The organism is Shinella sp. M31 (assembly GCF_049199205.1).
Taxonomy (GTDB): domain Bacteria; phylum Pseudomonadota; class Alphaproteobacteria; order Rhizobiales; family Rhizobiaceae; genus Shinella.
This window is the reverse complement of the sequence record NZ_JBLZPH010000029.1, coordinates 27962-79533: the sequence shown is the minus strand read 5'-3', so window position 1 is coordinate 79533 and position 51572 is coordinate 27962. Positions and strand designations below refer to the sequence as shown.

Here is a 51572-nt window from a genome sequence, read left to right as displayed (position 1 = left end):
CCTCTTCTGCTTTAAGGGATGGAGTGGCGGCGCTATTCCTGCCCCGCCGCATCCTCGGTCTTGTTGTCGCCGGTCGCGGCCTTCTTTTCCGCTGCCGCCGCGCGTTCGCTTTCGCGCACCACATGCAGGAACTCGGCGGCGATCGGCGGAGACATCTCCACCGTCTTCTTCTGCTTGTCGTAGATGCAGACATAGGTGATCTGGCTCTTGGCCTCCGGCGAAAGCCCTTCCACGGCGGCGATGCCGAAGGACTGGGTGCCGGTCGGCTCGACGAAGACGGTCGGCGTTCCCAACGCCTCGGGCAGGCTTGCCAGGCAGCTCTTTTCCACGTCGGCGCGGAATTCCTCCCACGCTTCGGAGGAGGAGGCGTGCGCCAGCGGGGCGGCAAGCGAGAGGGTGAGAAGGGCAAGGGGAAGGGCGCGCATGAAAAGCTCCGGGTTGGCGGGGACGGACAAAATGTTTCGAATCGCAATTCGTTCCGCTTCGTCCTTGATCTCGCACGCAAAACAGCAAGGATTTTGTCCAAGGCCCGGAAAAATTGGAATGCTGGCGGTTGCCTCTTCCGGTTGCCGCTCCTATGTTCCGGTCACGGATTTCCTTCCAAAAATTCCGTCGCCGGAGCAGGTCCAGCAAAAGCGCAACGCTGTTGCATCCGGGGCCTGCGCCTAAACAATGAGGAGACACCAGATGGCTTTCGAACTTCCGCCGCTTCCCTATGATTACGATGCACTCGCGCCCTTCATGTCGCGCGAAACGCTCGAATATCACCACGACAAGCACCACAAGGCCTATGTCGACAACGGCAACAAGCTGGCGGAAGAAGCCGGTCTCGCCAACCTCTCGCTCGAAGAGATCGTCAAGAAGTCCTACGGCACCAACCAGGGCCTCTTCAACAATGCCGGCCAGCACTACAACCACGTCCATTTCTGGAAGTGGCTGAAGAAGGACGGCGGCGGCAAGAGCCTGCCGGGCGCCCTGCAGAAGGCCATCGACAGCGATCTCGGCGGCTACGACAAGTTCCGCACCGATTTCATCGCCGCCGGCACCACGCAGTTCGGCTCGGGCTGGGCCTGGCTCTCCGTCAAGGACGGCAAGCTCGCCATCTCCAAGACCCCGAACGGCGAAAACCCGCTGGTTCACGGCGCAGAGCCGATCCTCGGCGTCGACGTGTGGGAACACTCTTATTACATCGACTACCGCAACGCCCGCCCGAAATACCTCGAAGCCTTCGTCGACAGCCTGATCAACTGGGACTACGTCCTGGAGCGCTACGAAGCCGCCACGAAGTAATTTTCGCGCGCAGTGGAATTTCGGAAACCCCGGTCGGAAGCGGCCGGGGTTTTTGTTTGTCCTGTGCATCCCTGCGGTTTGTGTTAGTATGTACACATCTCAGCACGGGTGATCACAATGAGCAGCACAACGATGAGGATCCGCGTCAGCACGGATCTGAAGGAGCGGCTGGACAGACTGGCGGCGGATACAAGGCGCAGCCGGTCGTTTCTCGCGGCGGAAGCCGTCGAGGCCTATGTCGCGAGGGAGCTTGCCATCGTCGATGGGATCAATGAAGGGCTTGCCGATATCCGCAACGGGCGGACGGTCACGCATGATGATGCTATGGCCGAATTGAATGCCGCAATCGACGCCGCCGAGCGCGAAAGAGGGTGAAGCGGCTCGTCCGCTGGTCGCGTGCGGCGCTCGATGATCTCAAAGATCAGGTGCGCCACATCGCTCTTGATGACCCTGCTGCCGCCCGTGCCGTTACCCAGCGAATCGATACCGCCGTTCGTCTGCTCGGCGAGCGCGCCATCGGTCGACCCGGCCGTGTCGGTGGGACCTATGAGAAATCGGTGGCTGGCTTTCCCTATGTGATCGCCTATGGCCTGGAGGTGATGGACGGCCGCGAAACGCTGTTCGTCCTGCGCGTCATTCATACGGCGCGGGACTGGCCATCCGGCGAATGGCCGGATTAGGGTGGCGCCGCCCGGTTCTCCGCCCACCCGGCAATCCACAATTGCCTGAGCTTATCCCCTTCGCCGCGAAAATACGCCTCTGTCCTCTCGCAAGCCTCCACCCGGTCGGCGCGGAAGTTGCGGATGGCTTGGCGCAGTTCGCACCAGGCGACGATGTTGGCCGTTTCCGAATAGTAGATGAGGGCGATGGGGCGGACGGTGCGTTCGGTGGCGCGGGCATATTCGTCGCGGTAGTCGATCGAGAGCTTTTCCTCGTCGCGGATGGCGCGGCGTACCGTGGCAAGGTCGATGCCCTCGGGCTGGCGCGGCACGCTGCCCCAGGCATGCAGCGCGCGGGCCGAGAGCGTATGGCGCAGTGGCGGCGGCACGGCACCGGCAATCTTGTCGGCGACGCGGCCGGCGGCGGCCTTCAGTTCCGTGTCGCCGGTGCGCTCCAGCAGCGCCAGCGCCAGGACGATGGCCTCCGTCTCCTCGATGGAAAACATCAGCGGCGGCAGGTCGAAGCCCGGGCGCAGGATGTAGCCGATGCCGCGCTCACCCTCGACGGGCACGCGCATCGCCTGAAGGGCCGCGATGTCGCGATAGATCGAGCGCGCCGTCACCTCCAGCCGGGCGGCGATCTCGGCGGCGGTAACGGGCAAGCGGGCGAGCCGCAATATCTGGATGATCTCGAACAGCCGCGAGGCTTTGCGCATCGGTTTCTCCATCACAACTGACACATCCCTGTCAGTTGGCCTCCGTTATAGCACGCACCAAGCGCTTGAAACAAAAGGCAGCATAGGGCCGCCGCGCAAAAAACGGCAATGGACAACTGACATGACCTACAGCGAAAATCTCTGGCTCTTCTTCCTGCTCGTCTCGGGCATCATCGTCGTGCCGGGCATGGACATGGTCTTCGTCATGGCGAGCTCCCTGTCGGGCGGGCGCAAGGCCGGGCTCTCGGCGACCTTCGGCATCATGGCGGGCGGGTTGGTGCACACGCTCTATGCCGCGCTCGGCGTCGGCGTGCTCTTGCATTTCGCACCGCAGCTCTTCAATGCGCTGCTGGTCGCCGGCGCGCTCTATGTCGCCTGGATCGGCTGGCAGTTGTTTCGCAGCTCCATCGTCATCGATGCCGTCGACGGCATAGACCGGCGCGGCCTCGTCACGCGCTTCCGCCAGGGCGCGCTGACCAGCCTGATGAACCCGAAGGCCTATCTCTTCATGCTGGCCGTCTTTCCGCAGTTCCTGCGCCCGGAATTCGGCCCCGTCTGGCGGCAGGCGGCGATCATGCTGCTGGTCATCTGGGTGACGCAGCTTGCCGTCTATGGCGGGCTGGCGCTGGCGGCGGCCCGCAGCCGCGATGCGCTGACCGGCAACCCGGCGATCACGCGCTTCATCGGCCGCGCGGCCGGCGTGCTCCTGGTCGTCATCGCCGTCGTTACCCTGTGGCGGGGATGGGGCAGCGTCTGATCCGCCTAGAGCATTTCCAGCCGAAGCGAGTTCGCTTCGGCGTCGGACAATGCGGTAAAACAGAACACCAGAGCATTTCCGGTGAACCGGAGTTCACCGGAAATGCTCTGGATTTCGGCCGTCAAAAAGATTTTACTTTCATCGAGTTCCTAAAATGCAATCATGGCGACGCATCGTCAAACCGGCGGAGCGGACACAACCGCCCGCCAGAATCGGGAGCAATCGATGAAGTTCAAAACCTTGGCGGCCGCGGCCGCGCTTGCCCTCATCGGCGCGGGCGCCGTCGTGGCGGCGGATGAACCCCAGGTCGTCCGCCAGGAAATGATGAAGAAGGTCGGCGGCGCCATGGGCGCGCTCGCCGGCATCGCCAAAGGCGAAAAGCCCTATGACGCCGAGATCGTCAAGGCATCGCTGACCACGATGAGCGAAGTCGCCAAGGCTTTCCCGGAACAGTTCCCGGCCGGCTCCGAAACGGGCCACGAGACGGAAGCGAGCCCGAAGATCTGGGAGCAGATGGACGACTTCAAGGCCCATGCCGCCAAGTTCGGCGCCGATGCCGATGCGGTGCTGGCAAGCCTGCCGGCCGACCAGGCGGGCGTGGCCGCCGCGCTCGGCACGATCGGCAAGAATTGCGGCGGCTGTCATGAGGTCTACCGCGTCAAGAAATAAGCGGTAGACCGGACCATCCCTCCCAAAATGCTCACTGTCCCGGCGCCGGCCGCCGGGGCGGTGTCTTTCCGTTCCGGCGCTGCCGGAGCCGGATTTCGGATCAGCAAGAGGAAACGGCGCATGGCTCTCGGGAAACTCATCGGCGGCATCGTCGTGCTGGGCGCGGTCGGCGTCGGCGCGTTCCTGTTCATCACCGCGCCCGAGCGCCTTCCCGCTGAAACCTGGCTTGCTGCCGGCGAACCGGATCTGGCGAATGGCGAGCGCATCTTCCATGCCGGCGGCTGTTCGAGCTGTCACGCAGCACCGGGTGCTGCCGACGACCAGAAGACCGTGCTGGCCGGCGGCCTTGCGCTGAAGAGCCCCTTCGGCACCTTCTATGCCCCCAATATTTCCCCCGACGAGACCGCCGGCATCGGCGCCTGGACTCTGGCCGAATTCGGCGACGCCATGAAGCGCGGCACGGGCAGGAACGGCGAGCATCTCTACCCGTCCTTCCCCTACGCTTCCTACACGCGCATGACGGTGAAGGATGTCGGCGACCTCTACGGCTACCTGAAGACCCTGCCGAAGAGCACGAATGTCGCGCCGGAACACGAGCTGCCGTTCCCCTTCAACATCCGCCTGTCGCTCGGTGGCTGGAAGTTCCTCTATCTCAACGACGCGCCGCGCGTGACGCTCGCCGATGTCGACGCGGTGGTCAAACACGGCCAGTATCTCGTCGAAGGCCCCGGCCATTGTGGCGAGTGCCACACGCCGCGCGACACGCTGGGCGGCCTGAAGGTCGACCAGTGGCTCGCCGGCGGGCCGAACCCGGAAGGTGAGGGGCGCATCCCCAACATCACGCCCGCCGAAGGCGGCTTCGGCAGCTGGAGCGCCGGCGATATCGTCAACTATCTCGAAACCGGCTTTACCCCCGATTTCGACAGCGTCGGCGGGGCGATGGTCGCGGTGCAGAAGAACATGGCACAGCTGCCGAAGGCGGACCGCGAGGCGATCGCGGCCTATCTGAAGGCCATTCCCGCGCACTGAACTGCCCCTGCAGAATTTTTTCTGCCCTGCTGTCGGATCGGCGTCGACGCCTGCGTCTTCAAGGCATGGGATCGTCGCCGACGACCCGCCAGTCAGAACGAGAGGATGCTGCAATGGCCAAGAACACGATTTGCCTGTGGTTCGATAAGGATGCCGAAGAGGCCGCCCGCTTTTATGCCAAGACCTTTCCGGACAGCGCCGTCGGCGCCATCGTGCGGGCGCCCGGCGATTATCCTGACGGCAGAGAGGGCGAGGTGCTGGTCGTCGAATTCACGGTCGCCGGCGTCGCCTGCATCGGCCTGAACGGCGGCCCGATGTTCAAGCACAACGAATCGTTCTCCTTCCAGATCTCGACCGAGGATCAGGCCGAGACCGATCGCTACTGGGACGCCATCGTCGGCAATGGCGGCCAGGAAAGCGAATGCGGCTGGTGCAAGGACAAGTGGGGCCTCTCCTGGCAGATCACCCCGCGCGTCCTCATGGACGCCATGAAGGCCGGCGGCGCCGAGGCCAAACGCGCTTTCGACGCCATGATGAAGATGAAGAAGATCGACGTCGCCGCAATCGAGTCCGCCCGGCACGGCTGACGGGCTTGTCCATGCTGCCGGCTCCGCCCTGCCTGGGGCGGAGATGCCGCTTCAGGAGCGCTGCAAGCGGGTCTCAGCCGCCCGCCTTGCGGTGCTCGTCGCCATACATGCCGAGATAGTCGAACAGCTCCGGCGAGCCGAGCCCGATGGCGTCCAGAACTTCCCGTGCGAAGGTCACCGGTGCGGCACCCGAAGCGGTGATGACGCCGCTGTCGCGCACGGCTTGTGGCTGGTCGCGGTAGAGGGCGGCACCCCGATAGGCCGGCACGACGTCCTTGAGCTGGCTGGTATAGTTGCCGGTATGGGCGCGCGTATCGAGCAGGCCGAGGCGGCCGAGCGCCAATGTGGCGTCGCAGATGCCGGCGACCGGCTTGCCAGCGTCGATGAAGCGCGTGACCGAAGCCGAGAGGTCGGGCACGTCGTCGCTCTGCCAGATCGTGCCGCCGCACAGAACCAGCACGTCGAAGAGGGCGGGATCGGCATCTTCCGCCGCGCCGGCAGACTTTACCCGGACGCCGCCGAGCGACGTGACGTCCCTGCCGCCGGGGGTGAGGATGACCGTCTCGGCGCCGCATTCGTGGCGCGCGGTCGCCATCAGGAGCCCGCATTCCCAGTCGGCGTAACCCTCGGTCAGCACGATTGCCAGTCGCTTCGTCATGTCGGTATCCTCCTCGTGTGTGATGCCTTAGCCTAGAGCCTGGACATAGCGCATGCCGGTGACGGGGCCGGCGCGGAAATTCATCTGCTCGTAGAAGCGGTGGGCGCCGAAATTGCCAGTGGCGGCGCTGACGGTGAGGTAGGCGCAGCCGGCGATGCGGGCATGTTCGCGGGCGCGGGAGACGAGGTGCCGGCCGATGCCATGCGCGCGGTGGCCGTCACGCACGAACAGATGGTGCAGGTCCATGCCGCGCAGGCCTTCCGTCGCCCGGTATGTCGGTACCAGAAGCGCATATCCGATCAGCCGCCCTTCCGCTTCGGCGACGAGGGCGGTGATCCAGGGGTTGGGGCCGAAAAGATCGCGGTCGAGGCTCACGGCGGAGATTTTGGCGGCATCGCCATGGCATTCGGCCAGCAGCGCGATCATGTCGAGGATCTGCTGGAGATCGCCCTGGCGCGCCGCGCGGATGGTCAGCATCGGCGGTCGTTCGATGGCGGCGGGTTCAAGCTTGATGACGGTGTTGTGCATGTCGGGCTCCTTGGTTTTCTGCCATCAGGTGCCCTTAAAACAACAAAGCCGCCTGATGGCGGCTTGTTGACATGATCAAACAGCCGCTCCTATCGGAACAGCCAAAAATACGTTGCGGCGATGTGCGTGCTCTTGATCATGGTCGCGATATTCTCCGTTTCGCGGCGATTGTCAATCGGTTTCATCGCGGCCGCAGAAATCAGAAGGGGAGATGAAGCGGAGGGCGGTCAGGCCTCCGCTTCCTCCGTGCCGGTGGTGGCTTGCCCTTCCACGACGCCGGCCTGTTGGGTTTCGTCGATGCCGAGCCGCTCCTTGAGGACGCGGCGGATTTTCTCTTCAGTAGCCTCGCGCTCCTCTTTCGGCATGGCGGCGAGGGCCTCCTCGGTAAGGCCCATCTCGTCCAGGATTTCTTTACGGATGCGCTCGGCGGGTGTCATCCTGGCGAGTTCCGTGAATTCCGACATCAGATCGTCGCGGGCCTGCTGCGCCTTTTCCTGCTTGGCGTTGGCCAGCCATAGCGCATTCGCAAGACCTTTCGGCAGTGGACTTGCCGGGCCGACGGTCGGGATGTTGTGCGCGGTTGCCGTGCCGCCGCTCGAGTAGGTGCTCTCGTCGCTCGTCACGCGCAGCCGGCTGGGTGTGTAGGCGGAAATGAGGCTGCCGTCGATCTTCATGGAAAAGGTCTCCCTGAAAAATAGTCAGGGAGACCTTTAGCGGTTGCAGCTTTTGCGAGACTTGTCGGCGCTACGGCAGCGTATAGGCGATCACGTAATCGCCCGGCTTGGTGCCGACGGAGCCGTGGCCACCGGCGACGATCAGCACATATTGCTTGTCGCCGGCCGTATAGGTCATCGGGGTCGCCTGTCCGCCGGCGGGAAGGCGGCCTTGCCAGAGCTGGCGGCCGGTCGTCACGTCATAGGCGCGGATGTAGTTGTCCACCGCCGCCCCGAGGAAGGCGACGCCGCCCTTGGTGAGCATGGGGCCGCCGATGCCGGGCACGCCGACCTTGAAGGGCAGCGGCAGCGGCGTCATGTCCATGACCGTGCCGTTCTTGTGCTTCCAGGCTGTCTTGCCGGTCGCAAGATCGGCACCCGCGACATAGCCCCATGGCGGCGCCTGGCAGGGAATGCCGAGCGGGCCGAGGAACGGGCCCATGAAGACGCCATAGGGCGCGCCGTCATTGCGGTTGAGACCTTGTTCGGAACCCTTCTCGTCCTGACCTTTCGGCGGCACCTGATCGCGCGGCACCAGCCGCGAGGTGAAGGCGAGATAGGTCGGCATTCCGAACATGATCTGCCGCTCCGGATCGACCGCGACGGACCCCCAGTTGAAGGTGCCGAAATTGCCGGGATAGACGATCGTGCCTTCCAGCGACGGCGGCGTGTAGCGGCCCTCGTATTTCATCGACAGGAAATCGATGCGGCAGGCCAGCTGATCGAACATGGTGACGCCCCACATGTTCTTTTCCGTCAGCGGCGGCGGCGAGAAGGTGAGGTCGGAGATCGGCTGGGTGGGCGCGGTGAAATCTTCCGGGATCGCCCCGGTCGGTGCCGGAATCTCCTTGACGGGGATGATCGGCTCGCCGGTGCGCCGGTCGAGCACGTAGATATCGCCCTGCTTGGTCGGGCCGACGAGGGCCGGAATGGACGCGCCGTCCTTGGTGATGTCGATCAGGGCTGGCTGGGCCGGCACGTCCATGTCCCAGAGGTCATGGTGCACGGTCTGGCGCACCCAGCGCAGGGCGCCGGTCTTGATGTCGAGCGCGACGATGGAGGAGGAGAATTTTTCGACATGCTCGCTGCGGCCCATGCCGAGCTGGTCCGGCACCTGGTTGCCGAGCGGGATATAGACGAGGCCGAGCGCCTCGTCATAGCTGAAGACCGACCAGGAATTCGGTGAGTTGACGGTATAGACCTGGCCTTCCGGCAGTGGCGTGGTGCTGTCCGGGTTGCCGGAATCCCAGTTCCAGATCAGCTGGCCGGAATTGACGTCGAAGGCGCGGATGACGCCGGACTGTTCCTGCGTCGAATAGTTGTCGTTCACCGCCCCGCCAATGATGATCTTGCCATCGGTGATGACGGGCGGCGAGGTCGAGTAATAGTAGCCGGCCGGATTGTAGGGCATGCCCTTTTCCAGATGCAGCACGCCGTTTTCGGCGAAGGTCGTGCAGACGTCTCCGGTGGCGGCGTCGAGCGCGATCAGGCGGGCATCCGAGGTCGGCAGGTAGACGCGGGCGGCGCAGGCCGTGCCGGCAGCGGCGGCCGGATCGGCGTAGTAGGTCACGCCGCGGCAGGTCTGGTGCTGGCGATCCGGGTTCATACCGGAGTTGGAATCGTATTTCCACTTCTCCTTGCCGGTCGCCGCATCGAGCGCGATGGCCCAATTGTGCGGCGTGCACATGTACAGCGTATCGCCCACCTTGAGCGGCGTCACCTGATAGGTGGTCTCGCCGACATCGTCGGGCTTCTTTACGTCGCCGGTCTGGTATTGCCAGGCGACCTTCAGCGTCGAGACGTTGTCCTTGTTGATCTGGTCGAGCGGCGAATAGCGCTGGCCGTATTGCGTGCGGCCATACTGGTGCCACTCGCCCGCCGGTACATTCCCGCCGAGCGCCGGCGTGGCGTTGACGACATCCGTCGGCAGCGCGCCGGAGAGATCGTGCGGGTCCTGCGTCATCGAATAACCGGCGACGGCGATGGCGACGAGCGAGGCCACCGCGAGCGGCAGGGCCGACGCGGGATAGCGCGTGCCGGTGGGGCTGGCAAAACCGAGCGGCCGGCGGATCGCCGGTAGCATCAGCCACAGGCCGATGAGCACGATGACGCCGCCGCGCGGGCCGAGCTGCCACCAGTCGAAGCCGACTTCCCAGACCGCCCAGCCGAGCGAACCGAGCACGATCAGGGCATAAAGCCAGAGCGCCGCGCTGGAGCGGCGGAACAGCAGGATGGCCGTGACCAGGAAGGCAAGGCCGGTCACGAGATAATAGGGGCTGCCGCCGAGCGACAACAGCCATCCGCCCCCGCCCGTCAGCACCAGACCGATGAGGGCGACGAGCGTGGCAGTGAGTGAAAGCAACATGATGGTCTCCGTGGCAATGTCGGCGCGGAGAGGGGCCGACATGACGTCCGGCTCAAGGAGGGACGAAGGAGAAATTAGGGCGGAACCGTGACGCTTCAATGCGCGGAGCCCCGCGATTTTGCATGGCTGCGATGCTTTGGATGCGTTTCAGGTGCCGCAGAATGTGGCCGTGATCTCCTCGCCGGGTTTGGGCGGTTCGGCATAGGCGGCAAAGGCCGGCTGGTCCTCGTAAGGCCTTGAAAGTACGTCGTTCAGCGCCGCAAACAGCGAGAAATCGCCGTCGTCGATCGCCGCCGCCAGCGCCGCCTCGACCTTGTGGTTGCGCGGGATGAAGGCGGGATTGACCCTGCGCATCGCCGCCGCGCGGGCCTGAGGTGCCGTCGCATCCTGCGACAGCCGTTCGCGCCACGCCGCAAGCCAGGGGCCGAGCGCCGCCGGGTCCTCGAGGAGGGCGCCGAGGGCTGTATCCGCGCTTTCGTCCTCGGCCGCATCGGCGAGCCGGCGGAAGGCTAGCGTATAGTCGGCCTTCTGCTCGTAGAGCGTGACGAGCAGGTCGCGGATCAGGTCCTGATCGCTCTCCCGTTCGTCGTCGCCGAGGCCCAGCTTGGCGCGGATCACGGTTTTCCAATGGGCCTGGAAGCGGTCCATGAACCTGCCGACGGCGGCATTCGCCGCCTCCAGTGCCTTGTCCTCGTTGTCGTCGAGGATCGGCAGCAGCGCCTCGGCGAGGCGGGCGATGTTCCATTGGCCGATGGCCGGCTGATTGCCGAAGGCGTAGCGGCCGTGCTGGTCGATGGAGGAAAAGACGGTGCGCGGGTCGTAGCGATCCATGAAGGCGCAGGGGCCGAAATCGATCGTCTCGCCCGAGATCGTCATGTTGTCGGTGTTCATGACGCCATGGATGAAACCGACGCCGAGCCAGCGTGCGATCAGCGACGCCTGCCGCTCCGCCACCGCGTCGAGCAGCGCGAGAGTGGGCTTTTCGGCGCCCTTCAGATCCGGATAGTGCCGCTCGATGACATGGTCGGCGAGGATGCGCAGGTTGTCGACTTCACCGCGGGCGGCAAAGAACTGGAAGGTGCCGACGCGGATATGGCTGGCGGCGACGCGTGTGAAGACGGCGCCCGGCAGCATGCGGTCGCGATAGACCGGCTGGCCGGTGGTGACGGCGGCCAGCGCCCGCGTTGTCGGGATGCCGAGCGCATGCATCGCTTCGCTGATGATATATTCGCGCAGTACCGGCCCGAGCGCCGCGCGCCCGTCGCCACGGCGCGAATAGGGCGTCGGCCCCGCGCCTTTCAGCTGGATGTCGCGGCGCTTGCCCGCGTGGTCGATGACCTCGCCGATCAGGATCGCCCGCCCGTCGCCGAGCCGCGGCACGAACTGGCCGAACTGGTGGCCGGCATAGGCCATGGCGAGCGGCAGCGAGCCGGGCAGCGCCACGTTGCCGGAGAAATAGGCCGCGCCATGCCGCTCCAGCATCCCGGCATCGAGGCCAAGCTCCTCGGCCAGCGCCCGGTTGAACACGATCAGCTGCGGCGCCTCCACCGGCGTGGGATCAACAGGCGTGAAGAAGGCGTCCGGCAGACGCGCATAGCTGTTGTCGAAGGGTATCGTCGCGGCGCTCATGATCGTCGGCTCCTGCTGCTGTGACCTAGAGATAGGGTCTTGCCGGCGCAAACGAAAGGCTCGTCACGCGATCATCGGGGCCAAGGCCATAGTTCTAGCCGGCCTTGGCGAGCTGGCGCAGCCGGAAGGGCAGGGCATAATAGAGCCGCTTGAGGCCGGGGCGCAGCCGCGCGGTCCAGAGGCCGGCATAGGCCCGGCCGGCCAGGCTCGAGGGCAGGGCATAGGTCTGGAGGCCGAGCGTGCGGTTGCTCCAGTTCTCCTTGTAATCGGCAGGATTGCCGAGCAGGTCGTAGGTTTTTACGCCGTTTTCGATCAGCCAGCAGACCGTCATGTCCATCTGCACCTTGCCGGGCGAGGCGTCGCGCAACGCCCAGTCGAAGGCACCGAGATAGGCGTTGTAGTGGCCGTGGTGCAGGAAGCCGATTTCCCCCGCGATCAGCCGGTCGCCGGCCTTCAGCATGGAAAGACAGGCGCCGGACAGTACTGCACGATCGCCGGAAAGCGAGGCGAGGAAACGGTCGAAGCCTTCGAAGGCAAGCCCGGTGCCGCGCCGGCCGGTCTCGCGCAGCCACTGGCGCTTGTGCGCCACGCAGGCCGCGACACCCTCGGCAAAACCGGCCTCGCCGGGAAACAGCATGGCGAAGGAAAGTTCGCCTTCGCGGCCCAGCGCATTGCGCCGCCGGTTGCGGTTGCGGCGCTGCGTCTTGCTGAGCGCGGCGGCATAGGCCTCCGGCGTGGCGAAGGCCGAGAGGTCCAGCATGGCGGCGCTGTTGGCGAGCGACGGCAGCGGCGGCGTTTCGCCAAGCAGCCCGGCGAGCGCGGAACCATCCGGCACGCCATCGAGCACCAGCAGGTCGTGGCCGGCAAGCCCGCCCAGCAGCCGGCGCACCGCCGCCGCGCCATGGGCGGGATCGACCAGCAGATTGGCATATTGGCCGTGCGGCGCGCCAAGCGGCTCCAGCCGCCTGATGAGGCCGCCGGAGAGCATCAGCGGCCAGACGGCGACGAGCCGTCCGTCCTGCCAGAGCGTATGCACCTGCGGCCGGCAGGTCGGCCCGCCAAAGACCGCGATCCACTTCAGGCACCAGTCGGCGCTCTGGAAATAGGTGAGGGGATCGCCCGCCCGGGCCTCGAGGTCGCGCCACGCCGCCGCCGCACCGGCCATGGCGGTGCTGTCGCGGAGCACGCGGTGCTCGATGCCGGCCTCGCTGGGCTCGGGGCGCGTCAGAAGGATCATGGCGCTTCCATTCGGTTCTGCGCGCGACGCTATCAGCGCCGCCTCAACAAAACCTTTCCCGGCACGGCCTTCCCGCTTTTGTCCCCGCATCCGGCCTTGCCGGCCGGTGAAAGATGGAATTTCATGAACCTCTCAATAAGCGGCTGAATAAGCGCGCGGTTCCGTCCGTTCCCTTCTTCAGCAAACATGCGTGCATCCGGTCGGCAGGGCTGGCGCACCATGTCGTTTCCCGGAGGGAGGATAACGTGCAGCGCAGTGTTTATCGCATGATTTCGGCGCTTGCCGGCTGTCTTCTTCTCCTCGCTGCCCCGGCAGCCTTCGCCGCAGAGCGTTACGCGCTCCTCATCGGCAATGCCGAATACGAGGATGCCGAGCCGCTGGAAAACCCGCTGAACGATATCGATTTGGTCGGCGAGGCGCTGGAGCGGGCGGATTTCGACGTGACCCGCGTCACCGATGCCGACAACCTCGCCATGCTCTCGGCGCTGAACACTTTCACGCGCCGTGCGGAGAAGGCCGAGGACCCGGTGCTCTTCATCTATTTCTCCGGCTATGCCGTGCAGCTCGACGGCGACAATTTCCTGCTGCCGACCGATGCCTCCGGCCGCACCCTGACGGGCTTGCGAAATCGCTCGCTGCCCGTCTCGCAGGTCAGCGACGCGCTGCGCGAGATCGGCAAGGGCCTGAAGGTCGTGCTGTTCGACGCCGCCCACGAAAACCCGTTCCAGACGCTGCGCGATATTCCCGAGGGCCTCGCCAAGCCGAAGGGCGGCACCGGCATCCACTATGCCTATGCCTCCGCGCCCGGCACGAGCTACGATTACGAGGGCACGCCGATCAGCCCCTTCGCCTCGGCCTTCGTCGATGCGATCAGCATTCCCGGCATCGCGCTGGAGGACGCCTTCCGCAAGGTCGGCGAGATCGTCAAGGAGCGCAGCAAGGGCAAGCAGGAAATCTGGCAGAGCGATGCCGACTACGGCAAGTTTGCGCTGAGCCCGAAGGACGAGAAGGTCGACGAGGCCGAGATCGCCTTCTACGAATTCGCCTCGCTCTCCGACAACCGCGAGGCTTATGACCGCTATCTCAGCCGCTATCCGCAGGGCATCTTCTCGACCATCGCGCAGCGCAAGATCGACCTGCTCGGCAAGCGTTTCGAGAGCACGCACGAGGACACGGGCAATCTGCCCTACCTGACCTTCTCCAACGACCAGCACGATCCCTGCGGCCGTTTCTCCTTCAACGACAGCGACCGGCGGCTCGGCGATCTTTACAAGGACGGCCAGCTCGTTCTCGTCGATTTCCGCTTCTGGGCGCCGCCGGAAAGCTGCGAATACATTTCCTACTTCACGACGGTCTATTCGCATGAACGGCTGCGCAACATCATCACCTCGGCGAGCATCCCCGAGCGCCGTATCCATGTCGCGACGCAGGATGACCTGAGCCCGAGCGAAGAGCGGTCGATCTACGATTATTTCGATGAGGATCGCCATGGCTACGCGCAATCGCTGATGTTCCGCGCGACCAACGATGAGCGCCGCCACGGCTTCGGCGTCGCCGTGAAGACGCCCGACGACAATGCCCGCGAATATGTCGACGAGATCGACTGCGGCGACGGCTGCCTGCGCTTTCGCGGCCTTGTGCGCTTCCGCGACAACAGCGTGCGCTCGCTGGAGGATTACGAGCTGGAATTCGTCGACGTGCGCCGCCTCGGCTATTACGACCGCTACCGCGACCTGCTGCGCGATTTCCCGATGGACGAACATGCGTCGAGCGAGCATTCGACCAGCCAGGCGAGCCACGAGACCAAAACAGACGCCTATGCGGCGGACACCGGCAACAGCGCGAGCCACGACGACGGGTACGGCTCGGATGCCGACCCCTACCGCGCATCGCGCTCGGTCGGCGGCTGGGACATCGTCGCCGACTTCGGCAGCGACCGCCGCTTCCTGAACTGCCGCGCCACCCGCCGCGGCGATGGCGACCTCACGTCCGCCTTCCGCTGGTACGACGACGGCCACGTGACCTTCGGCTTCCAGGACGCATCCTACGACTATGCCGACAGCTATGCGAGCGATGCGAAATACTGGATCGACGACGGCAAGGGCTACGATGTCAGGGGCAAGGCCTATGGCCGCCAGGAGATCGCCTACGATCTCGGCAGCGACAGCTCCGTCATCGAGGCCCTGAAACGCGGCAGCCACATCCGCATCGGCGATATCAGCACCAGCCTCAAGGGCTCAACAGCCATGCTGAACGACCTGCAGGCCTGCGTCGGGGCCTTCCGCTGATCCCGGTCAGAAACGACCCCTGACCGGAAACTCGAAGGCCGGCGCGAACGTGGCGCCGGCCTTTCTTTTGAGGTCTCCCGAAAATTACATCTTCCCGGCCACCTTGATCGCGAAGGCGTATTCGAAGGCGATTTCCTCCAGGCGCTGGAAGCGGCCGGAGGCGCCGCCGTGGCCGGCGCCCATATTGGTCTTGAGGAGGATCGGCTCGGTGCCGGTCGTCTTCTCGCGCAGCTTCGCCACCCACTTGGTCGGTTCCCAATAGGTGACGCGCGGGTCCGTGAGGCCCGAGAGGGCGAGGATCGCGGGGTAGGCCTTGGCCTCGACATTGTCGTAGGGCGAATAGCTCGCCATCAGCTGATAAAAGTCCTTGCTGTCGATGGGGTTGCCCCATTCGGGCCATTCCGGCGGGGTGAGCGGCAGCGTGTCGTCGAGCATGGTGTTCAGCACATCGACGAAGGGCACGGCGGCGATGATGCCGCCGAACTTTTCCGGCGCCATGTTGGCGATCGCCCCCATCAGCATGCCGCCGGCCGAGCCGCCTTCCGCGACGATGTTCGCGTAGGACGTGAACTTCTCTTGATTCAGATAGTCCGCCGCGGCGATGAAGTCCTTGAAGGTGTTGGTCTTCTTGTCCATCTTGCCGTTTTCGTACCAGGCAAAACCCTTGTCCTTGCCGCCGCGGATATGGGCGATGGCATAGACGAAGCCGCGGTCGACCAGCGACAGGCAATTGGTGTTGAACGACGCCGGAATGGTGATGCCGTAGGCGCCGTAGCCGTAGAGCAGGCAGGGCGCGGAGCCGTCGAGCGGGGTGTCCTTGCGATAAAGTAGCGTGACGGGAACGGTCTCGCCGTCCCAGGCCGGCGCGAAGACGCGGCGAGTGACGTAGTCATCCGGGTTATGGCCGGAGGGCACTTCCTGCGTCTTCAGGAGCGTGCGCTCGCGCGTCGCCATGTTGTAGTCGAAGAGCTGCGAGGGCGTCGTCATCGAGGAATAGGAGAAGCGGATGACGTCGGTGTCGTATTCCGCAGCCCCCGACAGGCCGAGCGAATAGGCTTCCTCGGCAAAGGCGATGGCGTGTTCCTCACCGCTCTTGCGGTCGCGCACGATGATGCGCGGCAGGCCCTCATGGCGCTCCAGCCAGACGAGGTGGCGGGCAAAGGCCATGTGGTTGAGGATGAGCGTGCCGGCGCGGTGCGGCACGACATCCACCCAGCTCTCGCGGCCCGGCGCCGTCACCGGCGTCTGCATGATCTTGAAGTCCTTGGCGCCATCGGCATTGGTCAGGATGTAGAAGACGTCGCCGCCCTCCGTCATCGAATATTCGAGGCCCGTCTGGCGTGGCGCGACGAGAACCGGGGTTGCCGTCAGATCCTTGGTCGAGAGTAGGCGGTATTCGCTCGTCTCATGGTCATGGATGTCGATATAGATGAAATCGTCGATCAGCGAGCCGCCGACAGACATGAAGAAGCCCGCATCCTTTTCCTCATAGACCAGCCGGTCGTTCTCCTGCCGCTCGCCGAGGATGTGGTGAAAAATCTTCGACGGGCGGTGGTTCTCGTCGAGCGCGGTGTAGAAGAAGCTCTTCGCGTCCGGTGCCCAGACGCCGTCGCCGCCGGTGTTGACGAGCGTGTCGTGGCGGTCCTCGCCGGTCGCGAGATCGCGCACCTTCAGCGTGAAATATTCCGAGCCCTTGTCGTCATAGCCCCAGATGCTGACGGAATGATCGGTGGAATGATCGATGCCGGCGAGGCGGAAATAGTCCTTGCCCGCCGCTTCCTTGTCGCCATCGAGCAGGACGACGCGCTCGCCGCCGTCGCGCGGCTCGCGGAAATAGCGCGGCTGCTCGCCGCCGGTGACATAGGCGGTGCCGTAGGCGTACGCGCCGTCCTTGACAGGCACGGAGCTGTCGTCCTCCTTGATGCGGCCGCGCATCTCGGCAAACAACGTCTTCTGCAACGCTTCCGTATCGGCCATCGCCGCGTTCATATAGGCGTTTTCGGCCTCCAGATGCGTGCGGATTTCCGGCTGGAGGATCGAGGGATCCTTGAACATCGCCTGCCAGTTCTCGTCGCGGAACCAGGCATAGTCGTCGGTGCGGGTGATGCCGTGACGGGTATCCTCCACCGGCTTCTTGGCGGCGACGGGGGCGGCGGGCAGGTTCTTGAAGACGGGCAAGATGTCACTCCGGAAATGCTCTAGGCGGGACACCAGAGATAGAGAGCCCCGCCGTCCGCATCAAGCCGTAAGGTTGTCTCCTCTGCCAGCGCGGTGAAGGAAGACCTGGTCGTGCAGGATCATACCGGCCAGCATGAAGGCGACGAAGAGCAGCGGTTCGATGCCGCCGAGCGACAGGCCGGCAATGCCCGGACCGGGGCAGAAGCCGCCGATGCCCCAGCCGATGCCGAAGAGCGCCGAGCCAAGCACCAGCCGCCGGTCGATCACGCGGTTCTCCGGCAGATGGAACCGTGCGTCGAAGGCCGGGCGCTTGAGGCGGGCGATCAGCCGCAGACCGAGAAACATAACGCCGACGGCGCCGCCGAGCACGAAGGCGAGGCTCGGATCCCACGCGCCCGTAATATCCAGAAAGCCTTGCACGCGGGCGGGATCGAGCATGCCGGAGAGCGCAAGGCCGAGGCCGAAGACGGCGCCGGAGACCAGCGCGGCGAGCATTTTCGGAAGGGAACGGGTCACAGGCCGAAACCTCTCAAAACGGTCACGGCGAGAATGCCGGCGATGAGGAAGCTTGCGACGGCGGCAAAGGCGCGGGGCGACAGCCGGGCAAGGCCGACGACGCCGTGCCCGCTGGTGCAGCCCGAGCCCATGCGCGTGCCGAAGCCGACAAGCAGGCCGGCAAGGGCGATAAGCGGCAGCGGCGTGGTGACGGTCATCGCCGGCCAGCCGCCGGAAAACAGGCGATAGAGCAGGGGGCCGGCGAGCAGGCCGGCAACGAAGCTCGCATTGAGGGCGATATTCGCGCCCTGCGCCAGACGGCCTACAATGCCGCTGATGCCGGCGACGCGGCCGTTGAGGGCGAGCAGCAGAAAGGCGGAAAGGCCGATCAGCATGCCGCCGAGCAGCGAGGGAAGATAGGTCATGTCGTGGAGGGCTCCGCGCAGAAGATGCCACGCAGGGCGGCGACGAGTTGGGCGGCCTTCTCCCCGGTCAGGCGGTAAAAGATCTGTTTGCCGTCGCGCCGCGTCTCGACGATGCCGGCCTCGCGCAGCACGTTGAGCTGCTGCGACAGGCTGGGCTGGTGCAGGTCAAGCGCCGTCTCCAGCGCGCCGACGGAAAATTCGCCTTCGACGAGCGTACAGACCAGCATGAGCCGGGCCGGATGGGCGAGCGTCTTCAAGAGGCCCGCGACGTCGGCCGCCTGCGCGGCCATGGCGTCAGCTGTTCGGGATTCAGCTTTGGACAAGGGTGGCTCCGGCGCAAACATTATACAATATCATAGAATGTATAATGTTCACGCGCAAGCCCTTCAGCCCGGCAGGACGCGCTTTGCCTTGCGCTTGGCGGGGCGCAGTTCGTCGGCGATGGTCATGCCGATGATGGAAAGCGGAAGCGCCAGCATGGCGCCGGCGGCACCCCACATCCACGTCCAGAAGATGATGGCGGTGAAAATGATGAAGGCATTGACCTCCAGCCGCTTGCCCATCACGGCGGGCATGACGAGGTTCTCCATGGCGAGATGCACGACGAAGAAGGCGAGCGCCGGCAAGAGGCCCATCATGACCGTCTCGTGGGTCAGCAGGCCGGCAGCGGCGAGCGCGATCGTCATCAGCGTGACGCCGAGGAAGGGCACGAAGCTGGAGATGAAGGCAAACATCCCCCACAGCGCCGGCATGGCGAGGCCGCCGCCCCAGGTGATGAGCGTGGTGACGACGCCGAGCCCGCAATAGACCAGGGCGGCGGTGGCGAAATAATAGCCGAGCGCGCTGTCGATGGCATTCATGATGCGGATGGTGGTGAGCCGCTGGCTGCGGCGCGGAAAGCCCATGATGATCATCTGGCGCAGCTTCAGCCGGGCGGAGAGGAAGAGCACGAGCGCGGCAAAGAAGATCATGCCCTGCAGCAGCGCGGGCGTCAGGCTGGCGGAGACGATGCTCAGGATGCTGCCGGTGTTTTCCAGCACCTTGTCCATCGACATCTGGCCCGACTGGAACGTTTCGGGACGGATGCTGAGCCAGCCGAGGCGCGAGAATATCGGCGTGATGCGGTCATAGGCGCCACGCACCAGGTCCGGCGCATTGGAGGCAAGCTGGGCGATGGGATCGGCCAGAACACCTGCGACGAGGAAGAGGCCGGTGCCGAAGGCGCCGGCCAGAAGCAGGGCGGTCGGTAGGGGCGGAATGCCGAACTCGTTCAGCTTTTCCGCGGCCACCCCGAAAATCAGGCCGGTGACGACGGCGAGACACAGCGGAATGAGGATCGGCGCCATAAGATAGACGACGCCCATGGCCATGATGAAGAAGATGCCGATGACGGCCCAGCTGCTCGCCAGGTCGAGGCCACGGCGGCGCGGCGCGTCTTCCACAAGATCCTTTTCGAGGTCGAGGCCAGTGCTCAGGAGGCGCCGTTCGGACGGCTTTGCCGACATGTCATGCATGATGTGTTCCCCAATTCCGAGCATGAACGCGCGGAAAGTCATGAAGTTCCATCAGCATCTGCCGTTGAAACCGCAGGTGGGTTGCGGGGTGTCGTCAAATCGACATATTGCGCGTTAACCCCGAATTAAGACGTCGCAAATGACGGCACGAAGAGGAGTGACACCTTTGAAACAGCAGGTATCGGGGCTTCTCATCGCCCTCTGCACCCTGACGCTGGCCTCACCGGCGCTCGCCATCGATGCCCGCGTGCGCGGTCAGCTGGAGAAGTTGGCGCCGGAAGAACGGTTGGAGCAGCGCTGCGACATGGAGGCGATGGACAAGATCGGCGCGGCCAAGGACGGCTTCCGTCCCGACAAGGTGATCGCCTACGCCTTCGGCGATCCCAAACTCGACGGCACCACCTTCAAGACGAAGGGCGCAGTCTTCCGCAGCAAGGGCGAATGGTACCGCCTGTCCTACAAATGCGAAGCCAGCGCCGACCGCCTGGAGATCAACGCCTTCAAGTACAAGATCGGCGACCAGGTGCCGCACGAGGATTGGGCGGCGCATTATTTGTATGACTAGCCGCGTTGACACTGGCACGTTTTGAGGTTGAGCTTTTTCGCAGTTCGCAAACGGAAGCCCAACTTCGTGGACATATCTGAAGAACTTCGATCGATCGCCTAGGCTCTCTATCGAGAGAGGGCGTCGTGGCCGGAGCTTATCAAGAAAATTCGGCGCGCGACGGGGCTAGGTATCTTCGCGGCTGAAAAGATCGCGCTCTCGCATGAAGGATGGCGACGCTTATGCACCCATCGGATCAACAATGATCCTGTTTGCAGGAAGCTGGCGGTTCAGCACATCAAGTTCTACGGAGCCGCGTCGCTGATCGTGATGGTTGGTGAAAGCTTCGCGATTGTCGCGCCTGAGGCGCCATAGCTGCCGTCCAGCAGGCCGGCAGCGAAAATCTAGGCACCGAGCCTTAAACGACGGCTTCGAGCGCAGCCTCACGCTGAAAGCTTCAGTCCGATCCCCCAGGGATCGACCAGCGAGACCGTGTCACCCGAGCGGGTGGTCGCCAGCGCAAGTTCGTCCAGCTTCGCGACGGCGGCGTCGAGCTTGGCCTTGTCGTTGAAGCGGATCGTGTAGTCGGCAAGGCCCGTCATGCCGGTCTGGCGCTTCGGCTGGCCGCGGGAATTCCAGACATTGGCCGCCACATGGTGGTGGTATTTGCCGGTGGCGAAGAAGCTCGCGCCCGGATAGCTCGTCATGATGTCGAGGCTGAGCACACCGTTGAAGAAGGCGTTGGCTTCCGGAATGTCGGAGACCTGCAGGTGGATATGGCCGATGACCGTGCCGTTTTCCTGATGCGTCCAGCCGTCCTTCGGGGCCTCGTCGTAAAGCGCCTGCAAGTCGAGCCGGTTCGTCGCCATCTTCACCGTGCCGTCGGGCACATAGGTCCATTCGGACCGGTCGCGGTCGCGGTAGATCTCGATGCCGTTGCCCTCGGGATCGTCGAGATAGATCGCCTCGCTGACGAGGTGATCGGACGCGCCGGTGAGCTGGACATTGTTGTGCGCGGCATGCGCCAGCCAGCGGCCGAGCTCCTTGCGGTTGGGCACGAGGAAGGCGGTGTGGAAGAGGCCGGGCGCATTGCGCGGCGCGCGTGCGGCATTGCTGCCCGTCGTCAACGTCAGGAGCGGCCGGCCGGCAACGCCGAGCGTTTCGCCCGACGCCGAGGTGTCGAGCACGCTGAGACCCATGACCTTCTGGTAGAAGGCCGAGGTCGTCGGCAGGTCGATCACCGTCAGGTGCGAGTGATCGACGAAAGCCGGCATGTCGACGGCGTGGGTCTTGGTCGTTGCATCAGTCATAGAGGCGGTCTCCGCGTGCGTGGGGCCGGCCTTGGCGACGGCGATGCCGGCGGCGGCTGCGCCGAGGAACGTGCGTCTGTCGAGGTCCGTCATGATATCCATCCTATAATCGGTTTCCCTCGGAAACCGCTGTGTTGGGGTGAATATGGCGGACGCGCCGCGTTCACGAAAGAGGACGTTTCGGCGATTTACTGTCAACGCAGCGTTGACGACGCATGCCTGCAAGCTTGATTCCGATCAATGCCGTTTGACAATGCGGATGCCATGTTCGCCGCAGGCTTTCCAACAAGGGAGACGGCAATCGTGACGGACCTGGCTGACTACAAGGACATTCTTCTCACCCGCAAGCGCGAACTCTACCATCGCCTGAACAGGATCGAGACCGATCTCGAAACGCTGAAAAGCGGCGACAGTGCCGACCGCGCCATCGAGCGTGAGAACGACGAGGTGCTGGAGGAGTTCGGCTCGACCGGTCTCAAGGAGCTGAAGGCCATAGACGCGGCTCTCGATCGTATCGCTGCCGGCACCTTCGGCACCTGCGCCAAATGCGGCAACCCTGTCGCGCCAGCGCGTCTCGCTGCCGTGCCGCATGCCGCTCTTTGCGGGGACTGCATCGCACAGGCGTAAGAAACGGCAACCTTTCGTGATCCGCCGGGGCCACCGAAGGCCTTGTTTCAGAACGTCAAACACGCCACCTTAGGCTGACGGACAAAACAGGGAAGGCCAGCGTGGAAATCAAGGGCGTCAAGTGGACCTATGACCGGTCGGAGGTGATCGCCGATGGCATCGTGCATGGCGTCGGCGTGGTTTTCGCGCTGATCGGCGTCACGGCGCTGATCTTCTACGCCACGGTCTGGGCGACGAGCGGGCAGCTGGCGGCCGCCTGGGTCTATGGCGTCGGCCTCGTCGTGGCGCTTGCCACCTCCTTCGCCTACAATCTCTGGCCGGTCTCGAAGGTCAAATGGCATCTGCGCCGCTTCGACCATTCGGCGATTTTCGTTCTGATCGCCGCCACCTACACGCCCTTCCTGCAACGCGGCATGGACGATCCCCTGCTCGCCAGCATGCTGGTCTTCATCTGGGTGATGGCGGCGGCGGGCGTGGCGCTGAAATTCCTGTTTCCCGGCCGTTATGACCGGCTGGCGATCCTCATCTATCTCGCCATGGGCTGGAGCGGCGTCTTCGCCGCCGGACCGCTTGCCACGCATCTGCCGATCGCCACGCTGGTGCTGATCGTCGCCGGTGGCGTGCTATATTCCGTCGGCGTGATCTTCCATGTCTGGGAAAAGCTGCGCTTCCAGAACGCCATCTGGCACGGCTTCGTCGTTGCCGCCGCCGCCGTGCACTATTCCGCCGTCGTCACCAGTGTTGTGTTGGCCGGCCCCGGCGCCTGAGCGATCCCTAATCGGGTTATTGCGCGGCGGGGGCGGCGCCCTGCGCGGTGGTGCAGCCTTCCGCCGGATGCAGCGATTTCACCAGCTTGCCGACGAAGGGCGAGATTTCCGCTTTCATCGATACGGGATATTCCAGCACGAAGGACGCCACGGCGTCATCACAGAGCCGAATGGTGCGGTGATAGAGGATGCGGTCGCCGCGCGTGCCCGAAAGGCTCGCCCAGCCGGCCTTCTGCCGGTCATAGCTCAAATCCCAACCCTCCTGCTTGTAGGTCGCGCGCCGCTCGGCGACATCGAGCTCGAAGGGGCCGGCCGCGAGATAGTGGCCCCAGACGGCCAGTGTCGCACCCCCATTGGCATAGGTGCGGCCATCGCCGTTGTCGGCCTCGTTGGACAGCGCAAAACCCGGCGGGATCTCCACGGCATAGCCGAAGCGGCCGTTGACATAGGGCTCCCAGCCGGCCGCAAGGGCGACGGTCGGGACGAAGAGAAGAAAAATGGAAAGAAGCAAACGCCGCACGAAAAACCCCTTGAATGCCTATGCGTTCATGACGGTCCAGCGTCACGGTTTCATCGACCATGACAACACATGACTGGACAGGTTTCCCGCTCCTCCTGTAAGCGAAGGCAAACAAGGGGGGAACCACCATGGACATAACGATACGCGACGCCGTGGAAGCGGACCTCCCCGGCATTCTCGACATCTACAACGATGCCGTCGCCAACACCACCGCGATCTGGAACGAGGCGGTGGTCGATCTCGACAATCGCAAGGCCTGGTTTGCCGCCCGCCGAGAGCGCGGTTTTCCCATCCTCGTCGCGGTGCGCGGAAAGCAGGTGATCGGCTACGCCTCCTATGGCGACTGGCGCGCTTTCGACGGTTTTCGCCATACGGTGGAGCACTCCGTCTATGTGCGGAGCGATGTGCGCCGCACCGGCAGCGGGCGCAAGCTGATGAAGGCACTGATCGAGCGTGCGACCTTCAACGGCATCCATGTCATGGTCGGCTGTATCGAGGCGGAGAACGCCGCCTCGATCAAACTGCATGAGCAGATGGGGTTTCACATGGTCGGCCGCTTCAGCGAGGTCGGCATCAAGTTCGGCCGCTGGCTGGACCTGGCCTGCATGGAGCTGAAGCTCTCCAAATGACGGCCGAGGGCCGATCGACATTCGGCCCAGGTTGAGTCGAAAATGGTGGTTTTGCGTGACCCGGAGCGCAGCGTACTGAACGTACGTGAGCACCGGAAGCACGCAAAAGCGCCATTTGCAGGCCAGTTATGGGCTGAATGTCGATCGGCCCTGGACGATCAGTCGGGATCGAAGCTCAGCGCAACACCGTTCATGCAATAGCGCAGGCCCGTCGGCGGCGGGCCGTCGGGGAAGACGTGGCCGAGATGGGCGTCGCAATCCGCGCAGCGGATTTCGGTGCGCGTCATGCCGTAGGAACGGTCCGAATGGTCCGTCACGGCACCCGGCGCGATGGGCTGGTAGAAGCTCGGCCAGCCGGTGCCGGAATTGAACTTCGCCTCCGAACGGTAGAGCGGCGCGTTGCAGCAGATGCAGCGGTAGGTGCCCTTCTTGGCGAGATCGAAATCCGGGCTGGAAAAGGCGCGCTCGGTGCCATGTTCGCGCGTGATGCGGAACTGTTCCGGCGTCAGTATCGCCCGCCACTCTTCCTTGGTCTTGTTGACCTTCAACGTCGTCGTGTCGCTCATGACGTCCTCCTGTTGGCACATAGATAGGATGCGGGGCGGGGGAAGACAATCGGCTCCGTGGAGAAGAGGGCTGGCTGTCACGGCCATTTTTCGTTAAGGTAATACCTGTTTCCAAAATAGTATTACCGAGGATGACATGGGCACGACGGTGACGAGCAAGGGGCAGGTGACGATCCCCAAGGCCGTGCGCGATTTTCTCGGGATCGGCCCCGGCAGCAAGGTCGAGTTCCGGCGTGCGGGGGACGGCAAGGTGATTGTCGTGCCGCTGGGCAAAAACCGGCCGGTCAGTCGCTTCGAACAGTTGCGCGGTCATGCCGGTGCCGGCATGACGACCGACGAGATCATGGCGCTCACACGCAGCGACGACTGAGATGTTCCTGGTCGACACCAACGTGCTGCTCGACCTCGTCACCGGCGATCCGCAATGGGCCGATTGGTCCGCCGCGACGCTGGAGGCCGCTGCGCTGCTCGGCCCGCTTGCCATCAATGACGTCATTTATGCGGAACTGTCGGTGCGCTATGGCGATATCGCCGATCTCGACGGCATGATCGCTCTTGCGGAACTGGATCACGTGCCGATTCCGAAGGAAGCGCTCTTTCTTGCCGGCAAGGTTTTTCAGGCCTATCGCCGCGCCGGGGGCAGCCGCACCGGCGTTCTGCCCGATTTCTTCATCGGTGCCCATGCCGCTGTCGCGGACCTGACGCTGATCACCCGCGATGCCGCGCGCTATCGCACCTATTTCCCCCGGGTCAGGCTCCGCGTGCCGGGTGGCGATGGCGATGAAAACTGAGTGAAAACGCCGCGCCCTTGCTGTTCAAGGGTGGTGATTTCGGTTTGACCGACGTAGAAAAGGCGCTCTGATTTTTTGAAATACCAAGGACGGGCCAAGCCCGCCTATGAGGGGAGGGGCATGACAGCGGACACGATGGGCTTGACCTTCCTCGCCTTCTGCCTGCCGTTCATCGGTGCGCTGATCGCGCCCGCCCTGACGCGGCTTCTCGGCCATCATGCCGCCTGGCCGCTGGCGCTCGTGCCCTTCGCCGTCTTCCTGCATTTCCTCGGCTTCAACGGAAAAATCGCCGCCGGCGAGATTGTCACCGGCGGCTATGTCTGGGTGCCGTCCTACAATGTCAGCTTCTCCTGGCTGATCGACGGCCTGTCGCTCGCCTTCCTGCTGCTGATTTCCGGCATCGGCACGCTGATCGTGCTCTATGCCGGCGGCTATCTGAAGGGGCATGCGCATCAGGGACGGTTCTTCTCCTTCATCCTGATGTTCATGGGTTCGATGCTCGGCCTCGTCGCGTCAGACAGTTTTTTGATGCTCTTCGTCTTCTGGGAGCTGACCTCGATCACCTCCTTCCTGCTGATCGGCTTCGACAATGCGCGCGAGGCTTCGCGCCGCGCCGCCCTTCAGGCGCTGATCGTCACGGGCGGCGGCGGGTTGTTCCTGCTGGCGGGCCTGCTGCTGCTGTGGGATGTCACCGACGTCACGCAGTTTTCGCTGCTGATGTCCTTCGGGCCGGAACTGCGCACCAGCCCCTATTATCTCGCCATCCTCTTCCTGGTGCTCGGCGGCGCCTTCACCAAGTCGGCGCAGTTTCCCTTCCATTTCTGGCTGCCGAACGCCATGGAGGCGCCGACGCCGGTCTCGGCCTATCTGCATTCGGCGACCATGGTGAAGGCCGGCGTCTATCTGCTGATGCGGCTCAACCCGGTGATGGGCGCGACGCCCGCCTGGGAAACCATCCTGCCGGCCGTCGGCGGGCTCACTTTGCTCGTGGGGTCTGTGCTCGCCATCCGCCAGACCGATCTCAAGCTGATGCTGGCCTATACGACGGTAGCGTCGCTCGGCCTGCTCGTCATGCTGACGGGCTTCGGCTCGGAGCATGCGCTGGCCGCCGCCGCGCTCTATCTCGTCGCCCATTCGCTGTTCAAGGGCGCGCTCTTCATGGTCGCCGGCCTGATCGACCACGAGACCGGCACGCGCGACATCACGAAACTCGGTGGCCTCAGGCGCGCCATGCCCGTCACTTTCCTTGCCGCCCTTCTCGCCGCGCTTTCGATGGGCGGCCTGCCGCCGTTCTTCGGGTTCCTCGCCAAGGAAGAGGTCTATGCCGCCCTGGCGGGCGGGAATCTTCGGCAGATCGCCTTCACGGTCGCCGCCGTCATCGGCAACGGCTTGATGTTTGCGGTCGCCTTCGCCGTGGCGCTGAAACCCTTCCTCGGCGCACCCGTTGAGACGCCGAAACATGCCCATGAAGGTCCCGCTCTTCTCTGGATCGGCCCGACGCTGCTGGCGGTGAAGGGCCTTGTCATCGGCCTGTTCTCCGCCATCACCCACGCTCTACTGACCTCGCCGCTCGCCTCCGCCATATCGGGCGTGCCGCAGACCATCAGCATTTCGGCGATGCCGCATCTCAGCCTCGCCTTCGGCCTGTCGCTTGTGACGGTCGCCTTCGGCATCGGCGTCTTCCTGATGCTGGACCGGGCGCGGGACGCGGCGAACCGGCTGATCGAGGATATCGGCTGGGGGCCGGATCGCGGCTTCGACCAGGCGATGACCGGCCTCGTGCGCGCCGCCGCCGCCATCAGCCGGCTTCTCCAGCCGGGCCGCATGGAAATCTACATGACCGCCACCTTCGCGGTGGTCGCGCTGGCGCTGCTGGTTCCGCAGATGGTCTATGGTGAATGGCCGCGCCTGCCGGTCTGGCCGGCCGGCATGCAGTTCCATGAACTGGCGGTGATGCTGCTCGCCGTGCTCGGCATCGGCGCCGTGCTGACCGCCAGCAACCGCCTCACCGCCATCGTGGCGCTGGGCATCCAGGGTTTCTGCGTCGCCTTGCTCTTCCTGCTGTTCGGCGCGCCGGATCTCGCCTTCACCCAGTTCATGATCGAGACGCTTTCGGTCGTCATCCTCGCTCTGGTCATGACGCGCCTGGAGCTCACGCCGCGCGACCACCGGCCGCTGCGGGAAAAGCTTCCCGATGCGGTGATTGCCATCGCCTGCGGCCTCGGCTTCGCGCTCTATCTCCTGAAGGTCACGCAGGGCCGCTTCGATACGGCGCTGACGGATTTCTTCAATCTCTATTCGAAGACGATCGCGCACGGCGCCAATGTGGTGAATGTCATCATCGTCGATTTCCGCGGCACCGACACGCTGGGCGAAATCGCCGTGGTGATGGTCACGGGTCTCGCGATCCTCTCGATCATCCGCATCCGCAAGGGGAGGGCCGGCGCATGAACACCCTCATCTTCCGCACCGTCGCTCCTTTCCTCACCGCCCTGATGGCGCTCTTCTCCCTCTTCGTGCTGTTGCGCGGCCATAACGAGCCGGGCGGGGGCTTCATCGGCGGGCTCATTGCCGTGTCGGCGCTGGCGATCTTCGGCATTGCCAACGGCATCGCGGCCGTGCGCCGGGCGCTGTGGTTTCACCCGATGGCGATTTCGGCCTTCGGGCTGTTCATCGCCTGTATTGCCGGCCTGCTCTCGGCCGTCTTCGGCGTGCCGTTCATGACGGGGCTCTGGGTCACTCCGACTGTGCTCGGCGTCGAGATCCCGCTCTCCTCCGTGATGCTGTTCGATACCGGCGTCTATCTCGTCGTAGTCGGCGCGATCACCTCGATTGCGTTGGCGCTGGAAGCGGGGGACGACGTCTGATGGAGTTTCCCTTCGTCCTTTTGATCGGCCTGTTCTTCGCCGCCGCCGTCTATCTGATGCTGTCGAAATTCCTGGTCCGCGTGCTGCTCGGCGTCGTGCTGCTCGGCAATGGCGTGAACCTGCTGCTCTTCACCAACGGCCGCATCCTGCGCGAGGTGCCGCCGATCATTCCGCAGGGCCATGACGTGCCGGTGACGCTGACGGCCAATCCGCTGCCGCAGGCGCTGATCCTCACGGCCATCGTCATTTCCTTCTCCTTCTTCGCTTTCCTGCTGGTGCTGGTCTACCGCGCCTACCAGGATCTCGGCACCGACAACGGCAACGAAATGCGCCTGGCGGAGCCGGACGACGATCCCCTTCCGCCGACCGGCTACTGACAGGAACCGCCCCGCCAATGGCCGCAAATCCCGCCGATCTTTCCGCAGCCCTCGTCCTGACGCCGGTTCCCACCGCCGACTGGCTGGTCGTGCTGCCGCCCGCCTGGTGCATCCTCACCGGCGCTTTGCTCCTGATGCTGCGCAAATCGCTGCGTCTGCAGGCGCTGATCGCCATTCCCGCGCTCGCCGTGCTCGTGGTGATCGATGCGCTGCTGCTCGCCCATGTCGCCGCAAACGGCCCGGTGACGATGGTGATGGGCCGCTGGCTGCCGCCCTTCGGCATCGCCTTCACCGCCGATCTGACGGGTGCGCTCTTTGCGCTCACCGGCGCGGTCGTCGCCTTTGCCGGCGGCGTGCATGCGCTCGCCGATATCGATGCGAGCGGACGGCGCTACGGCTTCTATCCGTTCCTGCTGCTGTTGATGGCCGGCGTCTCCGGCGCCTTCCTGACGGGCGATATCTTCAACCTCTATGTCTGGTTTGAGGTGCTGCTGATCGCCTCCTTCGGCCTGATCACGCTGGGCTCCGAGCCGCGCCAGATCGACGGCGCGATCAAATACGCCTTCCTCAACCTCGTCGCGACGACGCTCTTCCTCGTCACCACCGGGTATCTCTACGGCCTCTTCGGCACGCTCAACATGGCCGATATCGCCAGGAAGGCCGCGGCCGGCCGCGCCGAACTGCCGCTGATGACGCTGGCCACGCTCTACTTTCTCGCCTTCGGCATGAAGGCGGCGGCATTCCCGGTGAATTTCTGGCTGCCGGCCTCCTATCACACGCCGCGCGTCGTCGTGTCGGCGCTGTTTGCCGGCCTGCTCACCAAGGTCGGCATCTATGCACTGCTGCGCACGCTGGTCATGCTGTTTCCCGTCGAGCGGGAGGAACTGAGCTTCGTCGTCGTGCTCGTCGGCGTCGCCACCATGCTCTTCGGGGCGCTCGGCGCGCTCGGCCAAAGCGATATCCGCCGGCTCATCGGTTATGTCGTGATTTCGGGCATCGGCGTCATGCTGGCGGGCCTGTCGCTCGGCAGTCCGGGCGGCATCGGCGGCGCGATCTTCTACGCGCTGCATTCCATGGTGGTGATGACCGCACTCTACATGGCAGCGGGGATGGCGGGACGGCTGGCCGGCGCCTTCGATCTCAATGCGCTTGGCGGGCTCTATGGCCGTTCGGCGCTGTTTTCCGCGCTGTCGCTGGTGTTGTTCTTCTCGGCCGCCGGCCTGCCGCCATTCTCCGGCTTCTGGCCGAAGGTCATGGTGGCCAAGGCGGCGATCGATATCGGCGCCTGGTGGCTGGCGGCGGCGGTGCTCGCCACCGGCTTCCTCATCACCATTGCGCTCGGCCGCGTCTTCGCGCTCGCCTATTGGCGCCCCGCGCCGGCGGCGCTGCCGATGCAGACCATGCCCGTCGGCGCGCTGCTGCCGCTCGTCCTCTTGACCGCGCTGACGGTGGCTTTCGGCCTGTTCCCGGAGCGGGTGATGGCGCTCGTCCAGCAGGCCGCGCAGGGCCTTGCCGATCCCAGCGCCTATATCGGTTCCGTCTTTCCGGGGGGGAAGTGACATGCGGCCCGCCGTCATCATCGCCGTCTTCACGCTGGTCTGGCTTGCCGTCTCCGGCAGCTTCACCCTTCCCAACCTGCTGCTCGGCATTGTGGCGAGCGCGCTGTCGCTCCTCCTCATCCGAGGCCACATCCAGCCGGATGGCCGGCGCTTCCGGCCGCTGAAAGCGCTGTCGCTGCTTCTTCTCTTCTTCAAGGAGTTGGCGCTTTCGGCCTGGAAGGTTGCGGTGCTCGTGGCCAGCCCGAAGATGAACCTGAAACCCGGCATTTTCGCCTTTCCGCTGACGGTCGACCGGGATTTCGAAATCACGCTGCTTGCCAATCTCATTACGCTGACGCCGGGCACGCTCTCCGTCGATGTCTCGGAGGATCGCAAGCTGCTTTATGTGCATGCCATCGACTGCTCCGATCCGGCCGGCACGCGGCGCGATATCGCCAATGGTTTCGAGAGGAAGATATTGGAGGCCTTTCGCTGATGGCTGCTGAAACGATCATTTCCGGCGCCTGCGCCATCGCGCTCTTCCTGATGGCCGCCGCCTTCTTCCTCGCCGCCTGGCGCGTCATCAAGGGGCCGACCCTGCCGGACCGCATCGTCGCGCTCGACATGTTGACCGCCATCGCGATCGGCTTCATCGCGGTCATCGCGATCCGAACGGGCTTCAACCTCTATATCGACATCGCCATCGCGCTCGGCCTCGTCGGTTTCCTCGCCACCGTCGCCTTCGCCCGCTTCGTGCTGCACCGTGGCATGCAGCCCGGCGAGGCGGGTGCGCCGGACGAGGCGCCGGCCGGCAACAGGACGCGCCGCAGCGGCGGCCATGCGCGGAGGCTGCACTGATGCTGAACCTTCTCCTCGCGCTCGTCGTGGCCGTCATGCTCGTCGCGGGCGGCGTCTTCACCTTTCTCGCGGCACTCGGCCTCGTGCGCCTGCCGGATGTCTATACCCGCATGCATGCGGCCTCGAAGGCCGGCACGGTCGGGTCCGGCCTCATGCTGCTGGCCGCAGGCATTCACTCGCTCGACGTGGCGATTTTCACCCGCGCGCTTGCGGGCTTCGTCTTCTTTGTACTGACGGCGCCGGTGGCCGCGCATCTCGTTGCAAAGGCGGCGCATGCGGCCGGTTATCGCCTGACGCGCCTGACCGTGATGGATGAAATGCGCGAGCCGCGCGAACGTGCGGCCAAGAAGCGTTGAAATTTCGTTGAGGCCTACCCTTAAAATTTACAGTATCCCGCGCTTTCCGGTGGATTTCTTTCCTTGCGCAAAGCTCTCATGTTTCATTTTCAAATTATTTCTGGACTTTGAATTGCGGAATGATATTCCAAGTGAAGTAAAGCATTCGGGTTGATTTAGCTTGTATGCGATTTTCCTGTTTAAGTTGAGTTGGTGGCGCGTTCGCGCTTATCCGGTATAGAGACCGGGTCCGACTTAACTGGTGCGGCGGTCGCGATACAGAAAAGTTATATTGACGCAAAAAGTCCGTATTTCGTGGCGAAGCGTGTCTGTCGATATTGATTTGCTCGCCCGATCTCCCGGAATGGTTGCTTTGCGCGAAATTCGATGCCCCCGGCTGATGGAGAGAGACGTCAGCCTTCCGTTCGTCCGACAGGAGAAACACATGACTGAAACAAATCTTGGCACCAGCTCCAATCTGCTTGTGGAGCTGACGGCCGACATCGTTGCCGCCTATGTTGGCAATCATGTCGTCCCGGTTGCCGAACTGCCGGGCCTGATCGCCGATGTGCATGCCGCGCTGAACAACACGACGCAGCCGTCGGCCGCCGTCGAAGCGCCCGTCGTCGCCGAGAAGCCGAAGCCGCCGGTTCCGGTCAAGAAGTCCGTGCAGAACGACTACATCATCTGCCTCGAGGACGGCCAGAAATTCAAGTCGCTGAAGCGCCACCTGATGACTCACTATGGCATGACGCCGGAAGAATACCGCGAGAAGTGGGACCTGCCGGCCGATTACCCGATGGTCGCTCCGGCCTATGCCGAAGCCCGCTCGCGCCTCGCCAAGGAAATGGGCCTCGGCCAGCGCCGCAAGGGCAAGTAAGCCTTCAAGGCAGAACGAGAATGACCGAAGGCCGGAGCGGTGACGCTCCGGCCTTTTGCATTTGTGCCATGCGTCTTGTTGCGCGCACGATTCGCGATTTTGGCCTGTTCGTCACACGGTCGAATTATTCCATTGAGGAATATAAGCCTAAAAAGAGGATATCGACCACAAAAATTTAAACAGATTCAAGGGCTGGTTGCGGATTGATGCTTCATTCATCCCCGCTTGTCCTCTAGGGTGTATGAATAAATTCCTATCAACGGAGTGGCCAGTCATGCACCAGTTCATCGTATCCCAAAGGCGGGCATCCCGAAACAGCCGTCCTGCGGTGTTGGAAACCAAGGGGGAGGAGAAAGCGACGGCGGGCCATGGCGTGCGGCGGGTGATTGCCGGCCTGGATACCCCGACCGTGCCGTCGGCCACCGCCTGCCGCATCGTGCGCCAGCTCGTGCTGGAAATGACGGCGCTTGCGAGCGAGCGGCCGCTCTGGCGCCGCGACAGCCGCCGCTCCACCTGCCATGTGCGCCAGATCTCCATGTATGTCTGCCATGTCGTGCTGCAGCTTTCCCTCTCGGATATCGGCGCGGCCTTCGGGCGCGACCGCACGACGGTCGGCCATGCCTGCAATGTCGTGGAGGACCGGCGCGACGATGCCGCCTTCGATGCCTTCGTCTCGGCGATCGAGCGCGTCGTACTCTCGGTCTTCGGCCCGGCGGGGATCGGCAGCCATGGTTGAGGCGAAGAAGGATGCCGCGCTGGCAAAGCTTTTGCGCTTTCTGCTGACGGCCGGGGGCGCGTCGCTCGACGGGGAAGGGCTTTTGGGCACGAACGGCCGGAAGGAAACGGTGTGCCCCACGGTGGTCGAGGAGGCGGTTCGGCTGGGCCTCGTCAACCTCGCGGATGGCCGATTGCGGGCAAGGCCGGAGGCGAAGGCCCATCTCCGGCGCCGCCTGTGCGACGCCGAAACGCCGTTCGCCGCGCAGCACCGCGATCTGGCATCGGTCGTGGTGGTGCAGGACGGTACCCGGCAGACGGCGATGGCCAACCGGCTGGAATCGCCGCTCTCTGCACTCGCCCGGCTGAAGGAGAAGACCGGAGAGGCGTGGCTGCCGGAGGACGCCCTTGCCGCCGGCGAGCGGCTGCATGGCGATTTCACGCGCGGCGGCCTGCAGCCGAGAATGACCATGTCCTGGGAGCCACGGATCGCCACGCGCCAGAAGGGCGAGGCGGGAGCGGCGCGAGACCTCACCGACACGGCGCTTGCCGCCCGCGCGCGGGTGGCGAAGGCCATTGAGGCGATCGGGCCGGAACTGTCCGGTGTTGCGCTCGATGTCTGCTGCTTCCTGAAGGGACTGGAGACGGTGGAGCGCGAGCGGCAATGGCCTGCCCGCTCGGCAAAGCTCATGCTGCGCGCCGCCCTGATGGCGCTCGCCCGCCACTATGCGCCATCAGCGTCGTCGCCGCGCCGCACGCATGCCTGGGGCGGCGAGGGGTATCGCCCGGACCTGCCGCGCTGACGGCTGTCATTCAGGCGAAAGCAACCAGCTCCAGATGCCGATGCCGTCTCGTTCCTGTTCGCCGTCTATGTCTAGGCGGCGACGCGGATGGCGGCTTCCTCGCGGATGCGCTTGATCATCGAGCGCAGGCCGTTGGCGCGCTGCGAGGAGAGGTGTTCGACGAGGCCGATCGTGTTGAACGTGTCGATGGCGTCGAGCGCCGCGATCTCGGAGGCGCGCTTGCCGGAATAGATGGCGAGCACGATGGCGACGAGGCCGCGCACGATATGGGCGTCCGAATCGCCCTCGAAGGTCATGACCGGATCGGCACCCTCGCCGGTATGGCTGACGAGCCAGACCTGGCTGGCGCAGCCCTGCACCTTGTTGGCCGCCGTGCGCTTGTCCTCGGCGAGATCCGGCAGCGCCTTGCCGAGTTCGATGACGAAGCGGTAGCGGTCCTCCCATTCTTCCAGAAAGGCGAAGTCGTCGATGATCTCTTGCAGCGTGGCCATGGCGGTCTCTCGAAGTTTGCCCTGATATAGGCGAGGCGCGCGCAAAAAGAAACGCCGCAGGGACAGGGTCCATACGGCGGTTGCAATGCAACGAGTCAGGCAGGCAGTAAACGGTGAAACCTGGATCCGGCGTCAGCCCTTGTGATCGGGGCGGCGGGTCGGGATGGCGATGGTGCCGGTGATCACCTCGGCGTCGGCATCGACATTGGCCGCCATCTTCGGCAGCGGCTGATCGAGCGCTTCGCTTTCCGCCGGCTCGGCCTTGGCGACGGCGGCGTCTTCGGCAAACTGGGTATCGAGGAACTTGTAGGCGATATGTGCGCCTTCGCGTGCCCGGTGGCCGAGCGCCACGAAGGTTTCAGTCCCCTTCTGGCAGACGTCAGGCTTTTCCAGGCACATGGCCGTTACATAATTGAGCGCTTCGGTGGCGGCGCTGAACGTATCGCCGAGCTCGACGCTCGGTCCCTTTTCCAGTTTCGCGGACGAGGCCGGATCCAGGAAGGGCAGCAGCACCAGCACGAGCGAGAACCAGAACGTTCCCTTGATCAGAAACCACATCGCTTGCCATCCTCATTATACGCCTTGGCTCTTGGCGGCCTTCGGCTCGATTGGTCCTTGGCGAACCGTTGATGCGAGAATAGGGGCCGGAAGGAAATTCCCCTTTGCGGGAATCAGTCAGGTTTTGCCCAGTTTTGATTAAAATTCGAACGATCGGCAGCTTTACCGGCATTTGAGGCAGATTTTAGTGATCGCCGTTAAGGATGAAGGCGGCCGCTTGGGTCCTGAGGCGCCGGAATGCCGGGAGACCGCTTTCGGCCACCTTGCCCCAGAAGTTAATACGAACAGAAAAATGCCGCAAAATGAGGCGCTTACGCCCCGTTAACCACGCCGGACGAATGGCCGTTGGATTGCCCCGAAATGGGACTTTTGGGGCTTTTTGCCCCCCTTTCCGACCCCTCCTGTTTATCCTTTCCTAAGTCGCCGGTGCGATTTTGGGCTCACAGAAAAGAACATGAACGACAGGGTTTTGCGTTGCGCCAATTGACCATCATCGCTGACAGAATGGCGGCCCGCCTGGGCGCCGTTGCTGGCGTTGCTGGCGTGGACGCCGACATGCGCCCCTCCGCCTCGCTGCGCGCGACGACGCTCGCGCTTCTCGCCGCCGTTCCCGGCCTGCCGCTTGCCCTTTCCGCCGTCATGCCCGCTTCCGCTGCCCTTCCGGCCGGCGTGGCGCTGGCCGGCGCCGGTGCGCTTCTGGCGGCTGCCGCATCCTCCGTGCGCGAGCCGAAGCTCTCGCAGGTGAAGAGCTTTGCCGACGAGCTGGCCGCAACCGCACCGCCGGCAGTCTCTCCTTATGATCTCTTCGCCGGCCTCGTGACGCTGCATGATGCGCGCGGTTTCGTCACCGCCGTGCACGGCCGTGACCGCGCCGACATGCTTGCCTGGATGCGCGACCCGATGGGCCGCGGCTATCTCGACCAGATCCACGTCTCCGACCGCATCGGCTTCGTCGCGGCGATCGATCGTCTGCGCCAGGGCGGCGCGCGCGAGACGGTCGATATCCGCATCGACCGGCCGCGCATCGAGGCCAATGCCGAGCAGTTCATGCATATGCGCGTGGAAATGACGGCCATGACGGCGCAGGACGGCGCGCTCGTCGCCGTCGTCGCCCAGTCGCGCGACATTTCCGAAGAGGCGCTGCTGCGCAGCGAGACGGCCCGCAAGGCAGCCCAAGCCGAATCGGCCAACGACGCCAAGACGCGGTTCCTGGCGGCCGTCAGCCATGAGCTGCGCACGCCGCTCAACGCCATTCTCGGCTTTTCCGACATCCTCTCGGGCGAATATTTCGGCAAGCTGGAAAACGACCGCCAGCGCGAATATGTGGCGCTGATCCACCAGTCGGGCTCGCACCTCTTGTCGGTGGTCAACACCATGCTGGATGTCTCGAAGATCGAGGCCGGCCGCTACGAGCTTCTGACCGAGCCCTTCGCGATTGCCGACAGCGTGCGCGCCTGCGAGCAGATGCTGGGCCTTCAGGCCCGCGACAAGGGCATCAAGCTGACGAGCCGCGTGCCGCGCGCCATCGGCGAGGTGGTGGCCGACCAGCGGGCGATCCAGCAGATCCTGATCAATCTCGTCGGCAACGCCATCAAGTTCACCGACCGCGGCGGCATCGTCACCATGGATGCGGCGCGCGAGGGACGCGACCTGCTGCTCACCGTCAGCGATACCGGCATCGGCATTCCCGCCGACAAGCTGGCGCTGATCGGCCAGCCCTTCATGCAGGTGCAGAACGAATATACCCGCAAGTATGAAGGCACCGGCCTTGGCCTGTCGCTGGTCAAGGGGCTGGTCGCGCTGCATGGCGGCTCGTTCGTGATCCAGAGCAAGCCGGGCGAGGGCACCGTCATCACCATCCGCGTGCCCGCCGATGGCGCAGGCATCGCGCACGAAAACGACTTGCATGCCGCGGGCGCATCCACCGTCGATTTCCCGCCGCGCCTTGCAGTGGACACGGAGACCGTTTACCAGCCGTCGCTTGATGGCAAGGACAGGAAAGATGAACGCGCACGTCAGAAAACAGCCTGAGCGGCGGCCGCAGGGCCAGGCCCGCAAGGGCCGTTCCAGCGCGCGCGCACCCGCACCGCCGCCGCGCCGGCCGAACATCGTCATCACCGGGCTCGTCGCGCTCGGCGGGCTTGCCGCGCGCAACCCGACGCTGATCGGCGGCACCTGCGCCTTTATTGTCGTCTTCTCCTTCGTCGCGGCCAACGCGCTGTGGTATCAGCCGGGCGGCCATCCGTCGCCGTTCCTGAAGACCCGCTCGGCCGACAATTCCCTTGGTTTCACCGCCACCCAGCCCGAGCCGCACGACGTGACGACCTTCGTCATCGAGCGCCAGGAAGAGGGCGAAGAATTGCCCGAGATCACTGACGTGACGCCGGGCGAGCGCCCGTTCGACGAGGTGGCGAAGGTCATCGAGCAGAAGCCGGCAACGACGGCGAAGCCCGAGGCCGAGGAAGAATCCGATCCGGTCGCCGCCGCGATCATGGAGGCCGAGGCCGATCCGGCGGTCACCTCCGCCGTCGCCAAGCCCGTGCCGAGCGACATGGTGATGAAGATCCAGAAGGGTCTGAGCAACATCGCCTATACCGATATCGCCGTCGATGGCCTGATCGGCGAGAAGACGCGCGTGGCGATCCGCCATTTCGAAAAGCACTATCGCCTGCCGGTGACGGGAGAGCCCAACCCGCAGGTTCTCGCCAAGCTCAAGGACATCGGCGCGCTGTAACGCCGGGCTCTTGCTGCATTCCCGATCCCGCTTTGGCCGCAATGCACGCTGCCACCCCAGACCTCGCGATTGCCCTTGCGGCCTGTGCCGTGTAGGACGCGGGCATGCGTCTTCGTACCGATATCTTCGTCTCCGCCCTGCTGCGCCGCGTGTTCGCCCGCGGCGATTTCGCGGCTGTCGAGGCGAAGGGCGCGGAGGCGGCGGGCGCGGTCTTCGTGCGGCAGATCTTTCGCGATGGCGCGGAGAGCCTCTATGCCCCCGCGCCGCAGAGCGTCTTCGGCGAGGACGACAGCAACCGGGCGCGGCTGTTCGAGACCCGGCTCGAGCGCGTCGAGACGGCTGCGGTGGCCGAGGCGATCGCGCGGGAACGGCGCTTCGACAGCGACCTATGGGTCGTGTCGATCGAGACGGACGATCTCGGCGATCTCGTGGAGTTTGCCGGGGCGGAACCTGACGATGACGGTTTTTTCCGTCGTTAACCTTGCAGCAAGGTTCTGCCGGCGTCGTCGCAATGGAAACGAATTCTTTGTCGATAAGGCGCTAGGAAATGGCTACGTCAATGATGGACGCCCGATAGAATGACCAAATATGTCATCACGACCGACATGACGTCGACGCTTGTTGCCCGCAAGGCCAGCAGCCAGTGGATCGTCGATCCCGGCGTCAAGATCGTCACCAAGGGAACGGCCGTGGATGCCGGCGGTGTCTATACCGGCCGCTCGCTCGCCATCGATGGCAGGATCACCTCCACGGCCGGCAATGGCATCGTCTTCGGCGATGCTGCGATCGCCGCCAAGCCCGGCGATGTCACGATCAAGGCCGACGGCGCCGTTTCCGCCAAGCTGGCCGGGCTGACGGCGTCGGGAACCGGGCTCATCCTCACCAATCTCGGCACGCTCTCGGGCGGAACGGTGGCGGGCATCTTTGCCGGCGCCGACATCAATTTCACCAATCGTGGCTCGACGCTGTCCACGGCCGGCCTCGGCATCAAGGCGACGGGGAACGATGCGCTCGTCACCAATCACGGCACGATCAAGAGCGGCGGCGATGCCGTTACGGTTTCCGGTGCCGCCGCGATCATCACCAATTACGGCATGATCAATTCGACCGCCGATGACGGCATACGCAGCGCCGGCACGAAAGCGATCGTTACCAATAGTGGTACGGTCGACAGCAAGCTGGACGCCATCGTCGTGACCGGCAAGAACGCTGTTATCACCAACAACGGCAAGCTTCTGTCGCGCGGCGACGAGGGGCTTGTGGTGACGGGCGCGAGTGCCGTCATTTCCAACAACGGCACGATCAGCGCCGCCAAGGATGCGGTGCGGCTCGACGGCAGTTCGGTCAATTTCGCCAACCACAAGACGCTGACCTCGACATCCGGCGAGGGCATCGATGTCGGCGGCGCGAATGCTGAGGTCACCAACAACGGCACGATCAAGGGGGCCGCCGGCATCCTGATGGACGGCGCCTCCGCGACGCTCACCAACAATGGCGGCGTGGCGGCGACGAGCGGCATCGCCGTGGCGCTTCTCGGCAGTGGAAAAAACATCTTTTCCAACAACGGGTCGATCACCGCCACAGGCACCGCGCTCAAGGGCGGCAGCGGCGTCGAGATCATCACCAACAACGGCACGATCCGCGGCAATGTCGATCTCGGCGCCGGCAACGACAGTTTTGACACACGCGGCGGCAAGGTCATCGGGACCGTGGCCGGTGGCGCGGGCAACGATACCTATCTGGTCGGCGACGCGACGCTGAAGCTTGTCGAGAAGGCCGATGGCGGCACGGACACGGTGCAATCCATGGTGAGCTACACGCTCGGTGCCAATATCGAAAAACTCGTTCTGCTCGGCACGGCCGGTATGAGCGGCACGGGTAACGCACTCGCCAATGTGCTGATCGGCAACAGCGGCGCGAACAAGCTGTCGGGCCTCGGCGGCAATGACATCATCGACGGGCGCGCGGGCAACGACACGCTGACCGGCGGCGCCGGTGCGGATGTCTTCATCTTCTCCAAGGGCTCGGGCAAGGATACGGTGACGGATTTCATGGCCGGCACCGACCGGATCGATTTTTCCAATCTTGCCGCCATCACCGATTTTACCGACCTCATGAAGAACCATGCGGCGCAGAGCGGTGACGACGTGCTGATCAAGGCCGGCACCGACGTGCTGACGCTGAAGCATGTCGATCTCTCGGACCTGTCGAAGGGCGACTTCCTTTTTTGACACCCTGTTCCGGCGGGAACAGCGGCGAGAGCGGGCACATGGGAAAAGGGAGGCACAGGCAACGGCCTGTGAACCCTTGGAGAAACGCCCATGTTTATCGTGCTGCCCGCCCTTGCACTGCTGATTTCGGGAATGTTCGTCGCGACCACGCTGGCCGCGCTCTCCGCCGAGCGCCATGAAGGCACGGCCGTTCGCCTGCCAGCCAAGCGCCCGGTATTCTGAAATCCGTTTCCGAAATCGATCGGTTCCACCCAGTGGAACCTTGAGAAAGTCGATCAGCCGGCGGCGCGGTGCCGCCCGTCCCCGGAGGACCTGTCGTGGTAATCCTGCCCGTCCGCATTCGTGCTTTCACTATTGGCCGCCTTCGGCAAGCCATCGCCATTCGTGTAGCTATCCGCCCGTTGCCAGCTTTCGACCCTGAGGGTCGCTTCGGCCGGGTCTAGCGACGCGATCAGCGCTTCGGCGCCACCCTCGGCCAGGTGCGGGTAGATTTTTCCCAGCACGAACAGGCAGTCTTCCGCCGGCACGGCGAGCGCCACCAGCGTTTCGGCCAGTTGGCGGCCGGAGACGTCGAGCAGGATGCGCTCCGACAGCCACTGGCTGGAGGCGAGCGCGTCGGCGAGCGTGACGGCGATCATGCCGATCTCGCCGGCGCGCGCAAAACGCACGAACAGTGCCTGATGCACCTCGGTCGCAGCCTCGAGCCTGACCGGAGCCTCGGCGGCGGGCGTTGCGGCCCGCACCAGCGCGCGCAGCTCTGCGCGCATATCCTCTTCCCGCTCCAGACGCGCAGCTTCGGCAAGGGCCGCCTCGCGGTCCTCACCGGTGCGGCGGCTCGCATGGTCCTGATGGCTGCCGACAAGCGCTTCGATGACGGCGGGCGAGAGATCGTCGCGCTTGCCGATGGCGCGGGCATGCTCCGGGCCGGCGGTGCGCAGCACGCGCATCAGAACGTTATCGGCGATGGCCTTCGACCCCATCAGGAAGATGGCGGCGATGCCGATCGGCTGGCCCGCGATGAAGACGGCGACCTCATCCGGAATTTGCGGGCAGCGGGAGAGGGCGGCGACGGCCTGGCGGCGGGCTTCCTCGGTGGAGGCGGCGTAAAGCGGCGCGAAGAGTTCGCCGAACTGGCGCAGGTCCGATTTCGACGGAAAGCGCAGGCTCTCGAAGCTCGACACCGTGGCCATCAAGACGATGTCCTTCGGCCGCCCTGCCTGCGGTCTCTCCAGTTCGCGAAACCTGTCCGCCACGAAACACCCTATCCCCGAAGCGGCAGCCCCTTGCCGCTTCCATCTGTCCTTGGCAAAACCAGCAGAACCCCGAGCGGATCGCGGCATCTCTGCCGTCTTCCGCAACCAACGGTTCTCGCTGATTGAGCGCCTGTCGCGCGGGGGCGACCGTAAACACAATCCTAACGGCGGTATGATTAACAGCCGGTAAAGCTATGCGCCGGCTGTGCCATTAGAAGATGAAGTGATCGGCCGTCAGATCGATCTTGCCGGTGAGGCGGATCATCATGTCGACCTTGCCGTCGCCATTCGTGTCGCCGGTGATGTGGGTTTCCGTGCCGACTTTCTCGTAGCGCAACTCGCCGACGACCTTGGAGAACTTCTTGGTTCCGATGAACTTGAAATCCTGCACGCCGACAACAGTGGAATTCCCGTCGTAGCGGCTAAGATCGATGACGTCGAATTCGGCGGGCTTGAAGTCCTTGATGAGGTCGGCGGTCGCCTTCGTGCCGCCGGTATCGCCGGTCGAAAAGATGAAATGATCGGCGCCCGTGCCGCCGGTCATCGTGTCGGCGCCGCGCTTGCCGAAGAAGAAATCGTCGTATTTCGTGCCCTTGAGCGTGTTGTCGGCGTTGGTGCCGTTGATGGCATCGTACTGGAACTTCACCTTGATGAGCACATAGGTGTTGGTGTTGAAGGACGTGCCGCGCCAGTCGATCCGCAGCTCATTGTCATAGACGGTGATGTCGCTGGCCGTGAGACCCTTCATATTGGTCTGCAGGCTGAAGCCGATCATGCGGTTCAGCGTGTCGTTGTAGTCGACGAAGGCCGGGCCGTTGCGCGAAGAGTTGGAGAAGACGCCGATATCCTGGAAGCGGATGGCGATCTCCCTGTCGGCGATGTCGATCGAATAGAGGCCGCTGGTATCGCCGAAATCGATCTCGGTGCCCTTGCCGACAGTGACGAGACCCCAATCCCAGATGTGCTTCGGGTCGAACGCCCGGAAATCATAGCGGGTGTCGATGGTCTTGCCCCAAAAGCTCATGGCCAAATCCTTGCGTAAACAAACGTCGCCAGCTTACGTCACCGATGCTTGTTCAGCCGTTAACGGACGACTGTTACGCGGTGCCGGCCATTTCTTGTGCCGCGGGGAACAGCGCGATGCGGTCCTTCACGTTAGTGTTAACAGCATGTTAACCCAATCGTCGTTAGTTTTGGGGGTATTGATCGGCTCGTTTCTTGTTGGAGACGTGTTATGATTCGAGCATGGGAACGGTGGTTCGTCGAAACGGCTTCCGCTCCCGTTGGGAAAGGTGCGATGTTCCGGATACCGGGCGGTCGCCAGACACATTCCCGTGAATGGGAAACTTCTGGCCCCCTATCGCCGTTTTCCACCCGTATGCGACTGGGATGACACTGTGCGTCGCAGCCGGGTGACGGAACCGGATGCACCGGCCCGAAAAGGGCAGGGTGAGATTAGTAGGAGTAGTTCATCCGTCTCGATTCTTCTTTTGGAGGCGAGAATGGCAGACGTTGTTAGATTGAAGGAATGGCTCGCGCGAATCCCAAAACGCGCTCCCGTTTCCTATGCGGCTCCGGCCCAGGTTCTTCTTTTCACGGGTGTGCGCTACGAGCGCCTGACCCCCGCCATGCTCGCGGCCCGCGGCAAGGCGGTGAAGGCGAACGCCCAGGAACCGGCCCGCCGGCCGTAAAGGCTTGTAAAATCATGACGTGCAGCGCAAAGCGCGACGGCATTGTCGCGCCGCTTTGTTTCAGAAATATTGCTGAAGTATTGCACGTAAAAAGATATTTTTCTCTCGAATAACGCCATTGATTGCATCGTTCATCTCTCCAGCAGCCAGATTGGAGAGAGAAATGGCAATACAGATTTTTGGTACGAACAGTATCGGCACCGGTGTCCGCGCGGACCTTGGTTCAACGGACAGCGTCTTCGTCACATCGGACATCACTGTCCGAAGGACGGAGTCAGGCTCCGTTCTACCGGAGGCATTGTCGGCAAGGGCTTCCAGGACATGCTGAACAGCGTCAAGGCGGATTTCACCATCGCGCTCGATACGCTCGTCTGCCTGACGGCGAGCGATTTCCTGCTCTGACCACACATCGGGAGGGGTAAGACGCCTCTCCTTCTCGCCAGGGCCCCGCAGGTGCGGGACCGATTGGCGCCGCCATTCCCCTTATATCGAACCGTCACGCTCGACTGCCGCCGAAGGTGGGCCGCAGCCGTGCGAACCACCCTTTGGAGAAAAACATGACCCTGTTTGCAGCCCTTTCGGATTCCGTCGATGCGGGAACGCGCATTACGCTGAATAATTTCGACACTGTTTTCGTCAAGGCCGGTGCGACGGTCGTGCGATCCGATTATTCCAACTTCTTCACGGATGCGGTCATCCGTGCCGATGGCGTCAAGAATGACTACGATATCCAGGGCACCATCCTGGCGAATGCGAGCGGCATCATTGCCGGGAACACTGGTGTGCTCGACTACTATCAGAACATTACGGTGGCCGAGACGGGCGTGATCAGAAGTTATGAAGCTGCGGGCATTCAGGTGAATGCCTATGCCAGCACGATCACCAACCATGGCCATATCCAGGGGGCGGATTACGCCATTCTGATGAACGATACGACGACCGGTTTTTCAAGCACGATCGTCAATACCGGCGAGATTATCGGTATCGGCTACGGCGTCGGTCGCTATCAGACTGCCATGGAAATGCTGGAACTTCATAATACCGGCCTCATCAGCGGAAGCACCGGCTCGTTTTTGGGTTCGGACGGCGTGGACTCCGTCGTCAACGACGGCACCATGTCCGGCAAGGTCGTGCTGCGCGATGGTGACGATACGTATGACGGTCGCGGCGGCGTGGTGACAGGATCGATCTCAGGTGATGGCGGCAAGGATACGCTGCTCGGCGGGGCCGGGGACGAGGTTTTATCGGGTGGATCAGAAAGCGATATCATCGACGGCGGGGCTGGCAATGACACCCTCGACGGCGGCATAGGCGCGGACGAGATGACCGGCGGCACGGGCGACGACACCTATTGGGTCGACGACATCGGCGATGTCGTGACCGAAAAGCCAGGCGCGGGTACGGACACCGTGGTGTCCTACATCAGCTACACCCTGGCGGACAATGTCGAGAATCTGACGCTGTTCGGCAACACGGATCTGAACGGCACGGGCAACGGGCTTGCCAATACGTTGACGGGCAATGCCGGCAAGAACACGCTGAAAGGCATGGCCGGCAACGACCTTATCGACGGCGGCGCAGGCGTCGACCGGCTGGAGGGCGGCGCGGGCAATGACAGCTATGCGGTCGACGACGCCGGCGATGTGGTGGTGGAACTGGTGGGCGAGGGCACCGACAAGGTCTATTCCTCGGCGAGCAGCTTTGCGCTTTCAGACAATATCGAGCGGCTGGAGCTCGTCGGCAGTGCTGACATCGACGGCACCGGCAACGCGCTGGCCAATATCCTGACCGGCAATGCCGGCAAGAACACGCTGAAGGGACTGGCCGGCAACGATACGCTGGATGGCAAGGCCGGTGCGGACAAGCTCGAAGGCGGCGCGGGCAACGATACCTATTTCGTCGACAACAGCCTGGACGTGATCGTCGAAGTTGCGGGCGAGGGCACGGATACGGTCAAATCCTCGGCCAGCGCCTATGCGCTTTCGGCCAATGTCGAGACGCTGATCCTGACGGGCAGCGGCAACATCAACGGCACGGGTAACAGCGACGCCAACACGCTGACGGGCAATGCCGGCAAGAACGTTCTGAAGGGTTTGGCGGGCAACGACACGATCGACGGCATGGCCGGCGCGGACCAGATGGAAGGCGGCACGGGCAACGATACATATGTCGTGGACAACGCGGGCGACAAGATCGTCGAGCTCTCCGGCGAGGGCACCGATACCGTCAAGGCTTCGGTGAGCTATACGTTGTCGAGCAATATCGAGAAGCTGATCCTGACCGGTACGGGCAATCTCAACGGCACGGGCAGCGCGGATGCCAACACGCTGACGGGCAATGCGGGGCAGAACATCCTGAAGGGCATGGACGGCGACGACACGCTGGACGGCGGTGCGGGCGCCGACCGGCTGGAAGGCGGCAAGGGCAACGATACGTTCATCGTCGACAATGCCGGCGATGTCGTGGTGGAAGCCTCCGGTGCCGGCACGGGCATCGATACGGTGAAGGCTTCTGCGAGCTACACCCTGGCGAGCAACGTGGAAAATCTCGTTTTGACCGGTACCGGCAATCTCACCGGCACGGGCAATGGTGCCGCCAACATCCTGACGGGCAACAGCGGCAAGAACACGCTGATCGGCCTTGCCGGCAACGACACGCTGAACGGCGGTGCCGGCACCGACCACATGGAAGGCGGCCTCGGCAACGATACCTACATGGTCGACAGCGGCGGCGACGTGATCGTGGAATTCGCCGACGAGGGGACCGACACGGTAATGGCCTCGGTGAGCCACACGCTTGCCGCCAATGTCGAGAAACTGATCCTGACAGGCACGGGCAATCTCAACGGCACGGGCAACGCGCTTTCCAACACGCTGACGGGCAATGCGGGCAACAACGTGCTGAAGGGCATGGCGGGCAATGACGTGTTGAACGGCGGCAGCGGCCTCGACCATCTGTTCGGCGGGGCTGGCAAGGACATGTTCGTGTTCTCGTCGGCAACGGATTCGACGATGGCGGCGCAGGACAAGATCTTCGACTTCTCGCAGGCCGAGGGCGACCGGATCGACCTGCGCGGCGTGGATGCCAGTTCCCTTGCGGCCGACGATCAGGCGTTCAGCTTCATCGCCGGCAGCGCCTTCCACAAGGTTGCGGGCGAGTTGCGCTTCGAGGTGAAGGCGGGCGACACGATCGTGCAGGGCGACGTCAACGGCGACGGCACCGCCGACTTCAGCTTCGTGCTCGACACCGTCGTCAATCTCAAGGCGAGCGATTTCCTGTTCTAAGCGAACATTTATCGGGGAAAGGGGGGCGGAAACGCCCCTTTTTGCGTGCGCTCAGTTCGGCACGAACGTCTCGCAGCTGGCATCGGCGAGGAAGCCGACGGCGGCGGGCTGGCGGCTGGCGGTGGGGACGAAGGTGCGCAGAACGGCATAGCCCTCGTTGCCGCGCATTTCGACGAGGATCGACTGTTCCAGTTCCGGCGGCAGCGCCTTGCGGATGCCGATGAGCTGGATGGGCGTGGCGATCAGCGTGTCGAGGGCGCCGGAAACGGAGGTGCGGTCGTTCATGCTGAACACCTCGTTGGAGGCGTCGTCATAGACGGCGAGCGACCAGAAGGGCACCTCGCCATCGGCGAAGAGCCGGACCGGGCCGTTTTCGACGGAGAAGGTGCAGACGGCGGTCTTCATCGCCGGGTCGTCGTTGAGCGGCGCGAGTGTGTCGCCGACGCTGGCGAGCGGGAAGAAGCGGTTGGTCTCGCCGAAGGTCTGGACGCGCGTATAGGCGTCGCGGCCGGTAAAGCTTGGCAGCGAGAGGATAATGACGATGTGCAGCAGGGCCGCGCCGACAAGGCCGATGGCGATGGCATAGAAGAAGCTACGCATCGGCGCAGTCCAGCCTTGATATGCCGGGCATGGCAAGGTCGATGACGCCGGAACTGCCGGCGGTCGGCGTGTCGAGCAGCGTCATGACGAGCAGGAACGGTGCGCGTCCCTCGGGCACGGCGAGCCAGTTGCCCGACGTCGCCGTCGAGGCGATGCGGATCGAGAAACTGCTGTCGGCGTTCCGCAGCACGGACCAGGCATTCAGGCCGTCCGGCAGGCCGGGGCGCGTGCCGAGAAGCGGATTGCCGTTGCGGTCGGCGGCATGCAGCGTCCAGAGGCGGGCGGGCGGCGTGATGCCCTTGATCTCGTAGCGGCAGTTTTCCGAAAGGCTGCGGTTGTCGCTGTCGGTGGCGGCGGTGAAGGTCAGGCCCTCGGCGCCGCCGAGCAGAAGCTTGCCGTCACGGGCGCGGTGCGCCTTGGCATAGGGATCGGCATCGATCGTCTGGGCGCTCGGGAAGGCGGTCCAGGGGCCCAGCGCGATGGCGCCGAAGCCGACGGTCGCCCTGAGCGCATAGATCGAGCTCAGGATGCCGAGCCCGAAGGCGACGGCGAGCGCGGTGGCGATGACGAGGGGGGTTCGGAACAAGGCAATCGACCGTTGGAATCAGCTGGAGCATTTCCAGCCGAAGCAAGTTTGCTTCGGCGTCGGACAATGCGGTAAAACAAAATCCTAAAGCAATTCCAGAAAAAGTGTGAAGCGGTTTTGCATTCGGAATTGCGTCGAAAGAAGAGATAGAGCGGTTTTGCGATTCGGAGAAACGCGCAAACGCTCTATCGGTTACTCTGTCCGGTTGACCGGAGCCGCGTCAAGCTTGGCGTTGAGCGCGGCCACACGGCCATCGGCCTTCAGGGGCTTGGCCTCGTTCAATTGGCGGGCGACGTCCTTCAGCAGTTTCGTGACATCGCTGGAGAGCGAACGGGGACGCACCAGCGCGGGCAGGGGATTGGCCTCGTCCGTCGTCGTGGCCGCGACCTCCGTCGCCTTGGTGCCATCCGGCAGCGGGTTCTCAATGCCGGGAATGGGACGAAGCTCGATGCCCTGATGGGCATAGTCCATCAGGCGCTTGAAGGTCATGGCGGGCAGCGAGCCGCCGGTCATGTTGTTGGTCGAGGTATAGTCGTCGTTGCCGAACCAGACGGCGGCGGTGTAATTGCCGGTGAAACCGACATACCAGGCATCGCGATAGGCCTGGGTCGTGCCCGTCTTGCCGCCCGAGACGATACCGCGGTCGAGCGCGCCGCGCCTTGCGGTGCCGCTGACCGGGATGGTCACGAAGATGCGGTTCATCGAAGAATCCGCCTTCTCCGACAGGATACGCTTGGCCGGCGGCTCGTCGCGGGAGAAATCGTAGAGGATATCGCCGTCGTAATTGAGGATCTGGCTGATGCCGTGGCGGCGCGACTGGGTGCCGCCGGCCGGGAAGACGGCATAGGCGGTGGCCTGGTCGAGCACGGTCACTTCGGAGGTGCCGAGCGGCATGGTCTTGTCGGTGCGGATGGGCGTCTCGACGCCCATCTCCTTGGCGAGCTGCGCGATGCGCTTGGTGCCGAGCTTTTCCTTGGCAAGCCGCACCGGCACCGAGTTGATCGATTTCGCCATCGCCGTCATCAGCGTCATGCGGCCGGCGAAGCTGCGGCCGTAATTCTGCGGCGACCAGCCGCCCCAGCTGATCGGGGCATCGACGATGGTCGTCTCCGGCGTCATGCCGGATTCCATCGCGGCCGCATAGGTATAGGCCTTGAAGGACGAGCCCGGCTGGCGGAGCGCCCGGGTTGCGCGGTTGAACTGGCTCTCGCCGTAATCGCGCCCGCCGACCATGGCGCGCACGGCGCCGCCGTTCTCGATCATCACGAGCGCGCCCTGCTTGACGCGATAGCTCTCGCCATATTGGCGAAGGCCACTTTCGATCGATTCCTCGGCGGCGGCCTGCAGGCCCATGTCGATGGTGGTGCGCACGATGAGGGAATGCTGGGCGAAGGGTTTGGCGATGCGCTGGACCTCGTCGAAGGCCCAGTCGAGGAAGAAATCGGGCGCTGCCTTCTCGTTGCGATCGATGACGCTGGCGGGGTTGCGCCGTGCGGCGATCACCTGGCCTTCGGTCATCAGTCCGCCCTGTACGAGATTGGTCAGCACCTCGTTGGCGCGGGCGCGGGCGGCGGGCAGGTTGACGTGGGGCGCATAGCGGGCCGGGGCCTTGAACAGGCCGGCGAGCATGGCGGATTCGGCCAGATTCACGTCCGTGACATTCTTGCCGAAATAGAACTGCGCCGCCGCCGCCGCGCCGAACGTGCCGCCGCCCATATAGGCGCGGTCGAGATAGAGGCGCAGGATCTCCTTCTTGGAGAGGTTGGCCTCGAGCCAGAGCGCGAGGAAGGCTTCCTTGATCTTGCGCTCGAAGGTGCGCTCGTTGGAGAGGAAGAGGTTCTTGGCCAGCTGCTGGGTGAGCGTGGAGCCGCCCTGCACGACGCCGCCGGCGCGCGCATTCTCGTTCATGGCGCGGGCAAGCCCGAGGAAATCGATGCCGAAATGGCTGAAGAAGCGGCGGTCTTCCGTGGCGAGCACCGCCTTGATCAGGTGATCGGGCAGCTCGTCGATCGGCACGGAATCCTCGTGGATGATGCCGCGGTGCCCGATCTCGTTGCCGTAGCGGTCGAGGAAGGTGACGGCGAAATCGCTCTGCGCACGCCAGTCGCCCTTGGTTTCCTCGAAGGCGGGCAGCGCCAGCGCGAGCAGCAGGACGAAGCCGGCGGTACCGAGATTCATGCCTTCGCCGGCAAGCTCGAAGATCGCCTTCTTCCAGCCCTTCACCTGGAAGCGGCGGAAGAAGATGGTGATCTCCTCCCAGATTTCGGCAGCGCGAAAGCCGGCATTCCAGACCGTGGAATCGATCCAGGAATCCAGACGCAGGAAGATATGCCGCTTGCGGCGGCGCGGTTTTTGCGGCGTCACGCTTTCGTCTTCCACGCTTGCTGGCCTTCTTTCGCGACGGGCCGCAGCCTGCCCGCATCCGGTTAACGTCTTCTGATCCTGTCCTATTCGGGGACGATAGCAGTCTTTTGAAGGCAGCAGAACGGATTTTGCCGGGTACGGTTACCGTCCCTCAGGGTTGACCTTTGCGGGCAAGAGGTTCAGGGGTCTCGCATGACGACAAGCGACATGCAGGACCCGGCGGAGCTTCCCTTCTGGAAGAGAAAGACGCTCGCCGAAATGACCGACGGCGAATGGGAAAGCCTGTGCGACGGCTGCGGGCTCTGCTGTCTCAACAAGCTGGAAGACTGGGACACCGGCGAGATCGTCTGGACCTCCATCCGCTGCGTGCTGCTCGACGGCGAGAGCTGTCGCTGCAAGGACTACGAGAACCGCCAGGCGACGGTGCCCGACTGCATTCGCCTGACGGTGGAGAGCGTGGAGAAGATCTCCTGGCTGCCGCCGACCTGCGGCTATCGGCTCGTCCGCGACGGGCACGACCTCTACTGGTGGCATCCGCTGGTGTCGGGCGACCCCGACACGGTGCACCAGGCCGGCATTTCGGCGCGCGGGCGCACCGTCAGCGAAGAGGGCATCGATATCGAGGACTACGAGGACTATCTCGTGACCTGGCCTCTGGAAGTGGGCGAAGACAAGTAACTCAGTTCATTGTCGCGGTGACCAGGGCCTTCGGCGCGACATTGCGCCAGGCCGTGCCGATGAGATCGCGCACCCGCTCGTCGTCGGCGCTGTCGAAATAGAGCGACGTCCAGCCCTTGGCGCCCCAGCCGCCCGGCACGGGGGCGCACAGTCCCGGATCGGTTTCCACCACCATCGCCTGCTGGCCGGGCGTAAGCTTCACCACCGCACGGCCGGCCTGCGGCAGGGACATGAAGATCTTCTCGCCCACCCGGAAGTCGCGCTTCCCGAAATGGGCACTTTCCTGCGTCCCCGGCATGCCGAGCGCAATCGCGATGAGATCGTCCGAGGTCATGCGGCAACAGTAGCACTCTTCGCGGTTCCGCAAAAGATTTTGCTAAATAGGAAAATAGTCCTTGACGGCGTGACGGTCGTTTGATAGGGTTATGGCACAGTCGGAAAGGTGCGCGCGGCGGGATCGCCTGATTTTCGCGGTGATCTTGCGGATCGGCGGTTTCTGCCGGGTTCGGATTTTGGGAATATATTGACAGGCGCCGGGTGCATCGAACCGGGCGCCTTTTGTTTTGGGGTTTGCGATGGACGCGGCGATCGATCTTGAGCTGTTCGGCATCTCACCGGAGCCGGTGGTTTATGACGGGCTTGGCGGGCGGCGGATGGATTTCGAGGGCGCGGCGGCGCTGGTGCTCGATACCAAGGCGGATGCGCCGCTCGATCCCTTCCTCGACATGCAGGCGATGCTTCTGGAGATGACGAAGGAGCTGCGCGAGCGGTTCCAGCGCTTCCAGAGCCAGAAGGCTTTGGCCGAGCAGGATGCCGCCGGCGCCGAGGACGAGGCCTCGCGAAAGCTGGCGCAGAGCGACGCCAAGGCGGCCATCGAGGCAGTGTCGCTGATCGTGCGCACGCTGGAGAAGATCGACGGCCTGCAGCGCACGCTGATTTCGGAACGATCGGAAGCGGAAGCTGCCCGCGGCGAGCCGGAAGACGAGGCGGCGCTGGCGGCGGAATTCGACACGTTGGTCGAAAAGCGGGTGAAGGAACGGCTGGATGCGGCGAGGGAAGACTGGCGGCGGGAAGCCGGGATTGGCGGGGATGCTGCCGCCCGCGCGCAAAGCGGACCGTAGGGCGCGACGGGCCTGTGCGGCGGTCGGCAGAAAATTCGGCAAGCAGGTGAAAACGGCGACAGCGGGTTTGAACGCCGCCGAGGCCAGACGAGCGGGGCAGGCGTTGCTGCAGGCGGCG

The 51572-nt window shown here is 64.1% G+C and carries 58 protein-coding genes; 33 read left to right on the top strand and 25 right to left on the bottom strand.

Features of this window, described 5'->3' with window-relative positions; all coding sequences use genetic code 11:
• Positions 1–32: 32 nt before the first annotated feature.
• Entirely contained in the window at positions 33–425 is a 393-nt protein-coding gene (locus tag ACOZKU_RS05125; protein ID WP_314087460.1) for a hypothetical protein, read from the bottom strand.
• Between the two features lie 262 nt (positions 426–687).
• Here ACOZKU_RS05125 and ACOZKU_RS05120 point away from each other — a divergent pair, with 262 nt between their 5' ends.
• The 3 genes from ACOZKU_RS05120 to ACOZKU_RS05110 all read left to right on the top strand — a co-directional run bounded on the left by ACOZKU_RS05120 (position 688) and on the right by ACOZKU_RS05110 (position 1970).
• On the top strand, positions 688–1290 hold the full coding sequence (locus ACOZKU_RS05120; RefSeq protein WP_314087462.1) for a superoxide dismutase: 603 nt from the start codon (positions 688–690) through the stop codon (positions 1288–1290).
• Between the two features lie 117 nt (positions 1291–1407).
• Positions 1408–1665 (top strand): CopG family ribbon-helix-helix protein, encoded by a 258-nt coding sequence (locus ACOZKU_RS05115; protein WP_421577939.1) that lies wholly within the window; start codon positions 1408–1410, stop codon positions 1663–1665.
• Positions 1662–1970 carry a type II toxin-antitoxin system RelE/ParE family toxin gene (locus ACOZKU_RS05110; protein ID WP_421577937.1) on the top strand — a complete coding sequence of 103 codons (309 nt, stop codon included), beginning with the start codon at positions 1662–1664 and terminating at the stop codon, positions 1968–1970. Before ACOZKU_RS05115 ends, ACOZKU_RS05110 begins: the two co-directional genes overlap by 4 nt.
• Here ACOZKU_RS05110 and ACOZKU_RS05105 read toward each other — a convergent pair.
• A complete protein-coding gene (locus tag ACOZKU_RS05105) occupies positions 1967–2665 on the bottom strand; it encodes a helix-turn-helix transcriptional regulator (RefSeq protein WP_421577936.1) in 699 nt (232 codons plus the stop codon). The genes ACOZKU_RS05110 and ACOZKU_RS05105 overlap by 4 nt on opposite strands.
• A 121-nt stretch (positions 2666–2786) precedes the next feature.
• On the opposite strand from ACOZKU_RS05105, the gene ACOZKU_RS05100 reads away from it, so the two are divergent.
• From ACOZKU_RS05100 to ACOZKU_RS05085, 4 genes are all read left to right on the top strand, one after another.
• A complete protein-coding gene (locus tag ACOZKU_RS05100) occupies positions 2787–3422 on the top strand; it encodes a LysE family translocator (RefSeq protein WP_314087468.1) in 636 nt (211 codons plus the stop codon).
• Positions 3423–3647: 225 nt separating this feature from the next.
• Positions 3648–4091 (top strand): c-type cytochrome, encoded by a 444-nt coding sequence (locus tag ACOZKU_RS05095; protein WP_421577935.1) that lies wholly within the window; start codon positions 3648–3650, stop codon positions 4089–4091.
• 120 nt (positions 4092–4211) lie between these two features.
• A complete protein-coding gene (locus tag ACOZKU_RS05090) occupies positions 4212–5120 on the top strand; it encodes a c-type cytochrome (RefSeq protein ID WP_421577933.1) in 909 nt (302 codons plus the stop codon).
• Between the two features lie 113 nt (positions 5121–5233).
• Entirely contained in the window at positions 5234–5707 is a 474-nt protein-coding gene (locus ACOZKU_RS05085; protein ID WP_421577932.1) for a VOC family protein, read from the top strand.
• A 73-nt stretch (positions 5708–5780) separates the two neighbouring features.
• On the opposite strand, the gene ACOZKU_RS05080 is transcribed toward ACOZKU_RS05085, so the two are convergent.
• The 6 genes from ACOZKU_RS05080 to ACOZKU_RS05055 form a co-directional block, all read right to left on the bottom strand.
• Positions 5781–6365 carry a DJ-1/PfpI family protein gene (locus ACOZKU_RS05080; protein WP_421577930.1) on the bottom strand — a complete coding sequence of 195 codons (585 nt, stop codon included), beginning with the start codon at positions 6363–6365 and terminating at the stop codon, positions 5781–5783.
• Positions 6366–6392: 27 nt separating this feature from the next.
• Positions 6393–6893 (bottom strand): GNAT family N-acetyltransferase, encoded by a 501-nt coding sequence (locus tag ACOZKU_RS05075; RefSeq protein ID WP_421577929.1) that lies wholly within the window; start codon positions 6891–6893, stop codon positions 6393–6395.
• Between the two features lie 227 nt (positions 6894–7120).
• Positions 7121–7567: a hypothetical protein gene (locus ACOZKU_RS05070; RefSeq protein WP_421577928.1), complete on the bottom strand. Its 447-nt coding sequence runs from the start codon at positions 7565–7567 to the stop codon at positions 7121–7123.
• A 70-nt stretch (positions 7568–7637) separates the two neighbouring features.
• Positions 7638–9971 (bottom strand): glucose/quinate/shikimate family membrane-bound PQQ-dependent dehydrogenase, encoded by a 2334-nt coding sequence (locus tag ACOZKU_RS05065; protein ID WP_421577927.1) that lies wholly within the window; start codon positions 9969–9971, stop codon positions 7638–7640.
• 147 nt (positions 9972–10118) lie between these two features.
• A complete protein-coding gene (locus ACOZKU_RS05060) occupies positions 10119–11600 on the bottom strand; it encodes a protein adenylyltransferase SelO (protein WP_421577926.1) in 1482 nt (493 codons plus the stop codon).
• Between the two features lie 94 nt (positions 11601–11694).
• A complete protein-coding gene (locus ACOZKU_RS05055) occupies positions 11695–12837 on the bottom strand; it encodes a GNAT family N-acetyltransferase (RefSeq protein ID WP_421577925.1) in 1143 nt (380 codons plus the stop codon).
• A 245-nt stretch (positions 12838–13082) separates the two neighbouring features.
• Here ACOZKU_RS05055 and ACOZKU_RS05050 point away from each other — a divergent pair, with 245 nt between their 5' ends.
• Complete coding sequence (locus tag ACOZKU_RS05050; RefSeq protein ID WP_421577924.1) at positions 13083–15125, top strand: caspase family protein; 2043 nt, start codon at positions 13083–13085, stop codon at positions 15123–15125.
• 84 nt (positions 15126–15209) lie between these two features.
• Here the strand turns inward: ACOZKU_RS05050 and ACOZKU_RS05045 are convergent, their stop codons facing one another.
• The 5 genes from ACOZKU_RS05045 to ACOZKU_RS05025 form a co-directional block, all read right to left on the bottom strand.
• Positions 15210–17303, bottom strand: coding sequence for a S9 family peptidase (locus ACOZKU_RS05045; RefSeq protein WP_421577923.1), 2094 nt, complete (start codon positions 17301–17303; stop codon positions 15210–15212).
• A gap of 60 nt (positions 17304–17363) precedes the next feature.
• Positions 17364–17819 (bottom strand): DUF6691 family protein, encoded by a 456-nt coding sequence (locus ACOZKU_RS05040; RefSeq protein WP_421577922.1) that lies wholly within the window; start codon positions 17817–17819, stop codon positions 17364–17366.
• On the bottom strand, positions 17816–18223 hold the full coding sequence (locus ACOZKU_RS05035) for a YeeE/YedE family protein (protein ID WP_421577921.1): 408 nt from the start codon (positions 18221–18223) through the stop codon (positions 17816–17818). Before ACOZKU_RS05035 ends, ACOZKU_RS05040 begins: the two co-directional genes overlap by 4 nt.
• A complete protein-coding gene (gene bigR / locus ACOZKU_RS05030) occupies positions 18220–18513 on the bottom strand; it encodes a sulfite-sensing transcriptional repressor BigR (protein WP_421577949.1) in 294 nt (97 codons plus the stop codon). Before bigR ends, ACOZKU_RS05035 begins: the two co-directional genes overlap by 4 nt.
• Before the next feature lie 96 nt (positions 18514–18609).
• Positions 18610–19737, bottom strand: coding sequence for an AI-2E family transporter (locus ACOZKU_RS05025; RefSeq protein ID WP_421577920.1), 1128 nt, complete (start codon positions 19735–19737; stop codon positions 18610–18612).
• 166 nt (positions 19738–19903) lie between these two features.
• Between ACOZKU_RS05025 and ACOZKU_RS05020 the strand changes: the two genes are divergently transcribed.
• Positions 19904–20302 carry a DUF930 domain-containing protein gene (locus ACOZKU_RS05020; RefSeq protein ID WP_421577919.1) on the top strand — a complete coding sequence of 133 codons (399 nt, stop codon included), beginning with the start codon at positions 19904–19906 and terminating at the stop codon, positions 20300–20302.
• Positions 20303–20724: 422 nt separating this feature from the next.
• Here the strand turns inward: ACOZKU_RS05020 and ACOZKU_RS05015 are convergent, their stop codons facing one another.
• On the bottom strand, positions 20725–21591 hold the full coding sequence (locus ACOZKU_RS05015; RefSeq protein ID WP_421577948.1) for a VOC family protein: 867 nt from the start codon (positions 21589–21591) through the stop codon (positions 20725–20727).
• Between the two features lie 303 nt (positions 21592–21894).
• Here ACOZKU_RS05015 and ACOZKU_RS05010 point away from each other — a divergent pair, with 303 nt between their 5' ends.
• Together ACOZKU_RS05010 and trhA are read left to right on the top strand one after the other, a co-directional pair.
• Entirely contained in the window at positions 21895–22218 is a 324-nt protein-coding gene (locus ACOZKU_RS05010; protein ID WP_421577918.1) for a TraR/DksA family transcriptional regulator, read from the top strand.
• A 101-nt stretch (positions 22219–22319) separates the two neighbouring features.
• A complete protein-coding gene (gene trhA, locus ACOZKU_RS05005) occupies positions 22320–22985 on the top strand; it encodes a PAQR family membrane homeostasis protein TrhA (protein ID WP_421577917.1) in 666 nt (221 codons plus the stop codon).
• A 16-nt stretch (positions 22986–23001) separates the two neighbouring features.
• Here trhA and ACOZKU_RS05000 read toward each other — a convergent pair whose 3' ends face one another.
• Positions 23002–23505: a hypothetical protein gene (locus ACOZKU_RS05000; protein WP_421577916.1), complete on the bottom strand. Its 504-nt coding sequence runs from the start codon at positions 23503–23505 to the stop codon at positions 23002–23004.
• A gap of 128 nt (positions 23506–23633) precedes the next feature.
• Here ACOZKU_RS05000 and ACOZKU_RS04995 point away from each other — a divergent pair, with 128 nt between their 5' ends.
• The gene (locus ACOZKU_RS04995; RefSeq protein ID WP_314087497.1) at positions 23634–24134 is read left to right on the top strand and encodes a GNAT family N-acetyltransferase; all 501 of its coding nucleotides are present in this window, start codon (positions 23634–23636) and stop codon (positions 24132–24134) included.
• Positions 24135–24292: 158 nt separating this feature from the next.
• Here ACOZKU_RS04995 and msrB read toward each other — a convergent pair whose 3' ends face one another.
• Entirely contained in the window at positions 24293–24700 is a 408-nt protein-coding gene (gene msrB / locus ACOZKU_RS04990; RefSeq protein WP_421577915.1) for a peptide-methionine (R)-S-oxide reductase MsrB, read from the bottom strand.
• Positions 24701–24836: 136 nt separating this feature from the next.
• Between msrB and ACOZKU_RS04985 the strand changes: the two genes are divergently transcribed.
• The 12 genes from ACOZKU_RS04985 (at position 24837) to ACOZKU_RS04930 (ending at position 33863) form a co-directional block, all read left to right on the top strand.
• The gene (locus tag ACOZKU_RS04985) at positions 24837–25070 is read left to right on the top strand and encodes an AbrB/MazE/SpoVT family DNA-binding domain-containing protein (RefSeq protein ID WP_421577914.1); all 234 of its coding nucleotides are present in this window, start codon (positions 24837–24839) and stop codon (positions 25068–25070) included.
• 1 nt (position 25071) lies between these two features.
• Positions 25072–25491, top strand: coding sequence for a type II toxin-antitoxin system VapC family toxin (locus ACOZKU_RS04980; protein WP_421577913.1), 420 nt, complete (start codon positions 25072–25074; stop codon positions 25489–25491).
• Positions 25492–25611: 120 nt separating this feature from the next.
• Positions 25612–27942 carry a putative monovalent cation/H+ antiporter subunit A gene (locus ACOZKU_RS04975; RefSeq protein WP_421577912.1) on the top strand — a complete coding sequence of 777 codons (2331 nt, stop codon included), beginning with the start codon at positions 25612–25614 and terminating at the stop codon, positions 27940–27942.
• Positions 27939–28358 carry a Na(+)/H(+) antiporter subunit B gene (locus ACOZKU_RS04970; RefSeq protein ID WP_421577911.1) on the top strand — a complete coding sequence of 140 codons (420 nt, stop codon included), beginning with the start codon at positions 27939–27941 and terminating at the stop codon, positions 28356–28358. The genes ACOZKU_RS04975 and ACOZKU_RS04970 overlap by 4 nt, the downstream gene beginning before the upstream one ends.
• Positions 28358–28735: a Na+/H+ antiporter subunit C gene (locus ACOZKU_RS04965; RefSeq protein ID WP_314087505.1), complete on the top strand. Its 378-nt coding sequence runs from the start codon at positions 28358–28360 to the stop codon at positions 28733–28735. The genes ACOZKU_RS04970 and ACOZKU_RS04965 overlap by 1 nt, the downstream gene beginning before the upstream one ends.
• A 17-nt stretch (positions 28736–28752) precedes the next feature.
• Complete coding sequence (locus tag ACOZKU_RS04960; protein ID WP_421577910.1) at positions 28753–30294, top strand: Na+/H+ antiporter subunit D; 1542 nt, start codon at positions 28753–28755, stop codon at positions 30292–30294.
• A gap of 1 nt (position 30295) precedes the next feature.
• Complete coding sequence (locus ACOZKU_RS04955) at positions 30296–30769, top strand: Na+/H+ antiporter subunit E (RefSeq protein ID WP_421577909.1); 474 nt, start codon at positions 30296–30298, stop codon at positions 30767–30769.
• Positions 30766–31131, top strand: a complete 366-nt coding sequence (locus tag ACOZKU_RS04950) for a cation:proton antiporter (RefSeq protein WP_421577946.1) — start codon at positions 30766–30768, stop codon at positions 31129–31131. The genes ACOZKU_RS04955 and ACOZKU_RS04950 overlap by 4 nt, the downstream gene beginning before the upstream one ends.
• Positions 31131–31487 carry a monovalent cation/H(+) antiporter subunit G gene (gene mnhG, locus ACOZKU_RS04945; protein WP_421577908.1) on the top strand — a complete coding sequence of 119 codons (357 nt, stop codon included), beginning with the start codon at positions 31131–31133 and terminating at the stop codon, positions 31485–31487. Before ACOZKU_RS04950 ends, mnhG begins: the two co-directional genes overlap by 1 nt.
• A gap of 424 nt (positions 31488–31911) precedes the next feature.
• Positions 31912–32346, top strand: coding sequence for a MucR family transcriptional regulator (locus ACOZKU_RS04940; protein WP_314087514.1), 435 nt, complete (start codon positions 31912–31914; stop codon positions 32344–32346).
• 274 nt (positions 32347–32620) lie between these two features.
• The gene (locus tag ACOZKU_RS04935) at positions 32621–33082 is read left to right on the top strand and encodes a helix-turn-helix domain-containing protein (protein WP_421577907.1); all 462 of its coding nucleotides are present in this window, start codon (positions 32621–32623) and stop codon (positions 33080–33082) included.
• On the top strand, positions 33075–33863 hold the full coding sequence (locus ACOZKU_RS04930) for a DUF6456 domain-containing protein (protein WP_421577906.1): 789 nt from the start codon (positions 33075–33077) through the stop codon (positions 33861–33863). The genes ACOZKU_RS04935 and ACOZKU_RS04930 overlap by 8 nt, the downstream gene beginning before the upstream one ends.
• Positions 33864–33934: 71 nt before the next feature.
• Here the strand turns inward: ACOZKU_RS04930 and ACOZKU_RS04925 are convergent, their stop codons facing one another.
• Entirely contained in the window at positions 33935–34354 is a 420-nt protein-coding gene (locus ACOZKU_RS04925) for a SufE family protein (protein ID WP_421577905.1), read from the bottom strand.
• 132 nt (positions 34355–34486) lie between these two features.
• Entirely contained in the window at positions 34487–34912 is a 426-nt protein-coding gene (locus ACOZKU_RS04920; RefSeq protein WP_421577904.1) for a DUF5330 domain-containing protein, read from the bottom strand.
• A 555-nt stretch (positions 34913–35467) separates the two neighbouring features.
• Between ACOZKU_RS04920 and ACOZKU_RS04915 the strand changes: the two genes are divergently transcribed.
• The 5 genes from ACOZKU_RS04915 (at position 35468) to ACOZKU_RS04895 (ending at position 40099) form a co-directional block, all read left to right on the top strand.
• On the top strand, positions 35468–36943 hold the full coding sequence (locus ACOZKU_RS04915; RefSeq protein WP_421577944.1) for a sensor histidine kinase: 1476 nt from the start codon (positions 35468–35470) through the stop codon (positions 36941–36943).
• Positions 36915–37646: a peptidoglycan-binding domain-containing protein gene (locus ACOZKU_RS04910; protein ID WP_421577903.1), complete on the top strand. Its 732-nt coding sequence runs from the start codon at positions 36915–36917 to the stop codon at positions 37644–37646. Before ACOZKU_RS04915 ends, ACOZKU_RS04910 begins: the two co-directional genes overlap by 29 nt.
• A 104-nt stretch (positions 37647–37750) precedes the next feature.
• Complete coding sequence (locus tag ACOZKU_RS04905) at positions 37751–38125, top strand: DUF1491 family protein (protein ID WP_421577902.1); 375 nt, start codon at positions 37751–37753, stop codon at positions 38123–38125.
• Positions 38126–38224: 99 nt separating this feature from the next.
• On the top strand, positions 38225–39877 hold the full coding sequence (locus ACOZKU_RS04900; protein WP_421577901.1) for a hypothetical protein: 1653 nt from the start codon (positions 38225–38227) through the stop codon (positions 39875–39877).
• Positions 39878–39967: 90 nt separating this feature from the next.
• The gene (locus tag ACOZKU_RS04895; protein ID WP_314087527.1) at positions 39968–40099 is read left to right on the top strand and encodes a hypothetical protein; all 132 of its coding nucleotides are present in this window, start codon (positions 39968–39970) and stop codon (positions 40097–40099) included.
• Between the two features lie 53 nt (positions 40100–40152).
• Here ACOZKU_RS04895 and ACOZKU_RS04890 read toward each other — a convergent pair whose 3' ends face one another.
• Both ACOZKU_RS04890 and ACOZKU_RS04885 read right to left on the bottom strand, forming a co-directional pair.
• Positions 40153–41130, bottom strand: coding sequence for a DUF2336 domain-containing protein (locus tag ACOZKU_RS04890; RefSeq protein ID WP_421577900.1), 978 nt, complete (start codon positions 41128–41130; stop codon positions 40153–40155).
• A 211-nt stretch (positions 41131–41341) separates the two neighbouring features.
• A complete protein-coding gene (locus ACOZKU_RS04885; RefSeq protein ID WP_421577899.1) occupies positions 41342–42154 on the bottom strand; it encodes a M10 family metallopeptidase C-terminal domain-containing protein in 813 nt (270 codons plus the stop codon).
• Between the two features lie 478 nt (positions 42155–42632).
• Here ACOZKU_RS04885 and ACOZKU_RS04880 point away from each other — a divergent pair, with 478 nt between their 5' ends.
• Positions 42633–42821, top strand: coding sequence for a hypothetical protein (locus tag ACOZKU_RS04880; RefSeq protein WP_421577898.1), 189 nt, complete (start codon positions 42633–42635; stop codon positions 42819–42821).
• 60 nt (positions 42822–42881) lie between these two features.
• Here ACOZKU_RS04880 and ACOZKU_RS04875 read toward each other — a convergent pair whose 3' ends face one another.
• Positions 42882–43229, bottom strand: coding sequence for a hypothetical protein (locus tag ACOZKU_RS04875; RefSeq protein WP_421577897.1), 348 nt, complete (start codon positions 43227–43229; stop codon positions 42882–42884).
• A 149-nt stretch (positions 43230–43378) separates the two neighbouring features.
• Here ACOZKU_RS04875 and ACOZKU_RS04870 point away from each other — a divergent pair, with 149 nt between their 5' ends.
• Positions 43379–46105, top strand: coding sequence for a calcium-binding protein (locus tag ACOZKU_RS04870; RefSeq protein ID WP_421577896.1), 2727 nt, complete (start codon positions 43379–43381; stop codon positions 46103–46105).
• 51 nt (positions 46106–46156) lie between these two features.
• Here ACOZKU_RS04870 and ACOZKU_RS04865 read toward each other — a convergent pair whose 3' ends face one another.
• The 3 genes from ACOZKU_RS04865 to ACOZKU_RS04855 all read right to left on the bottom strand — a co-directional run bounded on the left by ACOZKU_RS04865 (position 46157) and on the right by ACOZKU_RS04855 (position 49670).
• Entirely contained in the window at positions 46157–46705 is a 549-nt protein-coding gene (locus ACOZKU_RS04865) for a DUF1254 domain-containing protein (RefSeq protein ID WP_314087537.1), read from the bottom strand.
• Positions 46698–47291 carry a DUF1214 domain-containing protein gene (locus ACOZKU_RS04860; RefSeq protein WP_314087539.1) on the bottom strand — a complete coding sequence of 198 codons (594 nt, stop codon included), beginning with the start codon at positions 47289–47291 and terminating at the stop codon, positions 46698–46700. Before ACOZKU_RS04860 ends, ACOZKU_RS04865 begins: the two co-directional genes overlap by 8 nt.
• A gap of 192 nt (positions 47292–47483) precedes the next feature.
• Complete coding sequence (locus ACOZKU_RS04855; protein WP_421577895.1) at positions 47484–49670, bottom strand: transglycosylase domain-containing protein; 2187 nt, start codon at positions 49668–49670, stop codon at positions 47484–47486.
• 177 nt (positions 49671–49847) lie between these two features.
• Between ACOZKU_RS04855 and ACOZKU_RS04850 the strand changes: the two genes are divergently transcribed.
• Positions 49848–50333, top strand: coding sequence for a YcgN family cysteine cluster protein (locus ACOZKU_RS04850; RefSeq protein WP_421577894.1), 486 nt, complete (start codon positions 49848–49850; stop codon positions 50331–50333).
• A gap of 1 nt (position 50334) precedes the next feature.
• Here the strand turns inward: ACOZKU_RS04850 and ACOZKU_RS04845 are convergent, their stop codons facing one another.
• Positions 50335–50667, bottom strand: coding sequence for an MmcQ/YjbR family DNA-binding protein (locus ACOZKU_RS04845; RefSeq protein WP_421577893.1), 333 nt, complete (start codon positions 50665–50667; stop codon positions 50335–50337).
• A 241-nt stretch (positions 50668–50908) separates the two neighbouring features.
• On the opposite strand from ACOZKU_RS04845, the gene ACOZKU_RS04840 reads away from it, so the two are divergent.
• Positions 50909–51454 (top strand): hypothetical protein, encoded by a 546-nt coding sequence (locus tag ACOZKU_RS04840; RefSeq protein WP_421577892.1) that lies wholly within the window; start codon positions 50909–50911, stop codon positions 51452–51454.
• Positions 51455–51572: the final 118 nt, after the last annotated feature.

What these genes read in the sequence shown, in the direction of transcription:
- ACOZKU_RS05125 (WP_314087460.1), bottom strand. Translation starts at nt 425, where the DNA reads ATGCGCGCCCTTCCCCTTGCCCTTCTCACCCTCTCGCTTGCCGCCCCG.
- ACOZKU_RS05120 (WP_314087462.1), top strand. Translation starts at nt 688, where the DNA reads ATGGCTTTCGAACTTCCGCCGCTTCCCTATGATTACGATGCACTCGCG.
- ACOZKU_RS05115 (WP_421577939.1), top strand. Translation starts at nt 1,408, where the DNA reads ATGAGCAGCACAACGATGAGGATCCGCGTCAGCACGGATCTGAAGGAG.
- ACOZKU_RS05105 (WP_421577936.1), bottom strand. Translation starts at nt 2,665, where the DNA reads ATGCGCAAAGCCTCGCGGCTGTTCGAGATCATCCAGATATTGCGGCTC.
- ACOZKU_RS05100 (WP_314087468.1), top strand. Translation starts at nt 2,787, where the DNA reads ATGACCTACAGCGAAAATCTCTGGCTCTTCTTCCTGCTCGTCTCGGGC.
- ACOZKU_RS05095 (WP_421577935.1), top strand. Translation starts at nt 3,648, where the DNA reads ATGAAGTTCAAAACCTTGGCGGCCGCGGCCGCGCTTGCCCTCATCGGC.
- ACOZKU_RS05090 (WP_421577933.1), top strand. Translation starts at nt 4,212, where the DNA reads ATGGCTCTCGGGAAACTCATCGGCGGCATCGTCGTGCTGGGCGCGGTC.
- ACOZKU_RS05085 (WP_421577932.1), top strand. Translation starts at nt 5,234, where the DNA reads ATGGCCAAGAACACGATTTGCCTGTGGTTCGATAAGGATGCCGAAGAG.
- ACOZKU_RS05080 (WP_421577930.1), bottom strand. Translation starts at nt 6,365, where the DNA reads ATGACGAAGCGACTGGCAATCGTGCTGACCGAGGGTTACGCCGACTGG.
- ACOZKU_RS05075 (WP_421577929.1), bottom strand. Translation starts at nt 6,893, where the DNA reads ATGCACAACACCGTCATCAAGCTTGAACCCGCCGCCATCGAACGACCG.
- ACOZKU_RS05070 (WP_421577928.1), bottom strand. Translation starts at nt 7,567, where the DNA reads ATGAAGATCGACGGCAGCCTCATTTCCGCCTACACACCCAGCCGGCTG.
- ACOZKU_RS05065 (WP_421577927.1), bottom strand. Translation starts at nt 9,971, where the DNA reads ATGTTGCTTTCACTCACTGCCACGCTCGTCGCCCTCATCGGTCTGGTG.
- ACOZKU_RS05060 (WP_421577926.1), bottom strand. Translation starts at nt 11,600, where the DNA reads ATGAGCGCCGCGACGATACCCTTCGACAACAGCTATGCGCGTCTGCCG.
- ACOZKU_RS05055 (WP_421577925.1), bottom strand. Translation starts at nt 12,837, where the DNA reads ATGATCCTTCTGACGCGCCCCGAGCCCAGCGAGGCCGGCATCGAGCAC.
- ACOZKU_RS05035 (WP_421577921.1), bottom strand. Translation starts at nt 18,223, where the DNA reads ATGACCTATCTTCCCTCGCTGCTCGGCGGCATGCTGATCGGCCTTTCC.
- bigR (WP_421577949.1), bottom strand. Translation starts at nt 18,513, where the DNA reads ATGGCCGCGCAGGCGGCCGACGTCGCGGGCCTCTTGAAGACGCTCGCC.
- ACOZKU_RS05025 (WP_421577920.1), bottom strand. Translation starts at nt 19,737, where the DNA reads ATGCATGACATGTCGGCAAAGCCGTCCGAACGGCGCCTCCTGAGCACT.
- ACOZKU_RS05015 (WP_421577948.1), bottom strand. Translation starts at nt 21,591, where the DNA reads ATGACTGATGCAACGACCAAGACCCACGCCGTCGACATGCCGGCTTTC.
- ACOZKU_RS04995 (WP_314087497.1), top strand. Translation starts at nt 23,634, where the DNA reads ATGGACATAACGATACGCGACGCCGTGGAAGCGGACCTCCCCGGCATT.
- msrB (WP_421577915.1), bottom strand. Translation starts at nt 24,700, where the DNA reads ATGAGCGACACGACGACGTTGAAGGTCAACAAGACCAAGGAAGAGTGG.
- ACOZKU_RS04985 (WP_421577914.1), top strand. Translation starts at nt 24,837, where the DNA reads ATGGGCACGACGGTGACGAGCAAGGGGCAGGTGACGATCCCCAAGGCC.
- ACOZKU_RS04980 (WP_421577913.1), top strand. Translation starts at nt 25,072, where the DNA reads ATGTTCCTGGTCGACACCAACGTGCTGCTCGACCTCGTCACCGGCGAT.
- ACOZKU_RS04975 (WP_421577912.1), top strand. Translation starts at nt 25,612, where the DNA reads ATGACAGCGGACACGATGGGCTTGACCTTCCTCGCCTTCTGCCTGCCG.
- ACOZKU_RS04970 (WP_421577911.1), top strand. Translation starts at nt 27,939, where the DNA reads ATGAACACCCTCATCTTCCGCACCGTCGCTCCTTTCCTCACCGCCCTG.
- ACOZKU_RS04965 (WP_314087505.1), top strand. Translation starts at nt 28,358, where the DNA reads ATGGAGTTTCCCTTCGTCCTTTTGATCGGCCTGTTCTTCGCCGCCGCC.
- ACOZKU_RS04960 (WP_421577910.1), top strand. Translation starts at nt 28,753, where the DNA reads ATGGCCGCAAATCCCGCCGATCTTTCCGCAGCCCTCGTCCTGACGCCG.
- ACOZKU_RS04955 (WP_421577909.1), top strand. Translation starts at nt 30,296, where the DNA reads ATGCGGCCCGCCGTCATCATCGCCGTCTTCACGCTGGTCTGGCTTGCC.
- mnhG (WP_421577908.1), top strand. Translation starts at nt 31,131, where the DNA reads ATGCTGAACCTTCTCCTCGCGCTCGTCGTGGCCGTCATGCTCGTCGCG.
- ACOZKU_RS04940 (WP_314087514.1), top strand. Translation starts at nt 31,912, where the DNA reads ATGACTGAAACAAATCTTGGCACCAGCTCCAATCTGCTTGTGGAGCTG.
- ACOZKU_RS04935 (WP_421577907.1), top strand. Translation starts at nt 32,621, where the DNA reads ATGCACCAGTTCATCGTATCCCAAAGGCGGGCATCCCGAAACAGCCGT.
- ACOZKU_RS04930 (WP_421577906.1), top strand. Translation starts at nt 33,075, where the DNA reads ATGGTTGAGGCGAAGAAGGATGCCGCGCTGGCAAAGCTTTTGCGCTTT.
- ACOZKU_RS04925 (WP_421577905.1), bottom strand. Translation starts at nt 34,354, where the DNA reads ATGGCCACGCTGCAAGAGATCATCGACGACTTCGCCTTTCTGGAAGAA.
- ACOZKU_RS04920 (WP_421577904.1), bottom strand. Translation starts at nt 34,912, where the DNA reads ATGTGGTTTCTGATCAAGGGAACGTTCTGGTTCTCGCTCGTGCTGGTG.
- ACOZKU_RS04915 (WP_421577944.1), top strand. Translation starts at nt 35,468, where the DNA reads ATGCGCCCCTCCGCCTCGCTGCGCGCGACGACGCTCGCGCTTCTCGCC.
- ACOZKU_RS04910 (WP_421577903.1), top strand. Translation starts at nt 36,915, where the DNA reads ATGAACGCGCACGTCAGAAAACAGCCTGAGCGGCGGCCGCAGGGCCAG.
- ACOZKU_RS04905 (WP_421577902.1), top strand. Translation starts at nt 37,751, where the DNA reads ATGCGTCTTCGTACCGATATCTTCGTCTCCGCCCTGCTGCGCCGCGTG.
- ACOZKU_RS04900 (WP_421577901.1), top strand. Translation starts at nt 38,225, where the DNA reads ATGACCAAATATGTCATCACGACCGACATGACGTCGACGCTTGTTGCC.
- ACOZKU_RS04895 (WP_314087527.1), top strand. Translation starts at nt 39,968, where the DNA reads ATGTTTATCGTGCTGCCCGCCCTTGCACTGCTGATTTCGGGAATGTTC.
- ACOZKU_RS04885 (WP_421577899.1), bottom strand. Translation starts at nt 42,154, where the DNA reads ATGAGCTTTTGGGGCAAGACCATCGACACCCGCTATGATTTCCGGGCG.
- ACOZKU_RS04880 (WP_421577898.1), top strand. Translation starts at nt 42,633, where the DNA reads ATGGCAGACGTTGTTAGATTGAAGGAATGGCTCGCGCGAATCCCAAAA.
- ACOZKU_RS04870 (WP_421577896.1), top strand. Translation starts at nt 43,379, where the DNA reads ATGACCCTGTTTGCAGCCCTTTCGGATTCCGTCGATGCGGGAACGCGC.
- ACOZKU_RS04865 (WP_314087537.1), bottom strand. Translation starts at nt 46,705, where the DNA reads ATGCGTAGCTTCTTCTATGCCATCGCCATCGGCCTTGTCGGCGCGGCC.
- ACOZKU_RS04850 (WP_421577894.1), top strand. Translation starts at nt 49,848, where the DNA reads ATGACGACAAGCGACATGCAGGACCCGGCGGAGCTTCCCTTCTGGAAG.
- ACOZKU_RS04845 (WP_421577893.1), bottom strand. Translation starts at nt 50,667, where the DNA reads ATGACCTCGGACGATCTCATCGCGATTGCGCTCGGCATGCCGGGGACG.
- ACOZKU_RS04840 (WP_421577892.1), top strand. Translation starts at nt 50,909, where the DNA reads ATGGACGCGGCGATCGATCTTGAGCTGTTCGGCATCTCACCGGAGCCG.